Annotated in this window: 51 protein-coding genes, 2 tRNA genes, 1 riboswitch and 2 other annotated features (2 of these 56 running past the window's edge); of the genes, 17 read left to right on the top strand and 36 right to left on the bottom strand. The window is 38.8% G+C overall.

All coding sequences use genetic code 11. The annotated features are described in order from the left end of the window. The 7 genes from CCE82_RS07865 to CCE82_RS07835 form a co-directional block, all read right to left on the bottom strand. Positions 1-683, bottom strand: the 5' portion of a protein-coding gene (locus CCE82_RS07865; protein WP_086428857.1) for a two-component system regulatory protein YycI. It extends 97 nt beyond the left edge of the window; 683 of the gene's 780 nt are visible here — the first part of the coding sequence; its start codon is at positions 681-683; the stop codon falls past the left edge of the window. Beyond that, positions 680-2017: a YycH family regulatory protein gene (locus CCE82_RS07860; RefSeq protein WP_086428856.1), complete on the bottom strand. Its 1338-nt coding sequence runs from the start codon at positions 2015-2017 to the stop codon at positions 680-682. Before CCE82_RS07860 ends, CCE82_RS07865 begins: the two co-directional genes overlap by 4 nt. Next, the gene (walK, locus tag CCE82_RS07855) at positions 2007-3839 is read right to left on the bottom strand and encodes a cell wall metabolism sensor histidine kinase WalK (protein WP_086428855.1); all 1833 of its coding nucleotides are present in this window, start codon (positions 3837-3839) and stop codon (positions 2007-2009) included. The genes CCE82_RS07860 and walK overlap by 11 nt, the downstream gene beginning before the upstream one ends. A gap of 12 nt (positions 3840-3851) precedes the next feature. Then, entirely contained in the window at positions 3852-4553 is a 702-nt protein-coding gene (gene yycF / locus CCE82_RS07850; RefSeq protein WP_014612681.1) for a response regulator YycF, read from the bottom strand. 150 nt (positions 4554-4703) lie between these two features. After that, positions 4704-5042 (bottom strand): SdpI family protein, encoded by a 339-nt coding sequence (locus CCE82_RS07845; RefSeq protein WP_086428854.1) that lies wholly within the window; start codon positions 5040-5042, stop codon positions 4704-4706. Positions 5043-5477: 435 nt separating this feature from the next. Next, positions 5478-5551, bottom strand: a tRNA-Asp gene (locus tag CCE82_RS07840). A gap of 6 nt (positions 5552-5557) precedes the next feature. After that, positions 5558-5632: transfer RNA gene (locus CCE82_RS07835), tRNA-Glu, on the bottom strand. Between the two features lie 106 nt (positions 5633-5738). On the opposite strand from CCE82_RS07835, the gene CCE82_RS07830 reads away from it, so the two are divergent. After that, positions 5739-6632 (top strand): YitT family protein, encoded by an 894-nt coding sequence (locus CCE82_RS07830; RefSeq protein WP_086428853.1) that lies wholly within the window; start codon positions 5739-5741, stop codon positions 6630-6632. A 187-nt stretch (positions 6633-6819) separates the two neighbouring features. Here the strand turns inward: CCE82_RS07830 and CCE82_RS07825 are convergent, their stop codons facing one another. The 10 genes from CCE82_RS07825 to hutH all read right to left on the bottom strand — a co-directional run bounded on the left by CCE82_RS07825 (position 6820) and on the right by hutH (position 19304). Then, positions 6820-8103 carry an adenylosuccinate synthase gene (locus tag CCE82_RS07825; protein ID WP_086428852.1) on the bottom strand — a complete coding sequence of 428 codons (1284 nt, stop codon included), beginning with the start codon at positions 8101-8103 and terminating at the stop codon, positions 6820-6822. 369 nt (positions 8104-8472) lie between these two features. After that, positions 8473-9873 (bottom strand): replicative DNA helicase, encoded by a 1401-nt coding sequence (gene dnaB / locus CCE82_RS07820; protein WP_086428851.1) that lies wholly within the window; start codon positions 9871-9873, stop codon positions 8473-8475. Positions 9874-10091: 218 nt separating this feature from the next. Further along, positions 10092-10538, bottom strand: a complete 447-nt coding sequence (gene rplI, locus CCE82_RS07815) for a 50S ribosomal protein L9 (protein WP_086428850.1) — start codon at positions 10536-10538, stop codon at positions 10092-10094. After that, positions 10535-12502 (bottom strand): DHH family phosphoesterase, encoded by a 1968-nt coding sequence (locus CCE82_RS07810; RefSeq protein ID WP_086428849.1) that lies wholly within the window; start codon positions 12500-12502, stop codon positions 10535-10537. The genes rplI and CCE82_RS07810 overlap by 4 nt, the downstream gene beginning before the upstream one ends. Positions 12503-12506: 4 nt before the next feature. Continuing rightward, positions 12507-13364, bottom strand: a complete 858-nt coding sequence (locus CCE82_RS07805) for a DUF2232 domain-containing protein (protein WP_240507189.1) — start codon at positions 13362-13364, stop codon at positions 12507-12509. 286 nt (positions 13365-13650) lie between these two features. After that, complete coding sequence (gene metX / locus CCE82_RS07800) at positions 13651-14616, bottom strand: homoserine O-acetyltransferase MetX (RefSeq protein WP_086428847.1); 966 nt, start codon at positions 14614-14616, stop codon at positions 13651-13653. 82 nt (positions 14617-14698) lie between these two features. After that, positions 14699-14803: riboswitch (SAM riboswitch) on the bottom strand. Between the two features lie 66 nt (positions 14804-14869). Continuing rightward, the gene (locus CCE82_RS07795; RefSeq protein ID WP_086428846.1) at positions 14870-15199 is read right to left on the bottom strand and encodes an AzlD domain-containing protein; all 330 of its coding nucleotides are present in this window, start codon (positions 15197-15199) and stop codon (positions 14870-14872) included. Beyond that, the gene (locus CCE82_RS07790) at positions 15196-15888 is read right to left on the bottom strand and encodes an AzlC family ABC transporter permease (RefSeq protein WP_086428845.1); all 693 of its coding nucleotides are present in this window, start codon (positions 15886-15888) and stop codon (positions 15196-15198) included. The genes CCE82_RS07795 and CCE82_RS07790 overlap by 4 nt, the downstream gene beginning before the upstream one ends. Before the next feature lie 317 nt (positions 15889-16205). Further along, positions 16206-17486 (bottom strand): serine--tRNA ligase, encoded by a 1281-nt coding sequence (gene serS, locus CCE82_RS07785; RefSeq protein WP_086428844.1) that lies wholly within the window; start codon positions 17484-17486, stop codon positions 16206-16208. A gap of 73 nt (positions 17487-17559) precedes the next feature. After that, positions 17560-17752: a binding site (T-box leader), on the bottom strand. Between the two features lie 49 nt (positions 17753-17801). Continuing rightward, positions 17802-19304 (bottom strand): histidine ammonia-lyase, encoded by a 1503-nt coding sequence (gene hutH / locus CCE82_RS07780; protein ID WP_086428843.1) that lies wholly within the window; start codon positions 19302-19304, stop codon positions 17802-17804. Between the two features lie 345 nt (positions 19305-19649). Here hutH and CCE82_RS07775 point away from each other — a divergent pair, with 345 nt between their 5' ends. Further along, complete coding sequence (locus CCE82_RS07775) at positions 19650-20465, top strand: NAD(P)H-hydrate dehydratase (RefSeq protein ID WP_086428842.1); 816 nt, start codon at positions 19650-19652, stop codon at positions 20463-20465. 280 nt (positions 20466-20745) lie between these two features. Here CCE82_RS07775 and gyrA read toward each other — a convergent pair whose 3' ends face one another. The 7 genes from gyrA to dnaA all read right to left on the bottom strand — a co-directional run bounded on the left by gyrA (position 20746) and on the right by dnaA (position 30359). Further along, positions 20746-23382: a DNA gyrase subunit A gene (gene gyrA, locus CCE82_RS07770; protein WP_086428841.1), complete on the bottom strand. Its 2637-nt coding sequence runs from the start codon at positions 23380-23382 to the stop codon at positions 20746-20748. A gap of 35 nt (positions 23383-23417) precedes the next feature. After that, complete coding sequence (gyrB, locus tag CCE82_RS07765) at positions 23418-25349, bottom strand: DNA topoisomerase (ATP-hydrolyzing) subunit B (protein WP_420822110.1); 1932 nt, start codon at positions 25347-25349, stop codon at positions 23418-23420. Positions 25350-25362: 13 nt separating this feature from the next. Beyond that, positions 25363-26478: a DNA replication/repair protein RecF gene (recF, locus tag CCE82_RS07760; protein WP_086428839.1), complete on the bottom strand. Its 1116-nt coding sequence runs from the start codon at positions 26476-26478 to the stop codon at positions 25363-25365. Beyond that, positions 26475-26714 (bottom strand): RNA-binding S4 domain-containing protein, encoded by a 240-nt coding sequence (locus CCE82_RS07755; RefSeq protein ID WP_086428838.1) that lies wholly within the window; start codon positions 26712-26714, stop codon positions 26475-26477. The genes recF and CCE82_RS07755 overlap by 4 nt, the downstream gene beginning before the upstream one ends. 119 nt (positions 26715-26833) lie before the next feature. Then, positions 26834-27523, bottom strand: a complete 690-nt coding sequence (locus CCE82_RS07750; RefSeq protein WP_086428837.1) for a DsbA family protein — start codon at positions 27521-27523, stop codon at positions 26834-26836. Positions 27524-27708: 185 nt separating this feature from the next. Continuing rightward, positions 27709-28842 carry a DNA polymerase III subunit beta gene (gene dnaN / locus CCE82_RS07745; RefSeq protein WP_086428836.1) on the bottom strand — a complete coding sequence of 378 codons (1134 nt, stop codon included), beginning with the start codon at positions 28840-28842 and terminating at the stop codon, positions 27709-27711. Between the two features lie 173 nt (positions 28843-29015). Further along, entirely contained in the window at positions 29016-30359 is a 1344-nt protein-coding gene (gene dnaA, locus CCE82_RS07740) for a chromosomal replication initiator protein DnaA (protein WP_086428835.1), read from the bottom strand. 544 nt (positions 30360-30903) lie between these two features. Here dnaA and rpmH point away from each other — a divergent pair. The 9 genes from rpmH (at position 30904) to CCE82_RS07695 (ending at position 38199) form a co-directional block, all read left to right on the top strand. Beyond that, complete coding sequence (gene rpmH, locus CCE82_RS07735; protein ID WP_000240855.1) at positions 30904-31041, top strand: 50S ribosomal protein L34; 138 nt, start codon at positions 30904-30906, stop codon at positions 31039-31041. 174 nt (positions 31042-31215) lie between these two features. Then, positions 31216-31563, top strand: coding sequence for a ribonuclease P protein component (gene rnpA / locus CCE82_RS07730; RefSeq protein WP_086428834.1), 348 nt, complete (start codon positions 31216-31218; stop codon positions 31561-31563). Between the two features lie 174 nt (positions 31564-31737). Further along, positions 31738-33120, top strand: a complete 1383-nt coding sequence (gene mnmE, locus CCE82_RS07725; protein ID WP_086428833.1) for a tRNA uridine-5-carboxymethylaminomethyl(34) synthesis GTPase MnmE — start codon at positions 31738-31740, stop codon at positions 33118-33120. 18 nt (positions 33121-33138) lie between these two features. Further along, a complete protein-coding gene (mnmG, locus tag CCE82_RS07720) occupies positions 33139-35013 on the top strand; it encodes a tRNA uridine-5-carboxymethylaminomethyl(34) synthesis enzyme MnmG (protein WP_086428832.1) in 1875 nt (624 codons plus the stop codon). Beyond that, positions 35014-35733, top strand: a complete 720-nt coding sequence (rsmG, locus tag CCE82_RS07715) for a 16S rRNA (guanine(527)-N(7))-methyltransferase RsmG (protein WP_086428831.1) — start codon at positions 35014-35016, stop codon at positions 35731-35733. Between the two features lie 37 nt (positions 35734-35770). Continuing rightward, on the top strand, positions 35771-36622 hold the full coding sequence (locus CCE82_RS07710; RefSeq protein WP_086428830.1) for a ParB/RepB/Spo0J family partition protein: 852 nt from the start codon (positions 35771-35773) through the stop codon (positions 36620-36622). Between the two features lie 411 nt (positions 36623-37033). Beyond that, positions 37034-37348: a hypothetical protein gene (locus tag CCE82_RS07705; RefSeq protein WP_086428829.1), complete on the top strand. Its 315-nt coding sequence runs from the start codon at positions 37034-37036 to the stop codon at positions 37346-37348. A gap of 152 nt (positions 37349-37500) precedes the next feature. After that, entirely contained in the window at positions 37501-37689 is a 189-nt protein-coding gene (locus CCE82_RS07700; RefSeq protein WP_086428828.1) for a helix-turn-helix transcriptional regulator, read from the top strand. Positions 37690-37695: 6 nt separating this feature from the next. Continuing rightward, positions 37696-38199 (top strand): hypothetical protein, encoded by a 504-nt coding sequence (locus CCE82_RS07695; RefSeq protein ID WP_086428827.1) that lies wholly within the window; start codon positions 37696-37698, stop codon positions 38197-38199. A gap of 96 nt (positions 38200-38295) precedes the next feature. Here the strand turns inward: CCE82_RS07695 and mhqD are convergent, their stop codons facing one another. The 4 genes from mhqD to CCE82_RS07675 form a co-directional block, all read right to left on the bottom strand. After that, positions 38296-38883: a methylhydroquinone degradation carboxylesterase MhqD gene (gene mhqD / locus CCE82_RS07690; protein ID WP_086428826.1), complete on the bottom strand. Its 588-nt coding sequence runs from the start codon at positions 38881-38883 to the stop codon at positions 38296-38298. A gap of 21 nt (positions 38884-38904) precedes the next feature. Continuing rightward, positions 38905-39522, bottom strand: a complete 618-nt coding sequence (locus CCE82_RS07685; protein ID WP_086428825.1) for a flavin reductase family protein — start codon at positions 39520-39522, stop codon at positions 38905-38907. 45 nt (positions 39523-39567) lie between these two features. After that, the gene (locus CCE82_RS07680) at positions 39568-40530 is read right to left on the bottom strand and encodes a ring-cleaving dioxygenase (protein ID WP_086428824.1); all 963 of its coding nucleotides are present in this window, start codon (positions 40528-40530) and stop codon (positions 39568-39570) included. Positions 40531-40607: 77 nt separating this feature from the next. Further along, the gene (locus tag CCE82_RS07675; protein WP_086428823.1) at positions 40608-41039 is read right to left on the bottom strand and encodes a MarR family winged helix-turn-helix transcriptional regulator; all 432 of its coding nucleotides are present in this window, start codon (positions 41037-41039) and stop codon (positions 40608-40610) included. Positions 41040-41207: 168 nt separating this feature from the next. On the opposite strand from CCE82_RS07675, the gene CCE82_RS07670 reads away from it, so the two are divergent. After that, positions 41208-41483 (top strand): GNAT family N-acetyltransferase, encoded by a 276-nt coding sequence (locus tag CCE82_RS07670; RefSeq protein WP_086428822.1) that lies wholly within the window; start codon positions 41208-41210, stop codon positions 41481-41483. Positions 41484-41706: 223 nt separating this feature from the next. On the opposite strand, the gene CCE82_RS07665 is transcribed toward CCE82_RS07670, so the two are convergent. Continuing rightward, positions 41707-42624: a DUF5996 family protein gene (locus CCE82_RS07665; RefSeq protein ID WP_086428821.1), complete on the bottom strand. Its 918-nt coding sequence runs from the start codon at positions 42622-42624 to the stop codon at positions 41707-41709. A gap of 388 nt (positions 42625-43012) precedes the next feature. Between CCE82_RS07665 and CCE82_RS07660 the strand changes: the two genes are divergently transcribed. Beyond that, positions 43013-44452 (top strand): carbon starvation CstA family protein, encoded by a 1440-nt coding sequence (locus CCE82_RS07660; protein WP_086428820.1) that lies wholly within the window; start codon positions 43013-43015, stop codon positions 44450-44452. Positions 44453-44873: 421 nt separating this feature from the next. Here CCE82_RS07660 and CCE82_RS07655 read toward each other — a convergent pair whose 3' ends face one another. Both CCE82_RS07655 and CCE82_RS07650 read right to left on the bottom strand, forming a co-directional pair. Further along, positions 44874-46226: an MATE family efflux transporter gene (locus CCE82_RS07655; RefSeq protein WP_086428819.1), complete on the bottom strand. Its 1353-nt coding sequence runs from the start codon at positions 46224-46226 to the stop codon at positions 44874-44876. A 376-nt stretch (positions 46227-46602) separates the two neighbouring features. Beyond that, a complete protein-coding gene (locus CCE82_RS07650) occupies positions 46603-47034 on the bottom strand; it encodes a MarR family winged helix-turn-helix transcriptional regulator (protein WP_086428818.1) in 432 nt (143 codons plus the stop codon). 471 nt (positions 47035-47505) lie between these two features. Here CCE82_RS07650 and ureE point away from each other — a divergent pair, with 471 nt between their 5' ends. Genes ureE through CCE82_RS07630 form a run of 4 tightly spaced genes read left to right on the top strand, consistent with a single transcriptional unit; the run spans position 47506 to position 50100 of the window. Beyond that, positions 47506-47961, top strand: coding sequence for an urease accessory protein UreE (gene ureE, locus CCE82_RS07645; RefSeq protein ID WP_086428817.1), 456 nt, complete (start codon positions 47506-47508; stop codon positions 47959-47961). After that, on the top strand, positions 47954-48643 hold the full coding sequence (locus tag CCE82_RS07640) for an urease accessory protein UreF (protein ID WP_086428816.1): 690 nt from the start codon (positions 47954-47956) through the stop codon (positions 48641-48643). The genes ureE and CCE82_RS07640 overlap by 8 nt, the downstream gene beginning before the upstream one ends. Positions 48644-48655: 12 nt before the next feature. Continuing rightward, positions 48656-49267: an urease accessory protein UreG gene (gene ureG, locus CCE82_RS07635; protein WP_086428815.1), complete on the top strand. Its 612-nt coding sequence runs from the start codon at positions 48656-48658 to the stop codon at positions 49265-49267. Further along, positions 49267-50100 (top strand): urease accessory protein UreD, encoded by an 834-nt coding sequence (locus tag CCE82_RS07630; RefSeq protein WP_086428814.1) that lies wholly within the window; start codon positions 49267-49269, stop codon positions 50098-50100. Before ureG ends, CCE82_RS07630 begins: the two co-directional genes overlap by 1 nt. Positions 50101-50637: 537 nt before the next feature. Here the strand turns inward: CCE82_RS07630 and CCE82_RS07620 are convergent. The 5 genes from CCE82_RS07620 to CCE82_RS07600 form a co-directional block, all read right to left on the bottom strand. Then, a complete protein-coding gene (locus CCE82_RS07620) occupies positions 50638-50880 on the bottom strand; it encodes a DUF3923 family protein (protein ID WP_086428812.1) in 243 nt (80 codons plus the stop codon). Positions 50881-51149: 269 nt separating this feature from the next. Then, a complete protein-coding gene (gene metE, locus CCE82_RS07615) occupies positions 51150-53390 on the bottom strand; it encodes a 5-methyltetrahydropteroyltriglutamate--homocysteine S-methyltransferase (protein ID WP_086428811.1) in 2241 nt (746 codons plus the stop codon). Then, positions 53387-55228 (bottom strand): bifunctional homocysteine S-methyltransferase/methylenetetrahydrofolate reductase, encoded by a 1842-nt coding sequence (locus tag CCE82_RS07610; RefSeq protein WP_086428810.1) that lies wholly within the window; start codon positions 55226-55228, stop codon positions 53387-53389. Before CCE82_RS07610 ends, metE begins: the two co-directional genes overlap by 4 nt. Then, a complete protein-coding gene (gene metC, locus CCE82_RS07605) occupies positions 55182-56357 on the bottom strand; it encodes a cystathionine beta-lyase MetC (RefSeq protein ID WP_086428809.1) in 1176 nt (391 codons plus the stop codon). The genes CCE82_RS07610 and metC overlap by 47 nt, the downstream gene beginning before the upstream one ends. After that, entirely contained in the window at positions 56344-57456 is a 1113-nt protein-coding gene (locus CCE82_RS07600; protein WP_086428808.1) for a PLP-dependent transferase, read from the bottom strand. The genes metC and CCE82_RS07600 overlap by 14 nt, the downstream gene beginning before the upstream one ends. Positions 57457-57519: 63 nt before the next feature. Further along, positions 57520-57671: a binding site (T-box leader), on the bottom strand (it continues 165 nt past the right edge of the window).

Genomic DNA, 57671 nt, shown 5'->3' with positions numbered 1-57671 from the left:
AAGACTTGAATATTCGTCTCTTTCACCACTGTATAATAACCGAGTCGGATGTTTTCGACTTCTTGGTCACGCTTTAAGTACTGATTGTAATAAAGTGCTTCGATGGCTTTATGGGCACTAATGACTTGTCGCGGTTCATTATTCGCCCCTTTAGACGGAAGGATGTCTTCCATTGCAGACTGCTCATACGATTTGACTGTGTCGTCTTTCACATCAAAGGTCAGTTCTGCACGATTGTTATTCATAATCGGGAAGCCTTTATACGTCTGTTCGTATTTAATTTTGCCATCACTCGTATCATGATATTGATACTCGTCGCCTTTATAGATATTTTGATCGATGTACGGTTTCAAATGCGAAATAGGGTCGAGTTTCACATTGACACTTTCACTCATTTCCTTGTTCAATGTATGCCCATTATTTCGTGCTTCTGCTTTATCGCTTTTTTCCGCTTCATCTTTAAAGTCTTTCGAACGTGCTGTAATGAGCTGCATTTTCACACGGCTCACATCCGGCATATTTTTCGGCAATTTGATATTTTCTTGTTCAAAATTAACCGAATTTTCCTGTTCTGCATCACTAATTTTCGATTTACTAATTTTATCATTATACACAAAGATTAAACAAATGTTAACGAGGAGAAACACGACGATGAACAATGATTTTGCACGTTTCCAGTTCATGTCTCAATCAACTCCCCGTCTTTATATTCGTACCACTCATGATCATATTGAATGTACCAAGTCGGTATAAACTGACTGCCTTCTTGAATTTCAATACTATTTCCTGGCCCTTTAATCGGACTCATGCGATAACCGATGACCATTTGTTGGACTTTCGTAAAATCAACATCACCTTTACTGGCCAATACAGAGCGGACATCTTCCAAATCAGGCAACGATTCAGGCTTTTCACCGTTATCAATCGTCACATTCGTTTTTAATAATCCTCGACTGTATTCATATAAGCCACGTTCGCCCCACAATACACGAATTTCGTTTAACTGGTTCGGATAAAAGATAGGGCGTCCATTGAGAAACATTTGATAAATAATTTGACCTTGATCACTGTCCGCACTGAATAAGCGAAAATCATCCGTAAAGCCACCATGTTTATTAATAAAATCAAACGCACGTGGCAAGTTGACGTTCATATTACGTGTACTTCGCTCATCTTCTGATAAATTAGTATAATCGTACGTTTCACGGTTCGCATTGTAGTTCACGACGCCAGTATTGTTATTGTACGTCGTGTTCCCACTATTGGTTGTACGCACAATCGGCGTATTATCGAACAAAATCGCGTTCAAATCTTCTACATTAATACGATTAAAAATAGTTCGATACGCTTTTAAGTTTTTCGGCGCTTTCAACGCATACATGTATGTTGCTTTATTGATTGTACTACGGTTTGTCACGACATCTGAGTACGGTTCCAAGTCCGCTTTCATCTTCTGAATACGCTGTTGCACATATTTCGTATTCAAATTCGTTTCTAACTTAATCGCACGTTGATGATTCGCCTGCATGGCATAGATCACCACATGTTGTGAATCATCGACATCTAAAATCAGTCGGTTAAACTTAAAGTTTGTAGGTACTTTCGCTGGTATTTCAATAACTTCATTCAAGTACATCGACAGCGGGATGTCTGACGGGTAGTCTAATACGACGAAATGCTCGCTCAAATCACGCAATAACACGACATCGTCATTTTGAATATCCTCTACTTCAATAATGCGGTGTTTTTGAAAAACGGTCATCAGCGCATTCACATCTTTGTTCGCAGGCATCCCTTTAATATCATCTTTTTCGATATGCACGAGCTGCAGAGGCGTCACCACTTGGCTAAACGCTTTATCGTACCGCGTCCCAATTGCCTCTGTCGCATCTTTCGTATGCACATTGTCCGCATCAGTTAAGTCCGGCGAAAAATTCCAAATCATCACCGTCAACACAATACTCGATAGGACAAGGATGGCTAACACAATTGACTTAATCAATTCTCTAGTTCGCATCCCAATCACCTTCCTCAATTTTCTCACAAGGTAATGTGATGAAAATGGATGTGCCTTGTCCTTCTACACTATTGGCCCAAATACGACCGTTATGCGCTTCGACAATTTCTTTAGAGATTGCAAGACCAAGTCCTGTTCCCCCCATCTTTCTCGTACGTGCTTTATCAACACGGAAAAAGCGGTCGAAAATCTTATCTACTTTATTAATCGGAATCCCAATCCCATTATCTTTAATACGAATCGTCAAACGACTGTGGACGGGATTATGTTTCACGTGGAACTCGACACGTTTCTCACCGCGCGAATATTTCATCGCATTCGTAATGACGTTGTCGAACACTTGTGTCATCTTATCCGGATCCACTTCAGTAAATATCGTCTCTCTCGGAATATCACGCACAAACGTCGTATCTTTCGCAGCCATTTCATGTCGATTAATAATTTTGTTGATGAACATATTAAAGTCGACAATCTCTTTCGTAATCGTTTCCGTTTCATTATCCATTTTAGACAGATGTAACAAGTCATTCACCAAACGAATCATTCTCTCTGTCTCTTCACGCGTCACGGATAAAAATTGAGGGGCAATCGATTCATCACGCCATGCGCCCTCTTCCAACGCCTCGATATAACTATTCATAGACGTTAACGGTGTCCGTAACTCGTGCGAAACATTCGCCACAAATTCACGACGTTCTCGTTCAATTTGTTGTTGCTCTGTAACGTCATGCAACACTGCAATATAACCCGTCACGAAGCCAGTATCTTGCACAATTGTACTAAAGTTTACACGTGCAATAATACCTTCTTCTTCATTAATATCTAATAACACACTATCGTTATTTTCGTTTAATTCTTCAAGTGAAAACTCATCTTGTAAATTCAAAACATCAAAAATAAAGTGACCGGAGACTTCCTCTTTAGACTTCCCTAGCATTTTCAGCGCCATATCGTTAATAATACGTACGCGGCCACGTCTATCTGTCGCGATAACCCCGTCACTCATATGTGTAATCACTGAATCCAGACGACGCTTCTCACTCTCAGTATTCGCCTGTGCTTCTTGAACACGTTTAGACAAGTTGTTAAATGCAAGCGCCAACTCACCGATTTCGTCATTACCATAAATTTTCACACGTTGCGTATAATTCCCTTTAGACATCTCAACTGTCTGATTTCGCATGTCTGTAATCGGCTTCGTAATCGTACGCGCAATAAAGAAACCAAGAATCACTGTAATAATGAGCGAAATACCTGTACCCACGATGAAAATTTGATTGATATTGCTTAACTGGTCATACACTTGGTTAATATTAGACTCAATGTAAATATCACCAATCATGCCATCGCCTGTCACAACCGGCATATTTTTAACCCATACACGCTGCTTACCTTCACCGTAATCTTTCAGCACCGTATCTGAATTTTCTTGCCCAAGTGACAGTGCCTTTTGAATTGAGCTGTCATTCGCTTTTTGGTTAATAATTGTACGATTCGACTGTTTCGATGTCGCAATAATAATTTGATCTTTATCAATAAAACGAATTTCAATCATTTCATTACGATTGGCATATTCATTGAGTAAATTTTGGATATCTTTTTGCGTATTACCAGAATCACTGCCGTCTGCATATATTTTTTCAATACCGAGTTCGATTTGTTTTGCATTTTGAGAAATGTTTGTCTTAAACGTCTCGGTCATTTCTTTTTCAAGGCTATTCGTAAAGTACAGCCCAATAATTTGCATACCAATAATAATCAACAGGACATAGACAATAACAAGTTTCGTGTGAAGGGATTGAAATTGTTTTAACCACTTCATATTTGCCATCCTCTAATCATGTTGTTGCAAGAAATATCCAACACCACGACGCGTCACAATATAGTCTGGATGAGAAGGATCATCTTCAATTTTTTCACGTAAACGGCGAATCGTTACATCTACAGTACGCACATCACCGAAATAATCATAACCCCATACCGTTTGGAGTAAATGTTCACGCGTCATCACTTGTCCCATATGTTTTGATAAATAATGGAACAACTCAAATTCACGGTGCGTCAAATCAATGTCTTCACCGCGTTTTTTAATAGAATAGGCATCTGGATAAATCACAATATCTTTAATCGTAATTTCGTTTGTCTGCATATGATTTTCTTGACTTGGTTGCGTATAATGACGGCGTAAATTAGCCTTCACACGTGCAATGAGTTCACGCGTACTAAATGGTTTTGTCACATAGTCATCTGCGCCAAGCTCAAGACCGAGTACCTTATCAATCTCTGAATCTTTAGCCGTTAACATAATAATTGGCATTTCGAATTTTTTACGCACTTCACGGCACACTTCCATACCGTCTTGGCCAGGCAACATAATGTCGAGTAACACGATGTCAGGTTCTTTTTCATAGATTAAGTCGACCGCATCGTTGCCATCATATGCGACAAATACTTCATAACCTTCTTTTTTCAAATTAAATTCTAATATATCCGCAATTGGTTTTTCATCATCGACTACGACTACTTTTCTTGCCATAAAAATGACCCCATTTCTTAATAAGTACATGATATCGGTTGCTAACTGGCATAATCCTATACCTTATAATGTATCACTAAAATAAAGTGAATTCTATCTATTTAACTATTTTTCGTTTGTATGATAGGGCACAACATCAATGTATTTCGTTTATGCATCCAGCTTTTTATTGACATTGAGATAGACACTCATCAATATACCTACGAGAACTATTGATTGTATAATGATTGAAGTTACGAATAGCGTATCGTTGTCTACAATAATGAATACGATATCCGCGATACATAATATGATTGAAAATAAAGTTGTATATCCAGAAATCACCTTCATTTGACGCGCAAAAGCGACTTGAGCGATTTCCCAATTTTTTTGATTTTTCATCGATTTTCTTGTCCGAAATCCAATGAAATGATTGATTTCTTGAGGTGGGTGATGTTGGAAAACATGGGCTAATAAAAATAAAAACAAACTACTCGAAAACAGTATCATTCGCAATATCTCCTCCTTATTTCATTTGTACCATAGTCACAGTTAAACAGCTAGTCAGGATACGCATAAGGGGACTCCGTTCGAGTAGGATAAGGATATGGAGGTGGGCGATTTCTAAAAATTATAAAAGAACGCAAAAATCCCCTTACATGTCACATATGCAACACATAAGGGGTTGATTCAAACTAGTGCTTACCACCAGAAACAAAGATTGAAAGTAACAATTTAATGAATTCGATAATAGTTTTAACCATTAAAAACACCTCCTCTATACACTTTCAGTATATGCCTGATAATGATAAAAAGAGGAATTTTGCCTAAATTATGATGAACACTGCGTAGTTGTCATAACAACGTATAACAGTCATCAGTTAGGCAAGCCTAACTGTCTTAAAAACCAAAAAAAGTGCTCACCCTATTGGATGAGCACGATAGCGGTCCCGACGGGAATCGAACCCGCGATCTCCTGCGTGACAGGCAGGCGTGTTAAACCGCTCCACTACGGGACCATATCATGGTGACTCCTACGGGACTCGAACCCGTGTTACCGCCGTGAAAGGGCGGTGTCTTAACCGCTTGACCAAGGAGCCTTTCTTAAACACAAGATTGATTATAGCATCACCGAATCGGGTTGACAAGATTTTTTTCGGATTTTTTTGTATAATTTTTCATATAATGTTGTTTAGGGGGTCATTTATGGAAATTCAAGCAGAATCGAGCGTCGCTTACATAAAAGAAAAACCTAAAAAGCCACGTCAATTTATCAAAAGATTTTTCTTTATTACGTTAGGCGCAGTGTTGATGGGAGCAGCACTAGAGCTTTTCTTAGTACCGAATCAATTACTCGATGGAGGCATTGTAGGTATTTCAATTATCCTTTCCCATTTACTCGGATTCAAACTAGGGGTGTTCATCTTTATACTTAATTTACCTTTCTTCTTTTTAGGTTATAAACAAATTGGTAAAACTTTTGCAATCTCTACTTTGTATGCCATCTCTATCTTATCCGTTACTACAATTGTTTTACATCCTATCGATCCAGTGATTAGCGATAAATTTTTAGTTACAATTTTTGGCGGTGCTGTCCTAGGTATCGGTGTAGGAATTGTGTTACGTTATGGGGGTTCATTAGACGGCACAGAAATTTTATCCATTCTCGTTCACTCTAAGTTACCTTTTTCAGTGGGTGAAATCGTGATGTTTATTAATTTCTTCATCTTTGGCGTTGCCGGCTTTGTCTTCACATGGGAAAGTGCATTGTTTAGTGTTGTCGCCTATTTTATCGCTTCTAAAATGATTGATACCGTACTTCTAGGTTTTGATGAGTCGAAAGCGGTATGGGTGATTAGTGATGCTTATAAAGATATTGGAGAAGCCATTAATTCTCGGCTCGGTCGTGGCGTAACGTATTTAAAAGGTGAAGGCGCCTATACTGGAGAAGATAAGCGTGTCATTTTCTGTGTCATCACACGTCTTGAAGAAGCAAAATTGAAAGATATCGTTATGGAAATTGACGAAAAGGCATTCTTATCTATCGGTAATGTCTCAGAAGTCCGTGGCGGAAACCATCGTAAAAAAGATATTCATTAATGGTTTCATCGCCATACATCTTTTAGAGATTCATATAGATACGCAAAAAAACGCAAGCCGAAAATGGTCGATAAATGTTTTAAAACAGCATAGTTAATAAAAAAGACCGCCTCATGATGGGCAGTCTTTTTTATTATAGGTTAGTCTTACCGAAGTGTTGCCGGAAGACTTCCCTACATCTATTTAATTACCATAATTGCTCTACAACATTCGTTTGATTACGGTCTGGACCTACTGAGAAGATCGAAATGTGTACGTTACACAATTCAGAAATACGTTCTAAGTAGCGACGTGCATTGTCTGGTAATTCATCCATTGTACGTACGCCTGTAATATCTTCTGTCCATCCTGGTAATGTTTCAAAAATAGGCTCACAACGTTTTAAATCGTTTAAGTTTGCTGGGTATTCAGTGATTTCTTTACCATCTAACTCATAAGCTGTACAGATTTTCACTTCATCTAATCCTGTTAACACGTCGATAGAGTTGATAGATAAGTCTGTAATCCCACTTACACGACGAGAGTGACGTAACACAACTGAGTCAAACCAGCCGACACGACGCGGACGACCTGTTGTTGTACCGTATTCACGCCCTACTTCACGGATATGATGACCTTTTTCGTCAAATAACTCTGTTGGGAATGGGCCATCGCCTACACGTGATGTATATGCTTTACAAACACCTACAACTTTTGAAACGTTTGTTGGTCCTACACCCGCACCTACAGTCACGTTACCTGCAACAGGATTACTTGATGTGACGAATGGGTATGTCCCATGGTCGATATCTAACATCACACCTTGTGCACCTTCAAATAACACACGTTCGTCTGCTACAAATGCATCGTCTAACACTTTCGCAGTATCTGTTACGTATGGTGCAAGACGTTGACCTGCTGCATAGTATGTTTCAAAAATTTCATCAAATGATGGTGCAGCTTGTTTAAACATACCTTGGAAGTAATCATTTTTATATTCTAAATTTTCTTTTAAGCGTTGTTCGAAAACTTCTTTGTCTAATAAATCTGCTACACGAATACCAATTCTTTGTGCTTTATCTACGTATGCTGGGCCAATACCTTTTTTCGTCGTACCAATTTTGTTATCGCCACGACGCGCTTCTTCAAGTTCATCTTGTTGAATATGATAAGGTAGGATGACGTGTGCGCGGTTTGAGATGCGTAAGTTATCTGTTGCAATACCTCTTTCATTTAAACCGTCTAATTCTTTAAGTAATGCAACTGGATCGATTACGACACCATTGCCGATAACAGCAAGCTTGTCTTTATAAAAAATACCAGATGGCACTAAATGCAATTTATAAGTTTCACCGTCAAATTTGATTGTATGTCCTGCATTGTTACCGCCAGAAAAACGTGTAATCACATCTGCTTGTTCCGCTAAAAAGTCTGTAATTTTACCTTTACCTTCGTCTCCCCATTGTGTCCCAACTACTACGATTGATGACATAAGAGCACCTCCAAGTTTTCTCAATTAACCAAACTGTATTCTACCAGTATCATACCATGAATGCAAATCAAAAAACGAACATTAAAAATTGGATTGCGTGTTACCTCATTCGAGCTTCTCCAAAATAGCCAAACCCTTACAACCACGTGTCATACAAGTATTATGAAGTAATTCCACTTGTGCACCAAATCCTAACTTAGTTCAAATTTAAGAAGTTAATCCAAAGTAAAAACCGTACATTAAATATATAGTTAAATTCAACATACGGGTTTTAGCTTCAAAATAATTTTTCTTTTTTTGTTATTCCATGCAATATCACAAATAAAACGGCTGATGCTTCATGACACCAACCGCTCAATTGATATCGTATTACCCCATATCCGCATGTGCATAATCGATATCTGTAAATTTATTATATTGTTTCATAAAGTGCAGCTTCACTGTACCAGTCGGGCCGTTACGTTGCTTTGCGATAATGATTTCAATTTCACCATTTTCATCATTTGTTTGCGGTTCGAATCCACCATCATCGTCATCATCTTCCCCATCGCCACGGTTATAATAATCATCACGATATAAGAATGCAACGATATCGGCATCTTGCTCAATCGAACCCGACTCACGAATATCACTCATCATTGGACGTTTATCTTGTCGTTGTTCAACCCCACGTGATAACTGACTTAACGCAATCACTGGGCACTCTAACTCACGGGCAATCGCTTTAAGCATACGTGAAATCTCTGATACTTCTTGCTGACGGTTATCCGATGCACGTGAACCACTGCCTTGAATCAATTGTAAGTAGTCAATGACAATCATATCGAGTCCATGTTCCTGCTTTAAACGACGACATTTCGAACGAATATCCGTGATACGCACACCCGGTGTATCATCAATAAAAATTTTCGTCCGCGATAGTTTACCGACTGCGACTGTAAATCGATTCCAGTCTTCCTCAGTCATTGTCCCCGTACGTAAACGGTTCGAATCGACATTGCCCGAACTACAAATCATACGTGTCGCCAATTGGTCTGCACCCATCTCTAATGAGAAAATACCAACCGTATATTGGTCCTCATGTGTCGCTACTTTTTGTGCAATATTAAGAGCGAAGGCAGTCTTACCTACAGAAGGTCGCGCCGCTAAAATAATCAAATCATTACGGTTAAAACCTGCCGTCATCTGGTCTAAATCACGGTAACCTGTTGGAATCCCTGGCGTTTGACCACTATTTTGATCCAATTGTTCCGCATTATCATAAACTTGCCCTAATACATCACGAATATCTTTAAAGCCATCACTTTCACGTGTAGAAGACAACTCCAAAATACGACGTTCTGCATCGTTCAGCACGGTATCTAAATCTAATTCATCATTATAGCCGTCATTCGCAATACTATCCGCAGTGTGAATCAACTTACGTTTGACTGCATTTTTGAACACCACGTCTGTGTAGTATTGAATATTTCTCGTTGTCGGTACATTTGATGTAATTTCAGCAAGATATTGAGGGCCTCCCGCTTCATTCACGACCCCTTCTTGTGTGAGTCGATCCAAAACCGTCACGATATCAATATCTTTGCCATCTTCATTCAGGTCCATCATCGCACGGAAAATATGTTGATGCGCACCACGATAAAATGATTCTGGCAACAATATTTCTTGCGTGGACGACATCAATTCTGGGTCGAGAAAAATCGCTCCCAGTACAGATTGTTCCGCCTCATGACTGTGTGGCATTCGATTATGTTCATACATTTCATCCATGCCGATGACCTCCTCAATTTCATGACATATACTTAACATATTCTATAATAACCTAAACTGAATCACAATACACGATTAAGCATGTTCACAAACGCGAGGGCATATTTAGCAATCAAAGCATTACACCTCACACCAGTGTATGTACACCGCTTCACTCACTCGTATTTGTATGAAAAAAGCCGGTGACCTCTGCACCAGCTTTCTTCACAATCCTATCATTATTGCTCTACAGTATGCACACGAATCGTACCTTCAACCTCTTTATGCAGTTTCACAGGCACATTCGTATAACCTAACGCGTGAATACCGTGTGGCAATTCCATTTTACGTTTATCAATCTTAATATCATGTTGCGCTTTCAATGCTTCAGCAATTTGCTTTGTACTAATAGAACCGAACAATTTGCCACCTTCACCAGATTTTGCCTTCACTTCAACTTCAAGCTCTGCTAAACGTTCTTTCAACGCCTTCGCATCTTCAAGCTCTTGTTGTTTGTCTTTTTCAATACGTTTATTTTTTTGTTCTAATTGCTTCAAGTTACCTGGTGTTGCTTCAACGGCATAACCATTTTTGATTAAGAAGTTGTTCGCATAACCGACTGGTACTTCTTTAATTTCACCTTGTTTTCCTTTACCTTTAACATCTTGTGTAAAAATCACTTTCATGATTCGTCACTCCTATCCAATTGTTCATTAATCGCTTGTTGTAATTTTTCGATAGCCGCTTCAACAGTTACGCCCTCAAGTTGTGTTGCAGCGTTTGTAAGATGACCGCCACCACCCAATGCTTCCATCGTGAGCTGTACGTTGAATTCACCAAGTGAGCGGGCAGACATACCGACGAGATTTTCTTCGCGACGTGCGACAACATAAGCTGCTTCAACACCATCGAGACTCAACAATTCATCGGCTGCTTGGGCCACGGTAACAGGATGATAGATTTTGTCATCTGGACCATGTGCAATAGCGATACCGTTTTCTTGTAATTTCACCGTACGAATGAGCTCTGAACGGTTAATATATGTCTCAATATCATCTTTCAAGAAGTGTTGGGTCAATATCGTATCTGCACCATGCGCACGGAGATAACTTGCTGCATCAAATGTACGCGAGCCGGTACGCAATGTAAAGTTACGGGTATCGACAATAATACCTGCATACATCACAGTCGATTCTAGGCGTGTTAAGCGTTGTTCAGTCGGTTGATACTCAAGTAGCTCTGTCACGAGTTCTGCGGTAGAGCTTGCATATGGCTCCATGTAGACAAGTAACGGACTTGAGATAAAGCTTTCGCCACGACGGTGATGATCAATGACCACTTTACGATTCGCTTTATTTAAAATGTTTTCGTCAATCACCATTTCCGGTTTATGCGTATCGACCACGACAAGTGTTGTACGCGATGTCATCATATTCCATGCATCATCAGACGTTACGAAGCGCTCTTTCAACTCAGGCTTTTCATCGATTTCATCCATCACACGACGTAATGTAGGATCGATATCAGATTCATTTAACACGATATAAGCTTCCAAGTTATTCATCATCGCAAATCGTGTCACACCAATCGCTGCACCAATCGCATCTAAGTCCGGGCGCTTATGCCCCATGACAATCACTTTGTCGCCTTCTAACAAAATGTCTTTCAACGCGTGGGAAATAACGCGCGCTCTCACACGTGTCCGTTTTTCCATTGGGTCAGTCTTACCGCCATAGAAACGCACATTACCATTCATATTTTTAATGGCTACTTGGTCACCACCACGACCTAACGCGAGGTCCAGACCGGATTGTGACAATTCACCTAAGTCAATTAAGTTTTCTGAGCCTTCACCGACACCGATACTTAAAGTCAGCTGTGCACGGTAACCGACACTTTTTTCACGAAGCTGGCTTAAAATATCAAACTTTGTCTCTTCTAATTCACGTAAAATACGACGGTTCAAGTACGCGATAAATTGATCTGAACTGTAGCGCTTAAAATAAACATTATGTTCTTGCGCCCAACGACTAATGACACGTGTCACCATCGAGTTGATTTCAGAACGTTGTGTATCGTTCATATTTTGCGTAATTTCATCATAGTTATCTAAAAAAAGTGTCGCAATAATTGGTTGTTGATCATCATACGCTTGTTGAATACTCGCTTCTTCCGTAATGTCTAAGAAATATAAAATATGTTCTTTCTCTGAATAGCGGACGCGATAAGCATAAGCACCATCTTCTATTTCAATTTCTTTCGCTTTTTCGAGTTGCTTTAAAATATTCGGATACACTTCATTGATTGGATCTGAAATGACATTCCTTTCGATACGTTCTGACATGAAAGGATTGACCCATTCAATTTGGTCGTTGTCATCTAACACAATCAGACCTAATGGCATCGTTTTGACTGCACGATCACTGCCGACTGATATCTTGCCACTCAAATCATCTAAATAACGATCTAAATAACGATAGAACCGTCTAAAAATAAAGAGACTGATAATGAGCATGACAAATAACAGAATAGCAGCGATAAACGCAAGCCATTGATTAAAGAAAAAGGATAGACCTACAATGATGATTGCTGTCACGGTAATCACTAAAAAAGGCACGACCAACGCTTTCTTCATTGAATGACGATTCATCTTGTCACCTCTTATCGTTTTTTATCATACGTTTTAAATTCAATCCAAGGTCGAGTAAACCAATCAGGCGTGTCATTGGATAAAAAATCACACCGATAATGACTAAAAGCACTTTTAAAACATTAGGCATTCGTTTAATAGATGCAAAGAAATGAATAAAACTTAAACCTTGAACGACTAATAAGAAACCTAAAACGATTTGGAAATTAATGCCAATGCTGTTCGGTGTAGTGGCAGGTTGTGTTGTAATCGTTGTTAATAATGCTAATGCATACAAAATGAAAACCGAACGCTTCATTTGCCAGAAATAAAGTGGACGGAATACAGGTGTTGCCACTTTAAATTTACGCAAAATCGGGAAAATCACGAGTAATGTGATGATAGCGTAGATTGCGATAGCGACTACAATCATCCCTGGCAGTTGTATCGCAAGTTGTTGAATTGAACTATTTAAAATATCTTGTGCTTGTTGATCTAAATTCTCTAACTCAGCAGCTTGATGCACTAATGTACGGTACGGTTGTAACAGGTCATCTGCATACGGGAGTTTTTTCAAAGTTTGTAAAATCATCATCGCACTTAATGTTAAAATGCTTGCCACAAATGTGACTAAATATAGGATGCGCTCTTTAGAGGCACGTTGAATTAATAACTGACTGATGAGCATACTTAAAACTAAAATAATGATTAAGAATGTCATCACAAAAACGTTCCCTGTCAGCGTCGATAGGATAATCGCGACCAGTGCGACTAAGCCAAATGAATGTTTAGATTGATACCATAGAACGATACCTGGGATTAAACTAAAGCATGCCAAAATGACAGCTAAGCCAGGCATTACATGTATAACTAAAGTCACCACTAACAAGGCTACAATGCTGATTAGGGTTGCTTTAGGATTTATTTTCGAAAACAAAGACGCCACTTCCAAACTATTATAGTCTATAAATTCTATTTTACAGGCTTTGTAATACGAATACAATTTGCGCTACAATATCTCACGCGTCTTACAATTGGATTACAAAACTTCACATTGCTCGAACACAACAGAAAAGCTATATTTTAGCTATTATCCCTAAAATATAGCTTCTTGTCTAGTATTCTTAGTTGACGCAATTATAACAAAAATGTAACGTTTTCGTCTAAAGTTAGCGTCTAAATCGTGAAACTTTTAGAAAATGATAAAGATACGGCGCCCAATCGTTAAAATTCAATAAAAATCCATCATGCCCCACATTATCCGGCACGAAAAAATGACGATGATATTTAAAATATGTACCGAGTTGTGCCACTTGATCATCTGGATACAATAAGTCATCTGTAAAACCGAGTGTCAGCACTTTAGTGTCTAATGATCGAAACACTTTTACGACGTCATCGCGGCCATGATGAATGTCATGACTATCTAATACATCGAGCAGTGTCAAATAACATTGTAAGTCAAATTGTTCTTTAAATTTATCACCTTGATGCTTTTGATATAATACCACTTCATCAGGTGTGAAGCGGGCGTCATAACTTTTAGAGGAGCGATACGTTAAAAAGCCAAGTTGCCGTGCGATACTCAAACCTTCATCCCCTGCTAAATGAATCGCTTGTCTCGCAATTTCGTTAAATGCACGACTATAGGAAGACGTTTTTTCAGTTGCAGCTAAAATGACGGCTTTTTTCACTTCGAATTTTTGGTTATACAAAAGCTCCATAACTTGCATGCCACCTAAAGAACCACCGATGAGGATATCAATTTTTTGATGACCTAACGCTTCAATCCCTTTTTCAAGCGCGCGTACAATATCTCGCATCGTCAATTTTTCTGGAAAGTTTGAATCTGTTAAACGTGAACTAGAACCAAATGGACTACCAATCACATTAAATGTCAAAAACTGATAATCGTGAACGGGCATATAACCCCCATCAATAATTTCACGCCACCATCCGGGATGATCTTCTGTCCCATATGTAAGATGATTGCCTGTTAATGCGTGACATACCACAACAAGTGGCTGTCCAGGATAACCAACATACTCGTATCGCAGTTTCAAATTTTCAATCGTTTCGCCTGATTCCGTCGTAAATGCACCTAATGCTAATGTATCCACTTGATAATTCATCATTTTAGCCTGCCCTCCCTCTTAAAATAAAAAAGTTGTATAACCTTTGACGGCCATACAACGTGAGTAAGTCAATTTTTAAATGAACTTATCATCCACATGACGTGGTTGGTTGTAGCACCGTACTTAATGGTATAAGTGGTTGCTGAAGCGTCACTGGGCCAAATCCCTCGACTTCTCTTAATAAGCTTATTTTAATTAATGATATGCGTTATATTTCATCATACAGTAAACAAGTCATGCATGCAAATAATTGTTAGAATAATCCGATAACTCTTAATATCGCCACACTGAGCATGCCTATAATAACTGTTATCGTTAAACTTCTCGTCCATAATGCGATGATGAGCGTCGGAATGAGTGCGAGTATGAAGTTCCAATTCAATGTATACCCCATGACACCCTCTTGTTGTTGAATCAATCCGTCGACAACTAATGCAGTGAATAACGTAATCGGAATAAATGTCAGCCACTTCAACACTTTTTCAGAAAGTTCCATACGCGAAATCATCACAAAAGGTGTGATTCGAATGAGTAACGTCCCAAGTCCTGCTAAAAATATTGTCCAAAATACGTACATGCTCATCGGTCCATCACCATCCCTATCGTTGCACTTAAAGTAGAAGCTAATAAAATCGCTAAATATGAAGGCATGAATAGACTTAATAGCAACATCATGACAATCACAATGACAACTAAATAAAGATACACACGCAATTTCGTTTTTGTAATACCCTCAAATTGCGAAATCGCTAAAAAGATGAACATTGCTGTAATCGCATAGTCTAAGCCAAACACTTCTGGGTGTCGGAAGAAATCACCTAACAATGCGCCAAGTACTGTAATCAGCGCCCAAAATGAATACGCTAAAATATTTAAGCCATACATCCACTGATATGTAATCGTATGCCCTTTTGAATAAGGCGTAATCGCTACAGCAAATGTCTCATCTGTTAGTAATGAGCCTACCCCTACCCTATGTATCAAATGATCATGTTTAAAATTTGGTGCTAATGTCATACTCAATAAAAACATACGACTATTGACAATCATCGCTGTAAGTACAATGATCCAAATCGGAGTCTGTACAGCAATTAGAGCAATAATAATAAATTGCGCTGCACCTGCATAAACGAGTAAAGACAATAATAGAATTTCTAATATATTAAAACCTGATGCTACACTCACAATCCCAAACGAAAAGCCTACCCCAGCATACCCTAGTACCGTTGGGAGACAATCTTGGATGCCTTGTTTAAATGTAGTATAAGACATTGAGATTCACCCCCTTGAAAATTATTCTTATTATAGTACAAGAGATGATATTAAGCTATCAGGTCAGTCTTACCTCAAGCATCCCGAAGTCTAACCTACCGTGTAAAAACACTGTCATATCAGCCCTATTTTTGTTTTTAGAATATTAAAACAACAGGTGTGGAGGTGTGTCTTATTTTATTGTTTTTATCACTTTTTACCCTCCCCTACCCTCTTGGAATAATAAAAATTCCGCAGTCTGAACTTGAATCATCCAAACTACGGAATTGATTTTACATCTTCATCGATAAAACTGAGAACCAAGTTTTATTGTCTAATTACAGTGGTTTAATGACTGTTTGACCACCCATGAATGGGACTAACGCTTCAGGCACAGTAATTGTACCGTCTTCGTTTTGATAATTTTCTACAATTGCCGCGAATGTACGACCTACTGCCAAACCAGAACCGTTTAATGTATGTGCATATTCCGGCTTAGCATCTTTATCACGTTTGAAACGGATGTTTGCACGGCGCGCTTGGAAGTCAACACAGTTTGAACATGAGCTGATTTCTTTATAGTCATTGTAACTTGGTAACCATACTTCTAAGTCATAAGTTTTACTTGCACCGAAACCAATATCGCCTGTACATAAAATCACGCGACGGTATGGTAAGTTCAATGCCTCAAGAATCGCTTCTGCATTTGATGTCATTTCTTCTAAAGCATCCCAAGAGTCTTCAGGTTTTTCGATACGTACCATTTCAACCTTATTGAATTGGTGAAGACGAATTAAGCCTCGTGTATCACGGCCCGCTGATCCCGCTTCACTTCTGAAACATGCTGATTGACCTGTAAACTTAGCAGGTAAGACGCCCGGCTGTACAATTTCGTCTCTGTAGTAGTTTGTTAAAGGCACTTCTGCAGTTGGAATTGTGTATAAACCTTCTTTTTCTACTTTAAATAAGTCTTCTTCAAATTTAGGCAATTGACCTGTACCGTACATCGCTTTTGCATTGACTAATTGAGGGACCATCATTTCGCGGTAACCGTGTTGTGTCGTATGCATCGTAATCATAAAGTTCATTAAAGCACGTTCTAATTTAGCACCATCATTTGTTAAATAAACAAAGCGCGCGCCAGAAACACGTGCAGCACGGTCAAAGTCTGCCATTTCTAATGATTCTACTAAATCCCAGTGTGCTTTTGCTTCAAAGTCGAACTCACGTGGTGTACCCCATCTTTTAAGTTCTACGTTATCAGAATCATCTTCACCTTCAGGCACATCATCGTGAATCAAGTTTGGAATACGTGATAAAATATCATTTAATTTCGTGTCCGCTTCTTTTAATTGCGCATCAATATTTTTAATTTTTTCGCCTACTTCACGTTGCGCTTTAATCGCATCATCCGCATTTTCTTTATTACGTTTCTTTTCAGCAATTTGTTGAGATGCTTTGTTACGTTCTGCTTTTAACTCTTCAGTTTGTTGTATGTAATCACGGCGTTGTTGGTCTAACGTTAATACTTCATCTACAACTGCAGGATCCATTTGACGTAACGCGATTTTCTCCTTAACTCTCTCTGGTTCATTTCTGAATAATTTAATGTCTAACATAAGTCGACTTCCTTTCATAAAATAGATTAAAATTTAAGGAGGATGACTCAAAATAAAAAACCACATCCCTCACACAAGGGACGTGGTTTGACGTGTTGCCACCCTATTTAACAGACAGAATACGCCTGCACTCTCACAAAAGTTAACGGTTTCACCCGAATTGTTTTCAAATGTGGGTAGATTTCGTATAGGTCTGTACATTTGTTTTCACCAACCACAAACTCTCTAATTCCATATCTATACTACTTAATCCACAAACAATTATTGATTTCAATTTCACATTTAATATAACAAAGAAATTTTCGATTAGCAAGCTTATTTCTGATACGCCAGATTTTTTAAATATTTAGCCACATTTTCTATATCTTGATGAAAAGGTCTATCTTCTTGAATCGATGGCACCACTTTGCGCAATGCTTCGTACTGTTCACGTGTTTTTGGCGACAATTGCTCAATACCTCTTATTTCAACCGCTTGTGAAGCTATAATCGCTTCTATCGCAATGACGCGACGTGTATTTTCTAAAATTTGATAGCCATGACGTGACGCAATCGTTCCCATTGAGACGTGATCTTCTTGATTGGCTGACGACGGAATCGAATCGACACTTGCCGGATGCGCTAATGTTTTATTTTCTGATACAAGACTCGCTGCCGCATATTGCATAATCATGGCACCACTTTGTAAGCCGGGCTCAGGACTTAAAAAGGCAGGGAGACCGCCATTTAATTGCGGATTGACTAAACGTTCAAGACGACGTTCAGCCACGTTTGCCAACTCACTTGTCCCGAGTTTTAAGAAATCTAATGCGAATGCGACCGGTTGCCCGTGGAAGTTACCGCCAGAAATGACTAACGTTTCATCCCCTTCGTTAAAAATAAGTGGATTATCATTTGCTGCGTTCATTTCAAATTCTAACTTTTCACGAACGTAATTAAACACTTGGAAGCTAGCACCATGAATTTGCGGAATACAACGTAATGTGTATGGATCTTGTACACGCATTTCACCTTGTCGCGTCGTGAGTTTGGAACCAGCAAGCCAGTCTGACATCCGTCTCGCAACAGCCGTTTGTTCTTCAAAATTTCGTACTTGATGGACCGCTTCATGATAGGCATCTGTAATACCATGTAACGCTTGATGTGTTAATGCCGCAATCCATTCTGCTTGATAGGCTAAATTTTCAGTTTCTATCCATGTCATAACTCCTTGCGCTGTCATCGCTTGTGTACCATTAATCAGTGCTAATCCTTCTTTCGCTTGTAACGTTAAAGGCTGTCGATTCAACTGTTTTAAGACGTCCGAGCTGTCTAAAACTTCCCCTTGATACTCGACTTTTCCTTCACCAATTAACGCTAACGCAAGGTGTGAAAGTGGGGCTAAATCACCCGAAGCACCGAGAGACCCTTGTTGTGGAATGACAGGAATGATACGCTGATTGATAAAAAATACCAATTGATCCACTAAGTCCATCGTCACGCCTGAATGACCTTTCAACAAAGTGTTTAAACGTAAAATCATCATCACTAGCGAAACATGTGTTGCAAAAGGGTCACCTATACCACACGCATGTGAACGAATTAAATTGACTTGTAATTGATTATACTTCTGCTGATCAATCAGCACATCACTAAACAAACCAAATCCTGTCGTAATACCATATACGGTCTCTTTATTCGCAATGATCCGTTCTACTATGGCCCTACTTCTTTCTACGCGTGCTATGGCTTCCTCAGTCACTTCCACCTTATCATCGTGTGCTAAAAACTGACGTATCGCTTCAATGGTCAACTGTTCTCCTGATAAACGTAATGTCATTGTTATCCTCCCATCCCTAATTACACGAAAAACACGTGATACTCAAAATACCTATTTCTTTCAAGTATAGTGTCAGGAAAGCGTTTTCACAACACTTTGGTCAAAACTCGTAATATGGTATCAGATTAATCTTTTAACGCATTAAACGAGTTCATTTAAATAAAGATACTTTTTCAAAAAAATAAAAGTGTTACGAAATGGGGGAGCATGCACAGCTGCCCACTTTTGCATAGGGCTATTAAAAATGGTCGACGTGAAACCTTTGAATTGCTATTGACGAACAGACGAACCAGGTATAATATATCTTGTTGTAATAATGGAAATTCCAGATAGGAGGTCTCAAACGTGAAAACATTGTCAGCTGTTCACATTCCTAAACGTAAGGATGACACACATAAAGGTGACTACGGGCGTATTCTGTTAATTGGTGGCAATGCCAATCTAGGTGGCGCAATCATGTTAGCTGCACGCGCTTGTGTTTATAGCGGAAGTGGCTTGATTACAGTCGCAACGCATCCAACAAATCATGTCGCGCTACATTCTCGTTGTCCTGAAGCAATGGTCATTGACATCAATGATACAAAAAAACTGACGAAAATGATTGAAGCTTCTGATTGTATTTTAATCGGACCAGGTTTAGGGTTAGATTTTAAAGGTAACAATGCGATGACATTTTTACTGCAAAATATTCAACCCCACCACACTTTAATTGTTGATGGTGATGCGATTTCAATCGTAAGCAAACTCAAACCTGAAATTCCAGCTTGCAATGTCATTTACACACCACATCAAAAAGAGTGGGAGCGTTTGAGTGGCATTCCGATTGAGGAACAAACGTATGAAACAAACCGTGCTGCAGTCGACCGTTTAGGCGGTATTGTTGTACTCAAAAAACACGGTACTGAAATATACTTTGAAAATGATGCATACAAGCTAGAAGTCGGTACACCAGCCATGGCAACAGGCGGTATGGGGGATACACTTGCTGGCATGATTACAAGCTTTGTCGGTCAATTTGACAACGTTATCGATGCGATTACAAGTGCGACTTATGCGCATAGTTATATTGGAGATAAGTTATCAAAAGATATGTATGTCGTGCCTCCATCAAAAATTATTGATGAAATCCCTTATGCGATGAAACAACTTGAAGAAAAATAATTTTTTACGAAGTGTAGGAAGAAAGACTCGGAAACCGCGATGTTATCCGAGTCTTTTTGTTTTATTTAAGAAATACATGCCATACGTCTCTGAAAAATCATTAACAACCCATGCAATAAACGTGGACGACTAGGTGATTTACAGCATCAGTACCTAAGAATGCGAATCCTCAATTTGTCATCCATTCAGTTACAATGTACAAAGTTGGTTCAGCAATCTGACGATAAAAAGGCGATGATCTCTAGAATTACACGAGACCATCGCCTTTTTAATTTATATATTATTCATCTTCATTTTCAATATCTTCATTCACGCGATCCATAAAGTCTTCTCTTAACATTTCGCGCTCTGTCGGTACTTCGGGTTCTGGCGCTTCGGTATGAATCGTATCGCCAGGTGTCGCATCATCTACAACCACTTCTGAATCACTGTGAGACTCTGATGCCTCCACATTTTCTTCCGCTTCGATATCTTCTGGCTCTTTCTTCACTTTTGCGACTGTAGACACATATTGCTCGTCTTCTAAACGAATGAGACGAACCCCTTGTGCCATACGACCATTCACAGAAATATTAGAGACTTCCATACGGATGATGACACCTTGGTTTGTCACAACCATTAAATCTTCATCACCTTCAACGGTTGTAATACATACTAAGCGGCCATTACGTTCTGTAAGTTTCGCTGTTTTCACACCCATACCGCCACGGTTAGACAGACGGTAGTCTTCTATCGATGTACGTTTACCGTAACCTTTTTCAGTTACAACTAAGATTTCGTCTTTATTATTATCATCGGCAACGTCTAAACCAATGACTTCATCACCATCTCTTAAACGAATACCTTTCACCCCAGCAGCAATACGGCTCATTGCACGTACATCTGTTTCTTTAAAGCGAATGAGTGAGGCTTGAGCTGTACCGATGAGAATATGTTTATCACCATCAGTTAAACGAACAGCAATGAGTTCATCATCATCACGGAACTTAATCGCGATTTTACCGTTACGATTAATACGATTAAAGTTGCTTAAAGCTGAACGTTTAATCAGACCTTTTTTCGTTACGAATACGAGGAAGTCTTCTTCAGAGTCTAAGTCCTTAACCGCAATCATCGTACTGATCACTTCATCTTGATCCAACTCAATCGCGTTGACAATTGGAATCCCTTTAGACTGACGGGAGAGTTCCGGTACTTCATAACCTTTAAGTTTGTAGACACGGCCTTTGTTTGTAAAGAACAGCACATGGTCGTGTGTACTTGTCGTCACTAACTGACTCACGAAATCATCTTCAAGCGTATTCATACCTTGAACACCACGACCGCCGCGATTTTGCGCACGATACGTTGAAGCAGGAAGTCGTTTAATGTAGTTGTTATGGCTTAATGTGATGACGATTTGCTCTTCTGGGATTAAATCTTCATCTTCTAATTGATCAATACCACCGAGTTGAATTTCAGTACGTCGATCATCGCCAAACTTCTCCTTAATCTCAGTCAATTCTTCACGGACAAGTTCTAATAGCTTTTCTTCATCCGCCAAAATCGCTTCTAATTCAGCGATGTACGCAATCAAGTCATTATACTCTTGTTCAATTTTATCGCGTTCTAAGCCTGTCAGACGTCTTAAACGCATGTCTAAAATGGCTTGTGCTTGACGTTCTGAAAGGGCAAAACGTGACTGTAAGCTTTCCATCGCAACTTTATCTGTTTCTGATTCACGAATGATTGTTATAATCTCATCAATGTGATCCAGTGCAATTCTTAAGCCTTCAAGAATGTGCGCACGATCTTTTGCTTTACGTAAGTTGTATTCAGTACGACGACGTACGACTTCTTTTTGATGCTCTAAGTAATGATAAAGTGCTTGCTTCAAGTTAATCAATTGTGGGCGTCCATTGACTAAAGCAATCATGTTAACGCCAAATGATGTTTGAAGTGGTGTTTGTTTATATAAATTATTTAAAATAACGCTCGCATTCGCATCTTTACGCACATCAATCACAACACGCACTCCTGTACGTAAGCTCGTTTCGTCACGTAAATCTGTAATGCCGTCGATTTTTTTATCGCGCACTAACTCCGCAATTTTTTCAATCATACGCGCTTTATTCACTTGGAATGGAATTTCTGTCACGACAATACGCTCACGACCACCACCACGAGATTCGATTTCGGCTTTAGCTCTCATAATGACAGAACCGCGACCTGTTTCGTAAGCACGTCGAATACCACTCTTACCTAGAATCAACCCGGCAGTCGGGAAGTCTGGGCCTTGAATGTCTTCCATTAATTCACTAATTGTAATGTCTGGATTATGACTTAAACTTAACACACCATCGATGACTTCACGCATGTTGTGTGGGGGGATGTTTGTTGCCATCCCAACCGCAATACCTGATGCACCGTTGACGAGCAAGTTAGGGAAACGTGATGGTAAGACACTCGGTTCACGCTCGTTACCATCATAGTTATCGATAAAATCAATCGTATCTTTATTGATGTCGCGCAATAATTCTAGTGCAAGCTTCGTCATACGTGCTTCTGTATAACGCATTGCCGCGGCACCATCACCATCCATTGAACCGAAGTTACCTTGACCATCTACAAGTGGATAACGATAGCTGAAATCTTGTGCCATACGTACCATTGCTTCATAAATTGACGAGTCACCATGTGGATGGTATTTCCCCATTACATCCCCTACGATACGGGCAGATTTTTTATATGGCTTATCAGGGGTCATCCCTTGTTCATTTAGGCCATACAAAATACGACGATGTACTGGTTTAAGTCCATCTCTTACGTCTGGCAAAGCACGAGATACGATAACACTCATCGCATAGTCTAAAAACGATTCGCGCATCTCTTTGCTGATATTACGTTCATTAATTCTTGATTCAGATGTTTCAGCCATCAAGATATCCTCCTTCTCATTTTCCAATTCTCATTCTAGAAATCCAGGTTGGCGTATACGGCGTTATCTTCAATGAACTGACGACGATTTTCAACGACATCGCCCATCAACATTTCAAAAGTTTGGTCTGCTTCAATCGCATCATCCAACGTCACTTGTAACATCGCACGGTTTTCTGGATTCATTGTTGTCTCCCATAACTGATCCGCGTTCATCTCACCTAAACCTTTATAGCGTGCAATAGACCATTTCGGCGTTGGGTTCAGTTTTTCTTTGAGTTTATCAAGCTCACGGTCATTAAACACATAATACTTTTGCTTACCTTGCGTCAATTTGTACAACGGTGGCTGTGCAATATACACATAACCCGCTTCGATTAACGGACGCATAAAGCGATAGAAGAACGTCAGTAATAACGTACGAATATGCGCACCATCGACATCCGCATCAGTCATAATGACAATTTTGTGATAGCGTGCTTTCGAAATATCAAATTCGCCACCGATACCTGTACCAAAAGCGGTCACCATTTGACGAATTTCATTGTTGTTTAAAATTTTATCTAAACGTGCTTTTTCAACGTTTAAAATTTTACCACGCAATGGCAAAATAGCTTGTGTACGCGAGTCACGGCCTGATTTTGTAGACCCCCCGGCAGAGTCACCCTCTACTAAGAAAATCTCACTTTCAGACGGATCTTTACTTGAACAGTCAGCCAATTTCCCTGGCAAACTTGAAATATCTAAAGCAGATTTACGACGTGTCACTTCACGTGCTTTTTTCGCAGCAATACGTGCACGTGATGCCATAATACCTTTTTCTACAATGATGCGTGCCACTTGTGGATGTTCAAATAAAAAGCGTTCAAAAAGCTCTGAGAACACACGATCAACAATTTGACGGACTTCAGAGTTTCCTAATTTTGTTTTCGTTTGACCTTCGAATTGTGGATCGCCATGTTTAATCGACACGACTGCTGTTAAGCCTTCGCGTGTATCTTCACCTGACAAACGTTCTTTGTCTTCTTTGATTAATTTACTTTGGGCACCATAATTATTGAGTACTCTCGTTAAGGCACGCTTGAATCCATCTTCATGCGTCCCACCTTCATACGTATGGATATTGTTTGCATAAGTCAACAAATTAGTCGCAAAACCACTGTTGTATTGTAGTGCGATTTCGACTTCAATATCGTCACGCGTTTGATGGACGTAAATCGGTTCATCGTGTAAAGGCTCTTTATTTTCGTTTATAAGCTCCACATACGACTTAATTCCACCTTCATAGTGGTAACTATCCTCACGCACATTTTCGTCGTCACGTTCGTCTGTGAGCGTAATACGGATGCCTTTATTTAAAAATGCTAATTCACGAATACGTTTTTGTAATGTTTCGTAGTTATAAACGGTTGTCTCTTGGAAAATCGTACCGTCAGCTTTAAAACGGATGACTGTGCCTGTTTGATCCGTGTCGCCCACTTGTTTTAAATCAAAAGCCGGTACCCCTTTATGATACGCTTGATGATGAATGCGCCCTTCTCTATGAACGTACACTTCTAAAGTTTCACTTAAGGCGTTTACTACAGATGAGCCCACACCGTGTAAACCACCCGATACTTTATAACCACCGCCGCCGAACTTACCACCAGCGTGTAATACTGTCAAAATAACTTCGACTGCAGGACGCCCCATTTTTTCTTGAATATCAACAGGAATTCCGCGTCCATTATCCGTAACTTTAATCCAATTATCCTTCTCAATGACTACTTCGATGTTATCAGCATATCCTGCAAGAGCTTCGTCAATACTGTTATCGACAATTTCCCAGACGAGATGATGCAGACCGCGTTCTGAAGTTGAACCAATATACATACCTGGTCGCTTACGTACCGCTTCAAGACCTTCTAATACTTGAATCTGACTCGCGCCATAGTTTTCTGAGTTGTTCACATCAGCCAATACTTCCACCTTCACTTTCTGCCTATTGCTTTATATTTCCTTGTTCGATTCGATATACTTTTGCGTCTTTCATAATTTCATGATCAATACCATCTACTGACGTGGTCGTTACAAAAGTTTGTACTTTATGTTGAATGGTGCTCAAAAGATGCGTCTGACGTGCATCATCCAACTCACTTAAAACGTCATCAAGTAATAAAATGGGGTATTCCCCCACTTCCTGATTCATTAATTCTATTTCTGCTAATTTTATCGAAAGTGCTGTTGTGCGTTGTTGGCCTTGAGAGCCGTAAGTTTGTGCATCCATGCCGTTCACTTGAAATGCTAAATCGTCACGGTGCGGCCCATATAAGCTGACACCTCGCTCAATTTCACGTTCCATATGACGTTGCACATCTTCTAGCACTTGTTGAATTAAGACGTCCTCAGACTGCGAGACGTCTTCTATTTTGATGCTTGGTAAATATTGGAGTGTCAATGTTTCTCGTTTATTTGTAATGCCAGAATGAATCGGCGCGGCAAGCAATTCTAATTCTTTGATGAATTGCTGCCTGCGCTGAGTCACTTTCACTGCATATTCCACAAATTGATGATTCAATACTTCAAGCATCGTTTTATTTTGTGTCTTTTTGAGCTGTAGTTCCTTTAAATAATGATTACGTTGCTTTAAAATGCGCTGATATTGTGATAAATCATTTAAATATAAACGCGAAATTTGACCGAGCTCCATATCAATAAAACGTCGTCTCACTTGTGGTGCTCCTTTGACGATATTTAAATCTTCCGGGGCAAAGAGGACGACATTCAAATGGCCAATATACTGGGTCAAACGACTCTGTTCTAAATGATTCACCTTTACTTTTTTACCTTTTTTCGTAATAAACATCGTGAGCGGCATCATACCATGACGAAAATTAAGCTCACCTTCTATTTTAGCATACTCAGCATTAAAGCGAATTAATTCCCTGTCATTCGTTGTCCGGTGACTTTTAGCAAGAGCCAAAGTATAGATCGATTCTAATAAATTCGTCTTACCTTGTGCATTTTCGCCAATCAGGATATTGACCTCAGGGTGACAATCAAGGCTTATCTGTTCATAATTTCGATAATTTTCTAATTGGAGTGTTTTGAGTTTCATTGCTCACCGAATTTAACGATGTATGAACCTACTTCAGGAATGTCTAATTGATCGCCATCTTGCAACTTCTTGCCACGACGCGTTTCCAATTCGCCATTTAAGAAGACCTCATATTCGCTTAAGAACCATTTTGCTTGGCCCCCAGATTCAATAATGCCTTCATAATTTAAAAATTGTCCTAAAGTCAGTGCGCCATCAACGATTACTTCCTCAGCCAAATTCATCACTCCATTCATATTTGCTCACCTATATATTATACATTTTTATTGCGAAAATTTCATGCTCTAGAAAGGATTTTTCACCTAAAAGTTTCATGTGGAACATCTCGTTCTGACTCAAATGATGAATTGCGATTTTATTCTTCAAGTGCTTTGTTGATTTCTTTTTTAATCGCGTTAAAATCCGTCTCATCTTCAATTTGTTTACCGTTCACATATAATGCTGGTACGTAAGGCACTTCTTCTTTTTTTGCTAACGTATGATCTTCTTGTGCACGCTTAGCCATCTCGCCATTTTTTTCACGATAAGCCGCTGTAATTTGTTTACGTTCTTGCTCACTTAAACCTAATTTTTGTAATTGCTTTTGAATTAAATCGTCTGTTAACCAATGCTGACTTCCAACATCATCTTTATTTTTAGGTTGTTGTGCAAAAAGTTCATGATGAAACTTCCAATATTTTTCAGGGGCATATTGATTCACCGCGAGAGCTGCTTTTGCGCCGAGTTCAGATTCATCTCCGTGGATTAACACATTGACATAGCGAAATTCAACTTTGTTATTGTCGATAAATTCTTTTTCTAATTGCGGTTTAATATTACGTTCAAAATCTCCACAATACGGGCATTTAAAGTCACCAAATTCTACGAGTAATACTTTTGCATCTTTTTTACCTTGTGTAGGTTGCTTTTTAGTTTCTGCTGCAAGTGATTCTCCTGATCCGCCATTTGATTTGTTCGATGTTTTGAAAGTGGCAAAGCTGAGAGTGACAACTACGACAAGTGCTACAACAATGAATACAACCAACCATTTATTTTTCTTTAACATAGGTTCATTCCTCCATTTTTGAGTTAAGTTAATTATACTAAAGTTAACTCACTTTGAATAATTACACGTGTAAGTTCCGCAAATGACTTTAAAAATTTTGTCATTTTTTTGCAACACTTTAAACGGTGACAACAAAAAAGCAGTTGGTTTGATAGCCAACTGCTTTTTTATAACGTCGTACCGATTTAATACGTACGGATTGGTAAAATAAGTTGAGTGACAGTATCGTCATCTTTTGGTTTTAAAATAAATGGTTTCATCGTTCCGAAAAATTCTACTTCGACTTCTTCGTTATCGATTGCTTTTAATGCGTCCATCATGTATTTCGAGTTGAAAGAAATTTTCAAATTGCCACCTTCAACTTCATTTGCAGTCACTTCTTCTTTTACCGTACCAATTTCTGGCGATGTAGAAGATAATTCAATTTGCGTATCACCTGTGCTTAATTTGATAACATTGTTGCCACCTTCACGCGCAAGTAATGACGCACGATCAATCGCATGGTAAAACTCAGAGTTATTGAGCCCTAACTTAATTTCGTAGTTTTCAGGGAATAAACGAGATGTATCTGGATAATGCCCCTCTAATAAACGTGAAATGAAGTTAACATTGCCTACTCTAAATAAAACTTGGTTCGATGCGAAGAAAATATCAATGTGGTCTTCGCTGTCTGTCATAATTTTGTTTAACTCTGCTAATGCTTTACCAGGAATGATGACATTTTTGTCTTCAATCTCTTCTTCAAGTTTTAACTTTCTTACAGCCAAGCGGTGTGAATCGGTCGCTGTGCATATTAATTCATTTTGTTGTATAAGCCAGTTCACACCTGTCAATACTGGACGTGTTTCTGAGGTGGACACTGCAAAGTTCGTCTGTGCAATAATGTTTTTCAACACTTTAACTGGTAATTGTAGCGCGTCATCACTAGAAACTTGTGGTAACAGTGGGTATTGATCTGGGTCAAGTCCGCTTAAGTTAAATTCAGAATGTGCAGAAGTGATTAATGTTTGAAATTGTTCGTTTGTTGAAAGTTTAACTTCTTTGCCTGGTAACTTTTTAATAATGTCCACAAAGAAGCGGCCTGGTAATACAACTGAACCTGGTTCAACCACGTGAATAATTTCTTCACCTTCGACTTGGTTAGGAATTGTGATTTCGATTGAGATCTCAGAATCAGATCCTGTTAAAACAATACCTTCATTTGTCGCGTCTATTTTAATCCCTGTTAAAATCGGTAATGTTGCTCTTGGTGAAATAGCTTTTAATGTGTCATTTAATTGAGTGATAAAATAATCTCTTTGAATAGAAAACTCCATCATCTATAAACTCCTTTCAGTCGTTTATATAGTTAATAGTTATTAATTAAATTCGTCATAATAGTCATAGGTGCTGTGGATTAGTGGATAACTTGAAAAAAAGCGCATCAATAAAGGTTATGCACATGTGGATAACTTGTGCATCATGTGTACAACTTTTCCCCGTTATCCACAAATCAGCTTCGGATATCTTTTTCTAAGCTTTCGATTTCTTGTCGTAAAGTTGGGTCATTATCGATATCTTTTTTAATTTTATCATGTGCATGGATAACTGTTGTATGATCACGACCACCAAATTCTTCCCCAATTTTAGGCAATGAAAAATCTGTGAGCTCTCGTGATAGATACATTGCGATTTGTCGCGGATATGCGATAGATTTCGTTCTTTTTTTCGCAACAAAGTCTTCAATACGCACACCATAGTATTCACCCACAACTTTTTGGATATCTTGAATTGTGATTTTTTTAGTTTTAGTCACTTGGATAATATCTTTTAAAGCATCAGCAGTCAATTCAGTTGTGATGGGTTTTCCTTGAAGTTTTGAATAGGCTAAGACACGTGTCAATGCGCCCTCAAGTTCACGAATATTCGTTTGAATCTGATTTGCAATGTAAGTTAAGGACTCAATTGGAATATCGAGATTTTCTTCTTCAGTTTTTTTCTGCAAAATCGCCATACGTGTTTCGAAATCAGGCGGTGTAATATCCACGATAAGTCCCCATTGGAAGCGTGATTTCAAACGTTCTTCTAAAGTTGAAATTTCTTTCGGCGGGCGATCACTAGAAATGACGATTTGCTTTTTATTTTGATGTAAATCGTTGAAAGTGTGGAAAAATTCTTCTTGCGTTTGTTCTTTCTTTTGAATGAATTGAATATCATCAATTAATAGAATATCGATGTTACGATACTTTTCGCGGAACGATTCAGTATCGTTGTTTCGAATGGATTGAATGAATTCGTTCGTAAATTTTTCGCTTGACGTGTAAAGCACTTTTGCATCTGGATTATTTTCCAACACGTAATGCCCAATTGCGTGCATCAGATGCGTTTTCCCTAAACCTACGCCACCATATATAAAGAGTGGGTTGTAGGCATTTGCTGGTGATTCCGCAACAGCGAGACTTGCAGCATGAGGGAAGCGGTTACCAGGTCCAATGACAAACGTCTCAAAAGTGTTGTTTGTATTGAACTGCTCACCTGACACAACTGGCTCTACAGGTGTTGCTTGACCTGATTGATGAGATGACGAAGCAACATTAAGTTCTTGCAGATCCTCTTCAGTAATGAACTTAATTGTATCAATTGTTTGTTGCGTAACAGCTTCTAAATATTGCTTAATGAGCTTTGTATAGTTTGTAGTGAGCCAATTCGCAATAAAAGGCTGTGCCGCAATGACAACAGCTTCATCATTAGATAGAGCATAGAGTGTTGTGTCTTTGAGCCAAGTGTCATATGAAACAGTAGTGACATTTTCTTTACATAAGTTGAGAACATTATCCCAAATTTCTTGTTCTGACATTTTTAACTCCATCTTCCTAAGTAAAAATTTTTGTTATACACAATATCCCCACCTGTGAATGATTTTAATCACAGGGTGTTAATAATTATCCACAATTTAATAACAAGCTGTGGATGAATATCAATCATTTGTGAGTTATTCACAACATTTTTGTTATGATTACATAGTATTCAATCTATGTAGAATAAGGGATTCCACCACTTATCCACACAATTATACTTTTTCACATAGGAGGATGTCAAACGGCTGTGAATATGTTGTTATCATCTTGAACAACTTGTGCACATAAGAATGTTATCCACAATTTTAGTCACCTGGGCTGTGAATAAGTGGACAACTTTTCAACAGTATTTATCAAGAATTATGAAAAAAGCCACTTGATTTACAGAGTTGATTTTGTTATATTGTAGTAGTTGCTTGAAATGTAGACATTTCATTTTAGTAGAGAAACATCTATTTTGAACTTATTAAAAATGAAATTAACTTAATTTATCTATAATGACGTATTTAGATAATTGAATGAATGAAGATGGAGGTGTTTTGCATGGTAAAACGTACTTATCAACCAAATAAGCGTAAACATAGTAAAGTTCATGGTTTCAGAAAACGCATGAGCACTAAAAACGGCCGTAAAGTATTAGCTCGTCGTCGTCGTAAAGGTCGTAAAGTTTTATCAGCATAAGATCACTGACTCATTCAGTGGTCTTTTTTTTGAGTTAACGACTATTGAATGGCTCTTGATTTGACAATTGTGACGAATTTGAAGAGGAAGAATGAAAAACGATAAAGTTTGAGTGGTTGTCCTGATCACCATCCCGTTATTTTGGGCATTTTGAAGAAAGACGAGTGATGTACAATGGAAAAAGCATACCGAATTAAAAAAAATGCTGACTTTCAATTGATTTATCGTAAAGGTAAATCTGTAGCCAATCGCCAATTTGTCGTCTATACTTATGAAACTCAGGAGTTAGCACATTTTAGACTAGGCATTAGCGTCTCTAAAAAATTAGGGAACGCTGTAACTCGAAATCGAATTAAAAGAAGCATTAGAGAGTGCTTTAAAGTGCATAAAGAAGACTTTTTGCCAAAAGATATTATTGTGATAGCGAGGTTTCCTGCTGCGACGATGTCTACAGCTGAAATACAAAAAAGTTTAGAACATGTTTTGAAAATTGCGAAGGTCTTTAACAAACGAATAAAGTAGGGGAGATTTAGACTTCGGTTTGTGTGACTTCAGACAAACCGAAGTCTAACTTCTAATAATGAAAAAAGAAAATCTACATTAAATACCGCAATTAAAAACATGTGATTCGCAATACATTGAGAATCATTTTACAATATGAAAAGGAATATTGTGTTAAAGGGAGGTACGTAAATCGTGGAACAACTTGATACGATAACAAGTATATCAACACCAATGGGGGAAGGGGCAATCGGTATTGTCCGCTTATCAGGTCATGACGCGGTCGAAATTGCAGATAAGCTTTATAAAGGGAAGCATCTATTAAAAGATGTTCCGACACATACGATTAACTATGGTCATATTATCGATCCGGAAACTGAAGAAATTGTTGAAGAGGTCATGGTCTCAGTATTACGTGCACCACGTACATTTACACGAGAAGATATCGTTGAGATTAACTGTCACGGTGGTATTTTAACAATTAATCGTGTACTTGAATTAACAATGACGTACGGCGCAAGAATGGCTGAACCAGGTGAATATACGAAGCGTGCTTTCTTAAATGGTCGTATCGATTTATCACAGGCTGAAGCGGTCATGGATTTTATTCGTTCTAAGACTGACCGGGCGTCTAAAGTAGCCATGAATCAAATTGAAGGGCGTTTGAGTGACTTAATTAAACGTCAACGTCAATCGATTTTGGAGATTTTAGCACAAGTCGAAGTGAATATCGATTATCCTGAATATGATGATGTAGAAGATGCGACAACGGAATTTTTATTAGAACGTTCACAAGAGATTAAACAACAGATTCAAAAGTTACTCGACACTGGTGTACAAGGTAAAATTATGCGGGAAGGTTTATCTACGGTGATTGTCGGTAAACCGAACGTCGGGAAGTCTTCCATGCTGAACAATCTCATTCAAGATAACAAGGCGATTGTAACAGAAGTTGCTGGGACAACGCGTGATGTGCTCGAGGAATATGTCAATGTCCGCGGTGTACCGTTAAGGCTTGTCGATACAGCGGGAATTCGAGAAACAGAAGATATTGTCGAACGTATCGGTGTTGAACGCTCGCGTAAAGCTTTAAGTGAAGCAGATTTAATCTTATTCGTATTAAACTATAACGAACCATTAACGGAAGACGATCGCAAATTATATGAAGTCATCAAAAACGAAGATGCGATTGTCATTATTAATAAAACTGATTTAGAACAACGCTTAGACATTGCAGAAGTAGAAGCAATGGTTGGGGATATGCCAATCATCCAAACATCGATGCTCCAACAACAAGGGATAGATGAGTTAGAAATACAAATACGTGATTTATTCTTTGGCGGAGAAGTACAGAGCCAAGATATGACATACGTTTCTAATTCACGCCATATTTCATTATTAAAGCAAGCTAAAAATGCGATTCAAGATGCGATTGATGCTGCGGAAATGGGTGTCCCAATGGATATGGTACAAATTGACTTAACGCGCACATGGGAAATATTAGGTGAAATTATAGGTGAATCCGCAAGTGAAGAATTGATTGATCAACTATTTAGTCAGTTCTGTCTCGGAAAATAATTTTTGGAGGTTAACGAAATGGTAAAATCATTCGACGTGATTGTAGTGGGTGCTGGACATTCCGGTATCGAAGCTGGACTTGCATCAGCGCGACGTGGTGCACATACACTCATGCTCACAATCAATTTAGATAATATCGCATTTATGCCATGTAACCCGTCAGTAGGGGGACCAGCGAAAGGGATTGTCGTACGTGAAATCGACGCGCTCGGTGGACAAATGGCGAAAACGATCGATAAAACACATATTCAAATGCGTATGTTGAATACAGGGAAAGGTCCAGCTGTTCGTGCATTACGTGCTCAAGCGGATAAAGTGCTGTATCAACAAGAAATGAAACGTGTATTAGAAGATGAAGATAACTTAGAAGTCATGCAAGGAATGGTAGATGAACTGATTATTGAAGACGGCGAAGTGAAAGGTGTGCGTACGAATATCGGTACAGAATATCGCGCAAAAGCTGTTATTTTAACGACAGGTACATTTTTACGCGGTGAAATCATTCTAGGTAATTTGAAATATTCAAGTGGTCCAAATCATCAATTACCATCTGTGACACTTGCCGACCATTTACGTGAAATCGGATTTGAAGTCGTACGTTTCAAAACGGGAACACCACCACGTGTGAACGCCAAAACAATTGATTACAGTAAAACAGAAATTCAACCTGGTGATGATGTGGGCCGTGCATTCAGTTATGATACGACGGAATATATTTTAGACCAGCTGCCATGTTGGTTAACGTATACGAATGGCGAAACACACCAAGTGATTGATGATAACTTACATTTATCCGCGATGTACTCAGGTATGATTAAAGGGACAGGTCCACGTTATTGCCCATCAATTGAAGACAAGTTCGTACGTTTTAATGATAAGCCAAGACATCAACTTTTCCTTGAACCAGAAGGGCGTAATACGAATGAAGTTTACGTACAAGGATTGTCAACAAGCTTACCTGAAGAAGTACAACGTCAAATGTTAGCGACGATTCCTGGTTTAGAGAAAGCGGATATGATGCGTGCAGGTTATGCGATTGAATATGATGCACTCGTACCAACACAATTATGGCCAACGCTTGAAACGAAAATGATTAAAAATCTTTATACAGCGGGTCAAATTAACGGAACATCGGGTTATGAAGAAGCGGCAGGTCAAGGTTTAATGGCCGGGATTAATGCTGCAGCACGTGTGTTAGGTAAGGAAGAAACGATTTTACGTCGTTCAGACGCATACATCGGTGTATTAATTGATGACCTTGTGACGAAAGGGACGAATGAACCGTATCGTTTACTCACATCTCGTGCGGAATATCGTTTGTTATTACGCCATGATAATGCAGATTTACGTTTAACAGACTTAGGTCACGAATTAGGCTTAATTTCTGATGAACGTTACGAACGATTTAATACGAAGCGTCAACAAATCACTGATGAAATCGCACGTTTAGAACAAATTCGTGTTAAACCAAGTGAGCGTGTGCAACAAATTATTGAAGAAAAGGGTGGTTCTCGTCTTAAAGATGGTATTTTGGCGAAAGAATTGTTGCGTCGTCCAGAAATGACGTATGACACAATTATTGAAATTTTAGAAGAAGACCATCAATTGCCAGCAGATGTTGAAGAACAAGTTGAAATTCAAACGAAATATGAAGGTTATATCACGAAATCATTGCAACAAGTGGATAAAGTGAAACGTATGGAACAAAAGAAAATTCCGGAAGACTTGGATTACAGTAAAATCGACAGTCTTGCAACAGAAGCGCGTGAAAAATTAGCGGAAGTCAAACCGTTAAATATCGCACAAGCGTCACGTATTTCAGGTGTGAATCCGGCTGATATTTCTATCTTATTAGTCTACTTAGAGCAAGGCAAAATTCAAAGGGTGAAATAAATGAGCGTAGAATGGTTAGCGACACAATTAAGTGAGTACGGCATTACTTTATCTGAGCATCAAAAGCAACAATTTGAAAAATATTACGAAATGCTTGTAGAATGGAATGAGAAAATTAATTTAACAAGTATTACTGAAAAGCATGAAGTGTATTTGAAACATTTTTATGATTCCATCACGCCGAGCTTTTATCATGATTTCAATCAACCACTTAACTTATGTGACGTGGGTGCAGGTGCAGGGTTTCCAAGTATTCCATTAAAAATTATTTTTCCAGAAATTCATGTGACGATTGTTGATGCATTGAACAAACGCATTCAGTTTTTAAATCAATTGGCAGAAGCGTTAGAATTGGAAGGTGTCCGATTTGTGCATGATCGTGCAGAAACATTTGCGAAGAACGAAGACTACCGGGCGTCTTTCGATGTTGTCACAGCAAGGGCTGTCGCACGAATGACAGTACTGAGTGAACTCTGTATTCCATTAGTGAAAAAGCACGGGGTCTTTCTTGCATTGAAATCTTCAAAAGGGCAAGAAGAGTTGGAAGAGGCACGTTTTGCAGTAGGTGTGTTAGGTGGACGCATTGAGCGAGTGGATACTTTTGATTTACCGGAAGATGCAGGTGAACGTCAAATTGTGACGATAGAAAAACGTAGCCAAACACCTAAAAAGTACCCGCGTAAACCGGGAACGCCAAATAAATCACCACTTGTTGAATAATGCATGTATTATGGAATATTAAAGGGAGAGAATAAACATGAAAAAACCCTTTTCTAAGTTATTTGGTTTAAAAAATAAAGATGACCTATTAACAGTGACAGATGAAGACAAAAAGGGCGTTCAATCCATAAAAATTGAAAAGATTGTCCCTAATCGATACCAGCCACGTCAAAAGTTCGATACTGCACGTATTGAGGAACTTGCTGAGTCGATTCGTGCGCACGGTTTATTACAGCCGATTGTTGTACGCCCCATCGAAGAAAATATGTATGAAATCATTGCAGGTGAACGCCGTTTTCGTGCTTTGCAAATGAATCATATGACAGAAGCGGAAGTCCTTGTGCGTCATTTAGATGATGAGGAAACAGCTGTTGTTGCACTGATTGAAAATATTCAACGTGAAAATTTATCGGCCGTGGAAGAAGCAGAAGCATACAAAAAATTGTTAGCATTTGAAGGCATTACACAAGCCGAACTTGCCAAAAGTGTCGGAAAGAGCCAAAGCTTTATTGCGAATAAATTGCGCTTGTTGAAGTTAACGCCAGTCGTGTTGGAAGCGGTCCGTGAACATCAAATTACTGAGCGTCATGCGCGTGCACTCGTCGGTCAGACGCCTGAATTTCAGGAAGAGATGCTCGGTGTGATTTTGAAAGAGCAATTGAATGTGAAACAAACCGAAGAACGTTTGAAGGCAACAGTTGTTAAAGATGATGTTGTGGAAGAGAAAGTCGTGGCGCGGCCACCGGAGTTTGCACAGGATGTTTCTGAAGCGCGTGATATTATTGCGGATAGTCTGATGGAAATCCGTGCGAATGGGATTCGGTATGAGCAGAAGGAAAAAGAGCATGAGGATTATGTGGAGATTCAGATCCGATTGTATCGTAAGTGATGCTTAGATTACTGAGCCGTGCTACGCTTTCCGAGGCACCTCAGTAGTCATGGCCGGTTCTTGCAATCTAGAGAGTCGCTCAAATCGAAATAAGATACCTCATCACTATCACAAATACAATTGAACTGATGATAGTGTTGTGAAAGTGACGAAAGGTGTTTGTAATAGCGGTTACTTTCAACTAAGAATACAATCAATGTCCACATTAACTTTTATAAAATCAGTTGTAACTAGACGTATGTTGAGGGGAGTCTCGCGTACGTCTATTTTTATTTTTCTGAGGGGGAAATGTCATTATTTTAAGGTTTCTACTTTTCAAGCTGTATGAATATTTCAGTCTCAGGGGCTATGACCTTTACCACCAACTCGGATATAGTGGTATTATCTTGTTTGACTAAAGGAGATACAACAATGACACGCAAAAAAGTTACATTGATTGCGATAGCGGTATTATTGGCGACTATGGTGATCTATATTTCAATAAGTTTAATCAATTTGAATCAAAAAGAAGTTTATTATGGTCAAGTGAGTCATAAAAATGACAGTATCGCTTTGTATTCTGAAAAAGATAAACATACCGCATATTTAAAGAAAGAAATAGAACAAATGAAAGCAGGCGACTGGGTGAAAGTGACAATGACGGATCAAAAAGGCGTCATTTTGAATGTTGAACCTATAGCTGAAAATGAGGTTCCGAAAAAAGTATTAACGATGATAGAAAGTTAATTTTACCTCTATGCGTACCATCAAGTGCTCAACAGATGCTTGGTCGTACGCATTTTTATTTTGCCCATATGTCATTTATATTTGACATCAGTCTAAAAAATTTTTAATATAAAAGTACAATATATATGACATTCTGAAAGGGGCGTACATGGATGAATCGATTGACGGAATTTAGGAAAAAATGTGGGCTTTCCCAATTAGAATTGTCTCGAAAAGTAGGCGTCTCAAGGCAAACGATTAATTTGATCGAAAATAATAAGTACAACCCCTCACTGAAGTTATGTATCAGCATTTGTTTAACATTAGGTGTAACGTTGAATGATATTTTTTGGGAGGACTGATAGGACATGACATATAACAAAAAGCGTTTCATGAATCGTATGTTAGGTTTCATGCAAGACAGAGATGAAAGAGAAGAACAGTTGATTCACGAAAAAATGACGTATTTGTTTTTAAATTCTTTTTGGATACTTTTATTATTCCTTTTTATTAGTCTTGCTGTTGATGCATATCAAAATACATTGAGTGTTGGAACGATTTTGATGCTTGTTTTAGCATTGATTAACGCTGTATCTATTTTGATTACTTTGAAGAAGTCCGATGTCTATAATGAAGTTGTTTATAGCGAAGAGGCATATCAATCCATGTTGAAAAAATTGAGATTTCAATCCATTTTTGGGGGTGTCTTCTTCTTTGTAATGTCGTTGTTAATCAATATACTGTTTGTATTTATTACACATCAACGACTCACTTTTGCAGATGTAAACTTTTTAGGATGGCTGATTGGAAGTATCTTATTTGGTGTTGCTTCCTACTTTTTAGCTAAAAGTAAAATTAAGATTGAAAAGTAGGCATATTGATCAATTTAAGTAAAGAAAAAGCAATCCATTCACAAAACAATATCAAAAAAAGAGCCTAGGCCATAGCACCTAAGCTCTTTTTCGTACTTATAATGTTTCTTTCGCTGCTAATACTGTAGCTTGATTTAATTCGTGACTGTTAACCCAGTACTCAGTGACATCAGCACCGCGGTCTTTGAAGATAGCACGTACATGTTCACTTGCTTCAACAGGTACGATTGGGTCGTTTTTACCCATTGAGAGGTATACAGATTTACCTGATAAGTCAAGATCTTCCGGTACATCTAATGGGTAAAGTGGTGCGAATAATAAGCCTTTTTTGTATGGCATGTTTTCGTTTAGCATGAGGCTAATCGCAATGTTTGAGCCGTTTGAGAAGCCCACTAATACCACTTTATCTAAGTCGAAATTGTATTTGTCTGCTGCACTTTCAAGGAATTCGTGCAATTCAGTTGTTCTAAATTTCAAGTCTTCTACATCATATTGGCCTTCACCGTGACGTTTGAAGAAGCGGTTCATACCGTTTTCTGATACATTACCACGTACACCTAAAACGTTGTAAGTTGGGTCTAAAATTTCTGCAAGTGGTAATAAGTCGTTTTCATCCCCACCTGTACCGTGTAAGAATACGAATGTTGGTTTTGATGGTTCGCCTTGTTTAAAAATGTGTTCCATTACGTTTCACCTCTTTTATAATTATCGGGGTCTTTCGATTGTAAATGTTTCGCCTAAACGTGCATAGTCATCCCCAGCAAGTCGGCTTACGGGCTTAATGTTTTCTACGTCTATATACCCTTTTTCTAGATCGAATAAATCCTCATCTATATAAACCTTTTGAATTTCAAGTAATAACAAATCGTTTGTATTTTCATTACGATCGTTTTTAATTTCAACATGTTGATAGAGTTTGACTTCAAATCGGATACTACTCTCGTTCAAACTCGGTACGGTTACCATTTCCGAATCTGTCGTTGTAAATGTGGTATGATCCAATTCACTTTCATCAGCAGGTAACATAGCTGCGGTTTGGTTCGCATTGGCAACGTTATCTTCAGTCACCACATGTACAACGGCTTCTTTAGTCGTTAAGATATTGCGCGCGGTATCCTTCATCTCGCCCTCTTTACGATTGACTGCTACCGATAATAGCGCTGGTTCTGAAGCGACAATATTGAAAAAGCTGAATGGTGCAATGTTGAGAAGACCTTCCTCAGACTGACTTGTGATCAGTGCGATAGGTCGAGGCACAACAGAACCGATTAAAAATTTATACATTTGTTGCTTTGATAATTCAGATGCGTAAAAAGCGTACATGGTAGCCCTCCATTCTCATATCACTGCTTCACACGGTTGAGCATCTTATTTTGTGCTACGTGTTGTGTCGAATGGGCGTACTTCAGATTCGATGTACTCTCTTTGATCTTCTAAGAATGGTGGTAATGATAATGATTCACCTAAAGTTTCGTATGGTTCGTCACCCATGAATCCTGGACCATCAGTTGAAAGTTCGATTAAGATGTGACCAATACGAGTGTAAAGAGCTTTGAAGTAGAAACGGTCTACAATACCAGAGCTTCTTACACCTAATTCATTGTATCTTTCAAACCATTCTTCAATTGCTTCGTCATTTTCAACACGGAATGAAACGTGGTGGACTTGACCGTAACCTGGACGGCTTTCTTTTGTTTCATCTTTACGTAAGATGACTTGACCCCCGTTACCACCTTTACCAACTTCTAAAAGTGTTACGTCTGCTTCTTCTTTAACTGGTTTCATACCATAAAGATCCATTAATGCTTGTTTGAACTCATCGTAGTAGCTTACTGTAATTTCGATTGGACCTAAACCGTAAATCGCTTTGTCTTGAGGTACAGGACCATTTTTCCAAGCGACACCTGGTTCAACACCTGAGTTATTTTCATCTGAGAAGAGTTGGTATCTTTGACCGTCTTCTTCTTCAAAACGTAATACTTTTGTACCGAATACTGTGTCGATATCGTCGTGTTTTACACCGAACTCGTCGAAACGATCTTTGTAGTATTCAAGTGCTGCATCGTTTGGTACACGGAAACCAGTACGGCTGATAGAGTTTGTACCTGGTGCACCTTTAGGGTTATTTGGGAAATCAAAGAATGTCATATCTGTACCAGCGTGACCTTCATCATCAGCGAAGAAAGTGTGGTACGTATAAATGTCATCTTGGTTAACTGTTTTTTTAACAAGTCTCATACCGAGTACATCAGTAAAGAAGTGATAGTTACGTTCTGCATCATTTGTCATTGCTGTTACGTGGTGAATACCTTTTAATGGATATTGTTTCATTTAAAAAACTCCCTTTTTAATAAATTGTCTCTAATTCGAACTAATTACGGTGTGAAATAAAAGTACACGCCTTCAATTCACTGTTGTTGCTGTGTACTTAATGTTTTTAACACTTGTTGTAATGTGTTCAATTCTTCATCTGTGAGTACTGAAAAAACCTTTTCAATTGCTTGTGCATGTTCTGGGAAGACTTTCTCCATGAGCTGCTGGCCTTTGTCAGTCAAAGTTGCATAACTTACACGTCTATCTCTATCACACTGTCGGCGTTTTAAATATCCTTTTTGTTCTAAAGAATTAACGACATAAGTTGTACTGCTACTGGCAATCAAAATGCGTTCTTGAATCCGTTGAATACTTTGTTCGCCCTTGTTGTACAAAAGTTCAAGCACCGCGAACGCAGTGACATTAAGGCCATACGATTTGACATCATTGCGAATCATTTTATCAATCATGTCATTGGTTCGTTTGATGCCGATTAATGTTTTGAGTGCAGTTTCTGTTCTCTGCAAATGCCAACACCTCCTTTTTATTTCGAATTCGAGATAATTATAACGTGGATAGAAAACTTTGTAAAGCATTAAGTTTAAATTTTATACCAGATAGGTCAATTACTTTGATAAGAGGTATGAAATCGATATAATGGATGGTGTACGATAATTATATGAGGAGGCGTAATTATGGCAGAAATTAAAAAGGGCAATAATAAGTACTATGTAGGAGAATCTGAAAGCAATCCAGAAGCAATCATGACTTACGTACCAGGAAAAACTCAAATTATCATTGACCACACAGTAGTTGGGGACTCATTGAGAGGTCAAGGTGTTGGGAAACAATTAGTAGAAGCGGCTGTAAAAGATGCGCGTGAAAATAACTTCAAAATTTTCGCGACATGCCCATTTGCGAAAAGCGTATTAGAAAAAACAACAGAATATCATGACGTATACGGTGGCTAATTCCGTATCGAACAAATGAACATGAAAAAAAGAGGCAGGGCGCATATCGCAATGATATCCCCGGCCTCTTTATATTTTAGAGAGAAATTAAATATGATCATGTAGCATGATGAAGTGATGACAAATGGATGTAACACCTAGAAGTTAGACTCTAGGAACGCTAATCCTTGGTGTAATCGGAAGGAATTGAGATATTTCTACCAACTTTTCCCTCCTAATGTTTTTAATGTGCATATGGCATTTTTTGAATTTGGTTCGCATCCATTTTTAATGGGACATGGAAATGATGGCAATTTTCCCAAGATAAATGTGATTTGAAAATTTCGAACCCTTGATTGAAAAATGTTGAAAGTGTATCAAGTGTTTCAGGTGTCATTGTTTTCATTTCATAAATCAATTCTGTCAATTGTTGATCAAAATATGCATCCGAAATGAGCGGTTGATCGAATGTAAAGTCTTTATCAACGAAAGGATAAGGTAAAATGAAGAATGTCGGACCTTCGAAGCGGTCATCACCGAACCAGAAGCCAAATTCGATAAAGTGTTCATCAAATGCAGCGTATTCAATGACTTGGTTCGGCTGAAACATTTCATGGAATGAGTTGTAATGGACTAAACATGAAATATCAAAAGTACCCCAGAAAAGGCCTGGTTTCATTTTACGTGCGCGATACGGTGCAATAAAATATTGAAGCGCACGTGTCGCAAATGACATTAATCTTAACACTTCTGTACTAATCGCTTCATTATAATGGCAGTGTTGCGTATCTTCAGAAAATAAAGTGGTATCTGCGACTTCTTGCGGACGTTCGTTAATGGATACTTCAATACCATGACGATGTAACGCATCTTGAATTTGTTTGTAGTAACTTTGAATTGTTACACCATTTTTTAACGGAATTTCTTCTTCGCCGTCATTCGTTTCAATTAAAATGATGTGCTTCACTAAATTGACACTCACACTATATGTGGCTGATTGATAGAATAAAATCCCCGTAGAAAAACCAGTTGTTGTAATATCTAAAACAACATGTGCCCATTGTGGCTCTTGAAAGGCACTCGCGAGTTTATGTTTACCTAAAATTTGTGCTAAACGGTGAAGTGTTTCTTTTTCGTCTTTCCATTCTGCAAGTTTTAACATGATGAAAACCTCCAATTTCGATATCGTCGTCATTTCATATGACTGTGTGAAATATGAATCGTTCAATTTGTATGATTAAATTTTAAACTACCTAAAAATAATGCATGTACAATTATATATTATTTTATAACAGGAACTTCGCTTAAGCTACTGATGGGGTCAAAAGTAAGAGAATGGTCACAATTGTTGAGGAGATATTTCGTTGCTATTTGTGGCTCTGTAGTCAGATTTTGGTTGTCTATTTACGATAAGAAATCTCTCAGGCACTAAATTTTGAAAAATAAAAATTGTGACAGTATTGTGAATTTTTAGTATATAGAGTAAAATAAAGAAAGCGCTTACATTAAGTGTATTTAAGGGATGTATTTCAAAATAAGGGGGATGCTGTATGATTACGTTTTTAGTGTCTATCGTGTTACTCATTCTAGGTTACTTTACGTATGGGAAGTACATTGAGAAAATGTTCGGTCCACAATATGATCGGCCAACACCTGCGCATGATCAAAGGGATAATGTGGATTTTGTGCCAATGAAAACTTCGTCTAACGCATTAATCCAGTTATTGAATATTGCTGGTGTGGGTCCTATTTTTGGTCCTATACTAGGTGCACTCTATGGTCCTGTAGCATTTTTATGGATTGTATTTGGATGTATTTTTGCAGGGGCAGTTCATGATTATTTAACGGGTATGATCTCTATTCGAAATCGTGGTGCCCATTTACCGATATTAGCAGGAAAGTTTTTGGGACCAGCAATGAAGCATGTCGTGAATATTTTTACATTGCTTTTATTATTACTGACGGGAACTGTTTTTGTGACAAGCCCTGCATTATTGTTACATAATTTAATGCAAGGCCGTATTGCATTAGGCATTATTATATTTGTTATTTTTGTGTATTACATTTTATCTACTGTATTACCGATTGATAAAATTATCGGACGTATTTATCCGGTTTTTGGGGCGTTGCTTGTATTGAGTGCGGTAGGGGTAGGTTTTCGTTTGATTCAAACCGGGGCGCCGATTCCAGAATTAACTTTTGAAAATATGCACCCTGCCCATGCACCCATTTTCCCATTACTATTTTTTACGATTACTTGTGGCGCATTATCTGGTTTTCATGCGACACAATCACCCATTATTTCTCGCACAACGAATCAAGAGAAAAATGGACGTACAATATTTTACGGTATGATGATTGCTGAAGGGATTATTGCGATGATTTGGGCAGCAGCAGCGATGAGTCTATTTGGTAGTTACGGTGGTTTACAGGCTGTACTTGCGAAAGGTCAAGCGGCACTCGTTGTAAGTGAGGCGTCTACAATGTTACTCGGCTCAGTGTTTGGAACAATTGCGGTGCTAGGTGTCATTGTATTACCAATTACGAGTGGTGATACGTCATTCCGAAGTGCACGAATGATTATTGCAGATTATATTAATTTAGATCAAAAAGCATTCAGTAAACGCTTTTTAGTCGCTATTCCACTATTTGTAATGAGCTTTGTACTGACACAGGTAGATTTTACAGTGTTATGGCGCTATTTTTCATGGGCGAACCAAACAACGGCAGCAGTCGCATTGTGGGTTGGTGCGATGTATTTAATGATTGCTAAGAAAAACTTCTGGGTGGCACTCATTCCTGCTACATTTATGACATGGAATTTGTTCACTTACATTTTAAGTCAGCCGATTGGATTCGGGTTAGACTTGAACTTAAGTTATGGATTAGCTGTATGTTGTACATGTGCTTGGGTGGGCTATTTCTTCTACCAATACCGTAAAATCACTGGGGTACACACCTTCCAGTTAGATTATCCGATTAAAACGTGAAGATAGCAGTTTCCAACATGTTATATAAAAAAACAGGCGATGGGACAAAAATTTTAGATGCTATTGATATGGTGTTTTGTTTAACTTGCCCTCATTGATTTTTGGCTTTGATTGCCATCTAGGCTTCCCTTCCTAGGGACTGGCCCTTCGACTAACTAACGCTTGATTAAACTGTTACACTTGTTGAAGCGTTAGTGGATTCTCCGGACCAGCTAATCCCTCAGGAGTGTCAGCCTTCTGGCAATCTGACATCAAATACAGGAAATAGAGGGCAAGTTTATGAAATCAAGAAAACAATAGCATCAATTTTTTGTATCCCATTAAACCTTCATTTTCATACTGTTTTATAATCGTTAATGAATCGTAAATCTATGAATGGATTGAGGTTAAAAATTTTCTATATCTCAAATACCTATTCTTATTATTCTAGTAATGCGTCTGTATCGACCGTAAATTGATTTCTTGATACATAAACGATGAACATGGCGAGTAGAGAACAGAGAGTTTCTGCCACGAGTAATGACCAAACGACGCCAGTCAATCCGAAGTACGTATCTAGTACGAATAATACTGGGATGATGATTAACCCTTGAGCAAGTGCCATGATAGTAGAGCCACGTCCTTGCCCTGTCGCTTGCAACATACCTGTTAATAAGAAACCAATGCCATTTAAGAGTAAGGATGTCATTGTGACTTTCAATATAAATGTGGCTAACGTAACGATATGAGCGTCTGTACTAAAAAGTTGCACGAGGTGTGAGCCAAAGAAGATGACACCGACCATACTCACTGCGTAAATGACACCAATTGTTAGAATGACACCTTTAATCGTTTCACGCATGCGTCCTTTGTCTGACATAAAGTTATAAGCAATGAGTGGAACGACACCTTCCGCAAGTCCCATAATGATTAATTCAGGAAACTGTACGAGACGGAATGAAATCCCATAACTGGCGATAGCTGTATTACCATATTTTGCTAAAAAGAGGTTGAGCACGAGACCAGTTACACCCATGAGCACGACCATTAAAAAGGCAGGGACTCCAATTTTAAAGACGTTAACTAAAATTTCTTTGTTCGGTAAAGCTTTACGAATGTTGAGCGAAATGGCGTTTTGTTTCGTTAAGAAATAGAAAATAAAGAAAATTGCAGCGACCAAGTTTGAAATGGCAGTCCCTAATGAAGCGCCAACAACGTCTAAATGAAAACCGAAAATCAAAATAGGATCTAAAATGATGTTCAGTCCGACACTTAACAACATACCGACCATTGAAATGATAGGTTGACCGATTGCTCTCGCGAATTGTTCTAATACAAAAAATAAAATAACGGCAGGTGCACTTAAACACATGATTTTCAAATAAGCGCTTGTAAAGGGTAATGTCTCACCGCTTGCACCGAGTAAATGTGCCAATTGATCTGTAAATGGAAAGGTGAGGGCTAAGACAATCAATCCTAAAATAATGCAGTCATATATTGAAAAGCTACTGATTGCCTGACTTTTGTGTGCTTCTTTTGCGCCAAGTGATCGTGAAATAAAGGTACCGCCACCGACACCGAATAAGTTGCCGAATGCCATAAATACGGCGAAGAGTGGCAATGTTAAAGAAATAGCTGAAATCATGTGGCTATTGTTTAAAAATCCAATGAAGTAAATGTTTAAAATCCCATAGATAACACTGAGTAGTGAACCAATCATCATCGGTAAAGAGAAGTGCATCAGTGCTTTAAAAATAGGGGCCTTCTCAAAGTAATAGAGTTGCTCGTTTTGCATATGAATATCTCCTTTAGTTGGTTAGGCGTCTAATAGTTAGATGTCTAACTATTGATTGAAAGATAAGAGGTTGGGATATTGAACTTTCCCATCCTCTCTTTCATAGTTGGATATGTAGTATTGATATAAAAATAAACAATAAAATTGATGTAACGCTGTAAAAAAATTATTAATTTGAAAATATGTCAGAGATGGTTCTTTATCTTTGGTGAGAGATTGTCGAAATGGATGAGACTCCTGAGGGATCAGCTGAGCCGGAAAATCCACCAACGCTTCAACAAATGTAGCTATAAATAAAAGCGTTGGTTAGTTGTAGGATCAGCCCCTAGGAACGCGAATCCATAATGGCAATCAATAAAGCATTGAAGACAAAAAACTACGTCTTATCATTTCTTAAATTCGCTAACATCCGTTCGAAATAGTGCTTGAGTTGCGCATCTTCTTCAGGCGAAAAATCTTTTAACATAATGGTTTCGATTTCGCCAAAAATGTTGATGAAAGATTCGACGAGTGCCGTACCTTTATCAGTTAATCGTAAAATTTTACGTCGAGAGTCGCTTGGATCCACTGTACGGTAGACTAAATCCATCTTCTCTAAATTTTTGACGGTTGCACTGACGGTCGCACCTTTACGATTAAATGCGAGCGATATGTCTTGTTGTGAAATACGGTCATTTTGATGACGGTAAAGATAGCCTAATGTATGACTTTGTTCCTGTGTAATCCCAAATTCGTCTAGCTTACGGTCAGCATGATGTTTCATTTCATGTGCGAGCGTACGTATTAAATATTGATAAGGAAAATCCATACCGTCACCTCTTTTAGTTAGATATCTAACTAAATAATAACAGCATTTTTGAAATTGTCAACATATCGATTTACATTTTTTAATCCAATGTACAGGAGTGTCATCACTTTATCTCAAAAGTAATAGGGATTCATTTTGAAATCAGATAAGACATAGGGCTAAAGGCTTAAATTAGCTGTTCTATCGAGCTATTGCTTACTTTTTAAGGCTAAAATATGGTAAAGTAGGGAGTGGATAAACATCAATTTATGTGCTTTTTTGAAGCGTATTGATAATGATATGTTATTATTGAATAATGTCTGATGATTAATATAGTGCAATAATAAATCAAAAAATCAGACCTATTTAAGTAATATGTAACGGTGCATTTTTTATCGACACGTATGGATTCAATAGTTGCTATCGACATAGAAGTCATGAAAAAAAGACATCAATTGGTGTGATTTAGCGATATTCAAGGAGATGAAAAATATGATAGTAGAAGAGATACAAGGCAACATCGCAAATTTATCTCAAGAGGAAAAGAATGTTCATATTGAAAAAGTGTACTTAGAAAACTCTGACTTAGTGAAGCGTATTCAACGTGTCACTTCAGATCACGGTACAGAAATCGGTATTCGTTTAAGCCAACCGATTGACTTACAATATGGTGATATTTTATATCGTGATGACAAAAATATGATTATTATTGATGTGAACTCAGAAGATATTATCGCGATTAAGCCACGTACGATTAAAGAAATGGGAGATATCGCGCATCAGCTCGGTAACCGTCACTTGCCAGCACAATTTACTGACGATGATGAAATGTTGGTACAGTACGATTATTTAGTAGAAGATTTATTAAAAGATCTCGGCATTCCTTATGAACGTGAAGATCGTAAAGTGAACCAAGCCTTTAAACATATAGGACATTCTCATGATTAATCAAGCGTATTTGAAGCTCTTTCAATTTTGTGATTCTCAATTTCCGACTGGAGCATTTAGTCACTCTTTCGGATTAGAAACGTATATTCAACGTGGAGATATTCATGATGGTGCTTCATTTCGAACATGGTTAGAAGTGTTTTTGAAAGAGCAGTTAACGTATACAGATGGTTTAGCGATGCGTCTTGTGTATGAAGCGATTGAGTCTGATGATGCTGAAGCTATTGAAAGGTTGGACCAGTTGTTGTTTGTACAAAATATTCCACGAGAAACGAGAAATGGTACGAAACAGATGGGCAAACGTATGATTCAGCTTGCGCGTACACTTTATGAAGATCCGTGGTTAGATTGGTACGGTGAAAAGGCGGCAGCATATCAATTGCATACCCATCCAGCAGTGGCGTTTACATTGCTAGGTCATCATTTAGGGATCGATATTGAAAAAATTATTGATTATTACTACTATCAAAATGTTTCAAGCTTAACGCAAAATGCTGTGCGTGCGATACCATTAGGGCAAACGGAAGGGCAAAAAATCGTAGCTGAGATGATTCCATTTATTACAACAACACGTGAGGGCGTGATGCAATTGGATGAAGCGGATTTTGGTTTGACAGCACCGGGTATCGAGATGAATCAGTTGGAACATGAAAATGTAGATGTACGTATATTTATTTCATAGGAGGAATTAAGCATGAAACCGATTAAAATTGGTGTAGGTGGACCTGTTGGCGCAGGGAAAACACAACTGATTGAAAAACTTGTAAAACGTTTATCTGAGGAAAAAAGTATTGGCGTTATTACGAATGATATTTATACAAAAGAAGACCAAAAAATATTAGTCAACTCAGGGGTATTACCAGAAGACCGTATTATTGGTGTTGAAACAGGGGGCTGCCCACATACAGCGATTCGTGAAGATGCTTCCATGAACTTCGCGGCGATTGATGAACTGATGGAACGTCATTCAGATATTGAGCTTATCTTTATTGAATCAGGTGGCGATAACTTAGCGGCTACATTCAGTCCTGAACTTGTTGATTTTTCAATTTATATTATCGATGTCGCGCAAGGAGAAAAAATTCCGCGTAAAGGTGGTCAAGGTATGATTAAATCTGACTACTTTGTGATCAACAAAACAGATTTAGCGCAATATGTTGGTGCATCATTAGAACGAATGGCTGAAGATACAGAGAAATTCCGTAAAAATCGTCCGTTTGCATTTACAAACTTAAAAACTGATGATGGTTTAGATGATGTGTTAAATTGGATTAAAAAGGACGTCTTTTTTGAAGGGTTAGCGTAATGGCAATTTCTAAATGGACAGGAGAATTAGATTTAACATTTAAACATGATGGTAGACGTACCGTAAATGGAAAAACATATTTCCAAGGGGGGCTCAAAGTCATTCGCCCCAATTATTTAAATGGAAGTCCTCATCCGACGATGTTTTTAATCAACTTAGGCGGGGGATTCGTTGATGGTGACCGCTACCACATGGCTGTCCACTTTGAGCCACATGCGCATGCGATATTAACGACTCAAGGTGCGACGATTGTCTTTAAATCGTTGGAAGATAAAGTCGAGCAATACCAAACCTTTCAACTGGATGACGAATCGTTTATGGAATTTATCAGTGATCCGATTATTGGTTATTCACAAGCGAAATTTTATCAAGCCAACCAATTCCATTTAAGTCCGACTGCTTCTATGTTTTATACCGACATTTTAACGCCGGGGTATGACGAAGAAGGGCGACAATTTAATTATCATTATTTACATCTCAAAAATGAAATTTACGTGGATGAAAAACTGGTTGTATTTGACAATTTGAAGTTGGATACACAAAAAAATAAAGTAACGGATATTGGCTATATGGAGGGATTTACACATATGGCTTCTTGTTTTTATATTAGTCCAGGTGTGAATCAAAAAGTCGTTGAAGCGATACAAGAAGTTGTTACGCCATATATGGACGAACATTGCCGTGTCGGTGTGACATTGCTTCCGACACATGGTTTGACATTTCGTATTTTGGCTTATTCCACAGACGTCATTCAACGTGTGATTCATGCTGTACATCAATTTGTGATGGAAAATTATCATGAAGAAGACGCACAATTTTTAAGAAAGTATTAAAGTAACGGAATCAAGAATAAAAAAGCTTCTTTTCCTTAATTTAAGCGGAAGAGAAGCTTTTTTGTGTGGGGAAGTCTTGGAGAAGTCTTAAAATCAATAGCAATAAAAAGGTGGTAATGGCTTCTCACGTAGTTCATGATATGGTACAAATGGTTACATAAGCTTTAAACTTTCTTGTGTTGTTGAATACAAAAATGTATGGAGGAACCTTTAATGATCACCAAATCTGAAGCGCATATTATGATAGGACTCATCATTGGTGCGATATTACTTTTTTCAATATCATCTATTTCAGCTCATCAAAATTTCAGCTTGTTTCTATTTTTGGCTTTCTTAGCTATTTTAAATATCGTTTATTTATGTATTTCCAGTATTTATGTATGGAAAGATTACAAAAATAGTCAGTAAAAATGCGATTTTCTCAAACATGAAAATCGCATTTTGGGGTAGTTTAGAATACGGTAAAACAATGTTTCTATATAAATGAATTTTATCTCAGTCGTATGTGAAAACAAAAACATTAACAATCATGCAAGTCTACAAATCACGAGCCGTTCTCTTTTCGGACTTCACAACATTGAAAATGAGCCAGATAATTTGAATGATAGCTGGCACTAAAAAGGAAGCACCTAACACAAGTATGTTAATCCATTTTATCTCTGTTGTTTGAACGGCACCACTTGCATCAACTTCTCGCATCCACAGCAAAAAGGATAGCCCTAAAAACAGCGCCACTTCTAAAATAGTGAAAATCCACCATAAAATCCAAGAAATTTTCATTGAAACCCCACTCCCTCTGTCTAACGTTGATTGAGTATTCTTCATCCTCATAGCCAAAAAATTAAGAGAAGCATAAGTCATAGAAAGATTGCTTTTATTCATTATTCCTTTTTATAAAAATATTAAACAACAAGTTCAAAAATGATTGCTTTACTTATTATTGAATTAAATAACTTGTTCAAACGAAAAAATACATCCCAAAAGTAAGCTGAATCAATACTTTTGGGATGTATGCGATATGTTCATTAATTTGAAAGCGTGTCCTATTGTTAATTTGCTTCTACGGCTTCTTGACGCAATTTACGTGCGCTGTTAACCAATACTGTCAATGCTGCTTTCACTTCATCTTCTTTACGTGTTTTAAGTCCACAGTCTGGATTAACCCAGAATAATGAACGGTCGATTTGTTGTAAACCACGTTCAATTGCTGTCGTAATTTCTTCTTCTGTCGGGATACGTGGGCTATGAATATCATAAACGCCTAAACCGATACCTAAATCATAATCGATATCTTCAAAGTCTTTAATGAGGTCACCGTGGCTACGTGACGTTTCGATTGAAATGACATCTGCATCTAAGTCGTGAATGGCATGGATGATTTGTCCGAATTGCGAATAACACATATGCGTATGAATTTGCGTTTCATCCGTGACAGAAGATGTCGCAAGTTTGAAGCTATGCACAGCTTTTGCCAAGTAGTCTTCGTGATATTCTTTACGTAATGGTAAGCCTTCACGTAATGCTGGTTCGTCGACTTGAATCACTTGAATGCCGGCTTTTTCTAACGCTAACACTTCTTCATTAATCGCAAGCGCAATTTGATCTTGTACGGTTGAGCGAGGAATATCAACGCGTTCGAATGACCAGTTTAAGATTGTTACTGGGCCTGTCAGCATGCCTTTCACTGGCTTGTCCGTTAAGCTTTGCGCATATACGGTTTCATCAATTGTTAATGGGGCCGTCCATTTCACATCACCGTAAATAATCGGTGGTTTTACTGCACGTGAGCCGTATGATTGTACCCAGCCAAATTTAGTCACGAGGAAGCCGTCTAACTTTTCGCCAAAGAACTCGACCATGTCATTACGTTCAAACTCACCGTGTACGAGAACGTCTAAACCGATGTCTTCTTGAATTTCAATCCAACGTTTGATCTCATCTTGAACGAATTGACGGTAAGCCTCGTCAGAAATGCGTTTGTTTTTCCAATCTGCACGTTGTTTACGTACTTCTGGTGATTGCGGGAATGAACCAATTGTCGTTGTCGGTAAATCTGGTAAGTTCAAGCGTTGTTGTTGCACGACTTTACGCTCAGAGAATGCTGAAGCACGTGCAGCACGGACACTATCAAAGTCATATTCAAGGTTTTTGAACGCTTGATTTTGGAAACGTGTATATTGTGCATGCAAACGGTCATATGCTTCAGTGTCGTTGTCGTTCACAGCGCGTTTTAATGCATCTAACGTTTCTAATTTTTCTGTCGCAAAGCTTAAACCGTCACGAATGTCATCTTCTAACGTTTCATCTTCTAAAGAGACAGGCACGTGTAATAATGATGACGATGGATTGATATATAAAACGTCGGAATATTGCGATAATTTTTCGATTAATGCTTTTTTCGCTTCAACATCAGCAGCCCATACGTTTCGACCGTCGATAATACCGGCAAATAATGTTTTTGAGCGGTCAAAGTCGCCATTTTCGATTTGTTGTAAGTTGTAGCCGTGATCATGTACAAAGTCTAAGCCGAGACCTTTGACTGGTAATGCGCTTAAAAACTTCACATTTGCACGTTCGAAATATGTTTGAATCACTAACGCTTTTGCGACGTCTGCTTCAGCAAATGTCTCGTAAGCTTCACGTGTAATGGCTTCTAATTCTGCCGCTTGATCTGTCACTAAAATCGGTTCGTCAATTTGAATGAGTTCTGCACCAGCATCGATAAGTGATTTTAATACTTCAACGTATAGTGGCAATAGCGTGCGTACTTTGTCTTCAAATGATTGGTCGCCGCCCTTAGAAAGTGCCACGAATGTAATCGGTCCGACAATGACAGGGTGTGCGTTAATATTGAGTGCTTTTGCTTCATTAAAACGATCCAATAAGCGGTTGTGATTCACGCGAGGTGTGACATTATCCCATTCAGGTACGATATAGTGATAGTTTGTGTTAAACCATTTCACGAGTGCGCTTGCGACGTGTGATTTGTTACCACGTGCGATGTCGAAAAGGAGGTCATCATCTACATCACGGTCTTGAAAACGTGTTGGAATAATGTTGAATAACAAAGATGTATCGAGAATATGGTCATATAATGAAAAGTCACCTACAGGGACACTGTCTAAATTGTGATTTTGTTGTAGGACTAAGTTAGAACGGTGTAATTGTTGCAATGTGTCGTCGAGTTCAGCTTTCGTAATGTTGTTGTTCCAGTAGCTTTCGATAGCTTTTTTCCATTCACGTTTGTGTCCAAGTCTTGGGAATCCTAAGTTTGTCGTTTTAATTGTCATAAAATCGCCTCCTGATGAGATGTTGTAATAGATTTCGAATAGGCTGCAAGTGCTAATGAGTAATCAATGCGTTCAAACGGTGTAATTAAATACAAGCCGTTGAAATACGTATGGACCGTGTCGATGAGTGATTTACAAAGGGACAAGCTTAGTTCATAGGTGGCTTGTCTATCATCTGCTACGGCTTCAAATTGTGCGAGTACGTCGTCTGACATTTTGATGCCAGGCACTTCATGATGTAAAAACAAAGCATTTTTATAACTTGTAATCGGCATAATCCCAATAAAGATAGGGACATCGAGATGCTTTGTCGCTTCATAAATCTCGACAATTTTTTCTTTCGTAAAGACAGGTTGGGTAATGAAGTAATGCATACCGCTTTTAATTTTGGTTTCCATTTTACGGACTGCCGCTTTGATATTGCTCACATGAGGATCAAAACCACCCGCAATATTGAACTGTGTCGCGACTTTTAATGTATCGCCGTCTGTATTCACGCCTTTGTTAAATCTGAGTGCAAGTTCAGTCAATCCTTTTGAATTCACGTCATACACATTCGTTGCCCCAGGGAGATGCCCGACTTTCGAAGGGTCTCCGGTAATTGCTAAAATTTCATTCACGCCAATTAAAGAGAGGCCGAGTAAATGAGATTGAAGCCCGATTAAGTTGCGATCTCGACACGTAATGTGGACGAGTGGTTCGATATCAAATTGTTGTTTAATCAGACTCGCTGCTGCAATATTGGATACGCGAACCGTTGCTAAAGAGTTGTCGGCTAACGTGACGGCGTCGATTTGTGCATCATCCAAAGCTTTGACGTTTTGAAAAAATTTCGTCGTATCGAGATGTTTCGGTGTATCAAGTTCGACGATGATGGTCGGTCGCTCTCGCACACGCGCTGCTAGATTTTGACGAGTTTGTTTTGGTGCTTCAGACGTTTGCTTTTGATGAATCGGAATGACCTTTTTCTCTTTGATCGGCTTTAAACCTTGTACCGCTGCTTTAATTTTGCGAATATGTTCGGGCGTTGTACCGCAACAGCCGCCGATGAGTCGCACGCCTTCTTGAATAAGTTGTTCTGCGGTCTCACCGAAGTATTGTGCGTTATCGCTATATTTGAACGTTTGTTGATCGATGTCGAGTAAGCTCGCATTCGGATAACACGATAAGTAGGCGTTGTTCGGTAATTCGATATGCCCGAAAGTCCGTTTCATATGATGGGGACCGTGGTGACAATTCAAACCGACAATGTCTGCCCCGGCTTCGACTAATTGTTGCAATGCACTGTTAATTTCTTTACCGTTCATTAAATAATGTGTGTTGGAAGCGGTCAGTTGCGCAATAATGGGAATGTCGTACTTTTGACGTGTTTGTCGAATGGCATTGAGCAATTCTTCTTCATCGTAATACGTTTCGAATAATAGACCGTCCACGCCTTCAGCAACGAGCGTATCGACTTGAATGTCGGTATGGTATTGGATAGCCGACAATGACAGTTCACCTTGTTTAACGCTTCTAAAGCCACCGACTGTCCCTAAAATCAATGTGTCTCGGCCGGCTGCACGTTTTGCGATGGCAACAGCGGCTTGATGGATCGCTTTGACTTGATGTTCTAAGCCGAATTGTTGTAGCTTTTCAAAGTTGGCGCCGTACGTATTCGTTTGAATGACATCTGCGCCGGCTTGAATGTACGAGCGATGAATGCTTTCGACTTTGTCAGGGTGCGTCAGATTGTAAGCTTCAGGACAAGTGTCTAAGCCCTCTGAATAGAGAATCGTCCCCATTGCACCATCAGCGACGAGAATATTGTTTTTCAGTGCGTTCAGTAGTCGACTCATAGGATCCCTCCTTTAATGCTTGATCGAGGTCGGCAATTAATTCGTCAACATCTTCCAATCCAACGCTCAATCGAAATAGGCCAAATGTAATGCCACGCGCTTCTCGAATGTCTTGGGGAATCGCGGCATGTGACATCGTATACGGGTGCGAGAGAATCGTCTCCACACCGCCTAAACTCACTGAGACGAGTGGTAAAGTGAGCTGATCGACAAATTGTTGTGCATAGGTTTCATCTTTTAAGCGAAACCCTATCACAGCCCCGCCATGTTGCGCTTGTTTTAGATGCACAATACTTTTTCCTGGGTAATACACTTGAGCAATCGCTGGATGTTGTTCTAAAAAGTTGTAAATCCGTTGTGCACTTTCGACAGATTGTTGGTAACGGACGACGAATGTTTTCAAATGTTGTGTTAACGTCCAACTGTCATAAACGGATAAAGCAGTCCCCGTGCCATTTTGGATTAAATAAAGGGCATCAGCGAGTGTGTCATCGTTCGTAATGACAGCGCCAGCAATGAGGTCGCTATGGCCACCTAAAAACTTCGTCGCGCTATGAATGACGATATCTGCACCGAGCGCCAGTGGATTTTGACCAAGTGGCGTCATAAATGTATTGTCGACCGCGAGTAAAATGTCATGTGCTTGTGCAATATGTGCGACTTTACGAATATCTGTAATTTTGAACAGTGGATTCGACGGTGTTTCAACATAAATGAGTCGGGTGTTCGGTCGAATGGCTGCGCGAATCTCTGCTACATTTTCGGCATTGACCGTTGAAAATGTCAGGCCAAAGCGGGATAAAATTTGCTCTGTCAGTCGAAACGTCCCACCGTACACGTCGTCAGGCAAAATGACGTGGTCACCGGCTTTTAAAGTTAAAAACACAGCTGTAATTGCAGCGATACCAGAGTTGAATGCAAATGCGTGTTTTCCGCCTTCAAGTTGTGCGAGTTTCGTTTCGAGCAATTCGCGGTTCGGATTGCCACTGCGCGCATAATCATATGGAACGGATTCGCCTAACCGTTGTTGATGATACGTTGATGCATAATATAGCGGTTGATTCGCGCAATGGTACGTGACACCGCGGTTGACATCATGAATCAGTTCAGTTTGTTTAGAACGTGTCATCAGTACTCACCTCTTTTGCTTGTTGGAGTGCTTGTATGAAATCTTGTTCAATATCTTCATACGCCTCAATCCCAATCGATAGTCGAATTAAGTGTTGGTCAATACCGCGACGATCCTTTTCTTCATCAGGCATATCGATGTGTGTTTGCGTATAAGGGAAAGTAACAAATGTTTCGGTTCCGCCTAAACTTTCGGCAAAGCGTAATACTTTCAACTGTCGTAACAATTGGTCGACGCTATACCCAACTTCGAGACGTAAACTTAACATGCCTGTGCGCCCGCAATAGAGCACGTCTTGAATGCCTGTCAAATTTTCGCAAGTCGATGCAAAGCGTTGCGCATTTTGTTGTGAACGTTCGACGCGCAAATGCAATGTTTTCAAGCCACGTAACAATAAATAACTATCAATCGGTGAAAGTGTCGCACCAATCATGTTGTGAAATTGGCCTAACTTTTCTGCAAGGGCTGCATCTTTGACCGTCACGACACCCGCGAGGACGTCATTATGGCCACCGATATATTTCGTTGCTGAATGTAAAACAATATCTGCACCATCAAGTAAAGGTGTCGACAAATAAGGTGTGAGAAAGGTATTGTCGATAACCGTTAACAACTTGTGTTGCGCTGCTAACGCGTAATAGGGCGTTAAATCAATTTCAATCATTAATGGATTTGAAATCGGCTCAATGAATAATGCTTTTGTTTGAGGTGTAATGGCAGCCTTTACAGCGTCAGGGTCTTCAAAATCAATGTAATGAAAACGAATGCCGTATTGGGCTTCATAAAATTCAAACAAGCGAAATGTGCCACCATACAAGTCAAAAGAAACGAGTATCTCATCACCTGGTTTGAAAAGATTACAGACCAATTGAATGCTTGCCATGCCACTCGCTGTCGCAAACGATGCAATGCCGCCTTCGAGTCGCGCAAATGCATCTTCAAAAACTTGTCGCGTTGGGTTTTTCGTGCGTGTGTAATCAAAGCCTGTTGAAAGCCCGAGTCCTTCGTGTTGGTATGCCGTAGAGAGATAAATAGGGTTTGCGATTGCGCCAGTGTCATCTTGAGTCAGTGCAATTTGTGCCAGTGTTGTTTCTTTCATCAGTTCAACCTCCTCTTCAAAAATAAAAAAGCTTCCGTCCTTTAGATCCAATAAAAATTAGATATAAAGGACGAAAGCTTCTCGTGGTACCACCTTTGTTCGCAACTTGATCACTCAAGTCGCCTCTTCCAGTACGCGAAATTGTGTGCGATGTAGACGGTATGATAGACATCGAATGTGTGAGGGATATCTTTGGAATGTTCTACACGCATCAC

The sequence above is a fragment of the Staphylococcus cornubiensis genome, from assembly GCF_900183575.1.
Classification (GTDB): domain Bacteria; phylum Bacillota; class Bacilli; order Staphylococcales; family Staphylococcaceae; genus Staphylococcus; species Staphylococcus cornubiensis.
The sequence above is the reverse complement of the archived record's forward strand: the minus strand, read 5'-3'. Positions and strand labels throughout refer to the sequence as shown.

Coding starts and splice junctions, on each gene's coding strand:
- rplI (WP_086428850.1), bottom strand. CDS start 10,538: ATGAAAGTGATTTTTACACAAGATGTTAAAGGTAAAGGAAAACAAGGT.
- dnaB (WP_086428851.1), bottom strand. CDS start 9,873: ATGGATGAAATGTATGAACATAATCGAATGCCACACAGTCATGAGGCG.
- CCE82_RS07755 (WP_086428838.1), bottom strand. CDS start 26,714: ATGAATGGAGTGATGAATTTGGCTGAGGAAGTAATCGTTGATGGCGCA.
- CCE82_RS07710 (WP_086428830.1), top strand. CDS start 35,771: ATGAAAAAACCCTTTTCTAAGTTATTTGGTTTAAAAAATAAAGATGAC.
- metC (WP_086428809.1), bottom strand. CDS start 56,357: ATGACACGTTCTAAACAAACTGAACTGATTCATGATGTCAACCGCGGT.
- CCE82_RS07650 (WP_086428818.1), bottom strand. CDS start 47,034: ATGGATTTTCCTTATCAATATTTAATACGTACGCTCGCACATGAAATG.
- CCE82_RS07655 (WP_086428819.1), bottom strand. CDS start 46,226: ATGCAAAACGAGCAACTCTATTACTTTGAGAAGGCCCCTATTTTTAAA.
- recF (WP_086428839.1), bottom strand. CDS start 26,478: ATGAAACTCAAAACACTCCAATTAGAAAATTATCGAAATTATGAACAG.
- mhqD (WP_086428826.1), bottom strand. CDS start 38,883: ATGGAACACATTTTTAAACAAGGCGAACCATCAAAACCAACATTCGTA.
- CCE82_RS07705 (WP_086428829.1), top strand. CDS start 37,034: ATGACACGCAAAAAAGTTACATTGATTGCGATAGCGGTATTATTGGCG.
- CCE82_RS07825 (WP_086428852.1), bottom strand. CDS start 8,103: ATGTCATCAATCGTAGTAGTTGGGACACAATGGGGAGACGAAGGTAAA.
- CCE82_RS07700 (WP_086428828.1), top strand. CDS start 37,501: ATGAATCGATTGACGGAATTTAGGAAAAAATGTGGGCTTTCCCAATTA.
- ureE (WP_086428817.1), top strand. CDS start 47,506: ATGATAGTAGAAGAGATACAAGGCAACATCGCAAATTTATCTCAAGAG.
- metE (WP_086428811.1), bottom strand. CDS start 53,390: ATGACAATTAAAACGACAAACTTAGGATTCCCAAGACTTGGACACAAA.
- CCE82_RS07680 (WP_086428824.1), bottom strand. CDS start 40,530: ATGAAACAATATCCATTAAAAGGTATTCACCACGTAACAGCAATGACA.
- serS (WP_086428844.1), bottom strand. CDS start 17,486: ATGTTAGACATTAAATTATTCAGAAATGAACCAGAGAGAGTTAAGGAG.
- CCE82_RS07845 (WP_086428854.1), bottom strand. CDS start 5,042: ATGATACTGTTTTCGAGTAGTTTGTTTTTATTTTTATTAGCCCATGTT.
- rsmG (WP_086428831.1), top strand. CDS start 35,014: ATGAGCGTAGAATGGTTAGCGACACAATTAAGTGAGTACGGCATTACT.
- rpmH (WP_000240855.1), top strand. CDS start 30,904: ATGGTAAAACGTACTTATCAACCAAATAAGCGTAAACATAGTAAAGTT.
- CCE82_RS07790 (WP_086428845.1), bottom strand. CDS start 15,888: ATGTCTTATACTACATTTAAACAAGGCATCCAAGATTGTCTCCCAACG.
- CCE82_RS07640 (WP_086428816.1), top strand. CDS start 47,954: ATGATTAATCAAGCGTATTTGAAGCTCTTTCAATTTTGTGATTCTCAA.
- CCE82_RS07620 (WP_086428812.1), bottom strand. CDS start 50,880: ATGAAAATTTCTTGGATTTTATGGTGGATTTTCACTATTTTAGAAGTG.
- rnpA (WP_086428834.1), top strand. CDS start 31,216: ATGGAAAAAGCATACCGAATTAAAAAAAATGCTGACTTTCAATTGATT.
- ureG (WP_086428815.1), top strand. CDS start 48,656: ATGAAACCGATTAAAATTGGTGTAGGTGGACCTGTTGGCGCAGGGAAA.
- CCE82_RS07685 (WP_086428825.1), bottom strand. CDS start 39,522: ATGTACGCTTTTTACGCATCTGAATTATCAAAGCAACAAATGTATAAA.
- CCE82_RS07660 (WP_086428820.1), top strand. CDS start 43,013: ATGATTACGTTTTTAGTGTCTATCGTGTTACTCATTCTAGGTTACTTT.
- walK (WP_086428855.1), bottom strand. CDS start 3,839: ATGAAGTGGTTAAAACAATTTCAATCCCTTCACACGAAACTTGTTATT.
- hutH (WP_086428843.1), bottom strand. CDS start 19,304: ATGACATTACGTTTATCAGGAGAACAGTTGACCATTGAAGCGATACGT.
- CCE82_RS07600 (WP_086428808.1), bottom strand. CDS start 57,456: ATGAAAGAAACAACACTGGCACAAATTGCACTGACTCAAGATGACACT.
- CCE82_RS07795 (WP_086428846.1), bottom strand. CDS start 15,199: ATGAGCATGTACGTATTTTGGACAATATTTTTAGCAGGACTTGGGACG.
- dnaA (WP_086428835.1), bottom strand. CDS start 30,359: ATGTCAGAACAAGAAATTTGGGATAATGTTCTCAACTTATGTAAAGAA.
- CCE82_RS07610 (WP_086428810.1), bottom strand. CDS start 55,228: ATGAGTCGACTACTGAACGCACTGAAAAACAATATTCTCGTCGCTGAT.
- yycF (WP_014612681.1), bottom strand. CDS start 4,553: ATGGCAAGAAAAGTAGTCGTAGTCGATGATGAAAAACCAATTGCGGAT.
- CCE82_RS07695 (WP_086428827.1), top strand. CDS start 37,696: ATGACATATAACAAAAAGCGTTTCATGAATCGTATGTTAGGTTTCATG.
- CCE82_RS07860 (WP_086428856.1), bottom strand. CDS start 2,017: ATGCGAACTAGAGAATTGATTAAGTCAATTGTGTTAGCCATCCTTGTC.
- metX (WP_086428847.1), bottom strand. CDS start 14,616: ATGATGAATTATCAAGTGGATACATTAGCATTAGGTGCATTTACGACG.
- CCE82_RS07810 (WP_086428849.1), bottom strand. CDS start 12,502: ATGAATCGTCATTCAATGAAGAAAGCGTTGGTCGTGCCTTTTTTAGTG.
- mnmG (WP_086428832.1), top strand. CDS start 33,139: ATGGTAAAATCATTCGACGTGATTGTAGTGGGTGCTGGACATTCCGGT.
- CCE82_RS07750 (WP_086428837.1), bottom strand. CDS start 27,523: ATGTTAAAGAAAAATAAATGGTTGGTTGTATTCATTGTTGTAGCACTT.
- CCE82_RS07670 (WP_086428822.1), top strand. CDS start 41,208: ATGGCAGAAATTAAAAAGGGCAATAATAAGTACTATGTAGGAGAATCT.
- gyrA (WP_086428841.1), bottom strand. CDS start 23,382: ATGGCTGAAACATCTGAATCAAGAATTAATGAACGTAATATCAGCAAA.
- CCE82_RS07830 (WP_086428853.1), top strand. CDS start 5,739: ATGGAAATTCAAGCAGAATCGAGCGTCGCTTACATAAAAGAAAAACCT.
- CCE82_RS07665 (WP_086428821.1), bottom strand. CDS start 42,624: ATGTTAAAACTTGCAGAATGGAAAGACGAAAAAGAAACACTTCACCGT.
- dnaN (WP_086428836.1), bottom strand. CDS start 28,842: ATGATGGAGTTTTCTATTCAAAGAGATTATTTTATCACTCAATTAAAT.
- CCE82_RS07630 (WP_086428814.1), top strand. CDS start 49,267: ATGGCAATTTCTAAATGGACAGGAGAATTAGATTTAACATTTAAACAT.